At 42.5% G+C, this 57,671-nt stretch carries 44 protein-coding genes, 2 tRNA genes and 3 pseudogenes (2 of these 49 cut by a window edge); 20 read left to right on the top strand and 29 right to left on the bottom strand.

Annotation, left to right across the window (positions count from 1 at the left end; translation table 11 throughout):
* The 3 genes from C5470_RS12920 to C5470_RS12910 form a co-directional block, all read right to left on the bottom strand.
* Positions 1-235: the start of a phage neck terminator protein gene (locus C5470_RS12920; RefSeq protein WP_242687975.1), read on the bottom strand. The gene continues 311 nt to the left of window position 1, outside the view; only the first 235 of its 546 coding nucleotides appear in the window; its start codon is at positions 233-235; its stop codon lies off the left edge, out of view.
* A 315-nt stretch (positions 236-550) separates the two neighbouring features.
* Positions 551-970 carry an antiterminator Q family protein gene (locus tag C5470_RS12915; protein WP_166289663.1) on the bottom strand — a complete coding sequence of 140 codons (420 nt, stop codon included), beginning with the start codon at positions 968-970 and terminating at the stop codon, positions 551-553.
* A gap of 1,213 nt (positions 971-2,183) precedes the next feature.
* Positions 2,184-2,259 (bottom strand) — tRNA-Thr (locus C5470_RS12910).
* 566 nt (positions 2,260-2,825) lie between these two features.
* Here C5470_RS12910 and C5470_RS12905 point away from each other — a divergent pair.
* The 8 genes from C5470_RS12905 (at position 2,826) to C5470_RS12870 (ending at position 8,927) form a co-directional block, all read left to right on the top strand.
* Positions 2,826-3,179 (top strand): Dabb family protein, encoded by a 354-nt coding sequence (locus tag C5470_RS12905; RefSeq protein ID WP_166289660.1) that lies wholly within the window; start codon positions 2,826-2,828, stop codon positions 3,177-3,179.
* A 1-nt stretch (position 3,180) separates the two neighbouring features.
* Positions 3,181-3,603 (top strand): DUF2000 domain-containing protein, encoded by a 423-nt coding sequence (locus tag C5470_RS12900; RefSeq protein WP_166289656.1) that lies wholly within the window; start codon positions 3,181-3,183, stop codon positions 3,601-3,603.
* A 6-nt stretch (positions 3,604-3,609) separates the two neighbouring features.
* Positions 3,610-5,016, top strand: coding sequence for a phenylacetate--CoA ligase family protein (locus C5470_RS12895; RefSeq protein ID WP_166289653.1), 1,407 nt, complete (start codon positions 3,610-3,612; stop codon positions 5,014-5,016).
* On the top strand, positions 5,013-5,960 hold the full coding sequence (locus C5470_RS12890; RefSeq protein ID WP_166289650.1) for a branched-chain amino acid transaminase: 948 nt from the start codon (positions 5,013-5,015) through the stop codon (positions 5,958-5,960). Before C5470_RS12895 ends, C5470_RS12890 begins: the two co-directional genes overlap by 4 nt.
* A 19-nt stretch (positions 5,961-5,979) precedes the next feature.
* Entirely contained in the window at positions 5,980-6,558 is a 579-nt protein-coding gene (locus tag C5470_RS12885) for a prephenate decarboxylase (RefSeq protein ID WP_166289647.1), read from the top strand.
* Positions 6,559-6,626: 68 nt separating this feature from the next.
* Entirely contained in the window at positions 6,627-7,169 is a 543-nt protein-coding gene (locus C5470_RS12880; protein WP_036848182.1) for a carboxymuconolactone decarboxylase family protein, read from the top strand.
* A gap of 28 nt (positions 7,170-7,197) precedes the next feature.
* A complete protein-coding gene (locus C5470_RS12875) occupies positions 7,198-8,148 on the top strand; it encodes an ornithine cyclodeaminase family protein (protein WP_166289644.1) in 951 nt (316 codons plus the stop codon).
* Between the two features lie 152 nt (positions 8,149-8,300).
* A complete protein-coding gene (locus C5470_RS12870) occupies positions 8,301-8,927 on the top strand; it encodes a LysE family translocator (protein ID WP_166289641.1) in 627 nt (208 codons plus the stop codon).
* A 198-nt stretch (positions 8,928-9,125) separates the two neighbouring features.
* Here the strand turns inward: C5470_RS12870 and C5470_RS12865 are convergent.
* Positions 9,126-9,213: transfer RNA gene (locus tag C5470_RS12865), tRNA-Ser, on the bottom strand.
* A 214-nt stretch (positions 9,214-9,427) separates the two neighbouring features.
* On the opposite strand from C5470_RS12865, the gene rcsD reads away from it, so the two are divergent.
* Both rcsD and rcsB read left to right on the top strand, forming a co-directional pair.
* A complete protein-coding gene (rcsD, locus tag C5470_RS12860) occupies positions 9,428-12,118 on the top strand; it encodes a phosphotransferase RcsD (protein WP_166289638.1) in 2,691 nt (896 codons plus the stop codon).
* 4 nt (positions 12,119-12,122) lie between these two features.
* Positions 12,123-12,776 carry a response regulator transcription factor RcsB gene (rcsB, locus tag C5470_RS12855; protein WP_166289635.1) on the top strand — a complete coding sequence of 218 codons (654 nt, stop codon included), beginning with the start codon at positions 12,123-12,125 and terminating at the stop codon, positions 12,774-12,776.
* A 62-nt stretch (positions 12,777-12,838) separates the two neighbouring features.
* Here rcsB and rcsC read toward each other — a convergent pair whose 3' ends face one another.
* Together rcsC and gyrA are read right to left on the bottom strand one after the other, a co-directional pair.
* On the bottom strand, positions 12,839-15,673 hold the full coding sequence (gene rcsC, locus C5470_RS12850; RefSeq protein ID WP_166289632.1) for a two-component system sensor histidine kinase RcsC: 2,835 nt from the start codon (positions 15,671-15,673) through the stop codon (positions 12,839-12,841).
* 174 nt (positions 15,674-15,847) lie between these two features.
* Positions 15,848-18,475, bottom strand: a complete 2,628-nt coding sequence (gene gyrA, locus C5470_RS12845; protein ID WP_166289629.1) for a DNA topoisomerase (ATP-hydrolyzing) subunit A — start codon at positions 18,473-18,475, stop codon at positions 15,848-15,850.
* Positions 18,476-18,642: 167 nt separating this feature from the next.
* Between gyrA and ubiG the strand changes: the two genes are divergently transcribed.
* From ubiG to yfaE, 4 genes are all read left to right on the top strand, one after another.
* Positions 18,643-19,365 carry a bifunctional 2-polyprenyl-6-hydroxyphenol methylase/3-demethylubiquinol 3-O-methyltransferase UbiG gene (gene ubiG, locus C5470_RS12840; protein WP_166289626.1) on the top strand — a complete coding sequence of 241 codons (723 nt, stop codon included), beginning with the start codon at positions 18,643-18,645 and terminating at the stop codon, positions 19,363-19,365.
* Between the two features lie 367 nt (positions 19,366-19,732).
* Entirely contained in the window at positions 19,733-22,024 is a 2,292-nt protein-coding gene (nrdA, locus tag C5470_RS12835) for a class 1a ribonucleoside-diphosphate reductase subunit alpha (RefSeq protein ID WP_166289623.1), read from the top strand.
* Positions 22,025-22,036: 12 nt separating this feature from the next.
* Positions 22,037-23,167 carry a class Ia ribonucleoside-diphosphate reductase subunit beta gene (gene nrdB / locus C5470_RS12830; protein WP_036848200.1) on the top strand — a complete coding sequence of 377 codons (1,131 nt, stop codon included), beginning with the start codon at positions 22,037-22,039 and terminating at the stop codon, positions 23,165-23,167.
* Positions 23,167-23,433 (top strand): class I ribonucleotide reductase maintenance protein YfaE, encoded by a 267-nt coding sequence (gene yfaE, locus C5470_RS12825; RefSeq protein WP_036848202.1) that lies wholly within the window; start codon positions 23,167-23,169, stop codon positions 23,431-23,433. Before nrdB ends, yfaE begins: the two co-directional genes overlap by 1 nt.
* A gap of 99 nt (positions 23,434-23,532) precedes the next feature.
* Here the strand turns inward: yfaE and C5470_RS12820 are convergent, their stop codons facing one another.
* Both C5470_RS12820 and C5470_RS12815 read right to left on the bottom strand, forming a co-directional pair.
* Positions 23,533-23,952: a type II toxin-antitoxin system VapC family toxin gene (locus C5470_RS12820; RefSeq protein ID WP_166289620.1), complete on the bottom strand. Its 420-nt coding sequence runs from the start codon at positions 23,950-23,952 to the stop codon at positions 23,533-23,535.
* The gene (locus C5470_RS12815; RefSeq protein ID WP_036848206.1) at positions 23,949-24,188 is read right to left on the bottom strand and encodes a FitA-like ribbon-helix-helix domain-containing protein; all 240 of its coding nucleotides are present in this window, start codon (positions 24,186-24,188) and stop codon (positions 23,949-23,951) included. Before C5470_RS12815 ends, C5470_RS12820 begins: the two co-directional genes overlap by 4 nt.
* A 457-nt stretch (positions 24,189-24,645) precedes the next feature.
* Between C5470_RS12815 and C5470_RS12810 the strand changes: the two genes are divergently transcribed.
* Entirely contained in the window at positions 24,646-25,644 is a 999-nt protein-coding gene (locus C5470_RS12810; RefSeq protein WP_166289617.1) for a Gfo/Idh/MocA family protein, read from the top strand.
* A gap of 339 nt (positions 25,645-25,983) precedes the next feature.
* On the opposite strand, the pseudogene C5470_RS12805 reads toward C5470_RS12810, so the two are convergent.
* The 4 genes and pseudogenes from C5470_RS12805 to C5470_RS23405 all read right to left on the bottom strand — a co-directional run.
* Positions 25,984-26,199 (bottom strand): annotated as a pseudogene (locus C5470_RS12805) (IS30 family transposase); the annotation flags it as partial.
* An 80-nt stretch (positions 26,200-26,279) separates the two neighbouring features.
* Positions 26,280-26,909, bottom strand: a complete 630-nt coding sequence (locus C5470_RS12800) for a rhomboid family intramembrane serine protease (protein WP_166289614.1) — start codon at positions 26,907-26,909, stop codon at positions 26,280-26,282.
* Between the two features lie 1,238 nt (positions 26,910-28,147).
* The gene (locus tag C5470_RS12795; RefSeq protein WP_166289611.1) at positions 28,148-28,654 is read right to left on the bottom strand and encodes a contact-dependent growth inhibition system immunity protein; all 507 of its coding nucleotides are present in this window, start codon (positions 28,652-28,654) and stop codon (positions 28,148-28,150) included.
* On the bottom strand, positions 28,654-29,190 hold the full coding sequence (locus tag C5470_RS23405; protein WP_339916576.1) for an endonuclease toxin domain-containing protein: 537 nt from the start codon (positions 29,188-29,190) through the stop codon (positions 28,654-28,656). Before C5470_RS23405 ends, C5470_RS12795 begins: the two co-directional genes overlap by 1 nt.
* Between C5470_RS23405 and C5470_RS12785 the strand changes: the two are divergent.
* Positions 29,135-29,488 (top strand): annotated as a pseudogene (locus C5470_RS12785) (IS982 family transposase); the annotation flags it as partial. The gene C5470_RS23405 and the pseudogene C5470_RS12785 sit on opposite strands and share 56 nt — an antisense overlap.
* Here the strand turns inward: C5470_RS12785 and C5470_RS12780 are convergent.
* Positions 29,437-31,107, bottom strand: a complete 1,671-nt coding sequence (locus C5470_RS12780) for a hypothetical protein (RefSeq protein ID WP_166289605.1) — start codon at positions 31,105-31,107, stop codon at positions 29,437-29,439. The pseudogene C5470_RS12785 and the gene C5470_RS12780 overlap by 52 nt on opposite strands.
* Before the next feature lie 60 nt (positions 31,108-31,167).
* A pseudogene (locus tag C5470_RS12775) lies at positions 31,168-31,989 on the bottom strand (ShlB/FhaC/HecB family hemolysin secretion/activation protein); the annotation flags it as partial.
* A gap of 329 nt (positions 31,990-32,318) precedes the next feature.
* Here C5470_RS12775 and tyrP point away from each other — a divergent pair.
* Positions 32,319-33,524, top strand: coding sequence for a tyrosine transporter TyrP (gene tyrP / locus C5470_RS12770; RefSeq protein WP_166289602.1), 1,206 nt, complete (start codon positions 32,319-32,321; stop codon positions 33,522-33,524).
* Between the two features lie 57 nt (positions 33,525-33,581).
* Here tyrP and C5470_RS12765 read toward each other — a convergent pair whose 3' ends face one another.
* Positions 33,582-34,124 (bottom strand): YfaZ family outer membrane protein, encoded by a 543-nt coding sequence (locus tag C5470_RS12765; RefSeq protein ID WP_166289599.1) that lies wholly within the window; start codon positions 34,122-34,124, stop codon positions 33,582-33,584.
* 286 nt (positions 34,125-34,410) lie between these two features.
* Here C5470_RS12765 and C5470_RS12760 point away from each other — a divergent pair, with 286 nt between their 5' ends.
* Positions 34,411-35,859 (top strand): catalase, encoded by a 1,449-nt coding sequence (locus C5470_RS12760; protein WP_166289596.1) that lies wholly within the window; start codon positions 34,411-34,413, stop codon positions 35,857-35,859.
* 77 nt (positions 35,860-35,936) lie between these two features.
* Here C5470_RS12760 and menE read toward each other — a convergent pair whose 3' ends face one another.
* From menE to menD, 5 genes are read right to left on the bottom strand one after another with little or no spacing between them, the layout of a single operon-like run.
* Entirely contained in the window at positions 35,937-37,337 is a 1,401-nt protein-coding gene (gene menE, locus C5470_RS12755) for an o-succinylbenzoate--CoA ligase (protein WP_166289593.1), read from the bottom strand.
* Positions 37,325-38,296, bottom strand: coding sequence for an o-succinylbenzoate synthase (gene menC / locus C5470_RS12750; RefSeq protein WP_166289590.1), 972 nt, complete (start codon positions 38,294-38,296; stop codon positions 37,325-37,327). The genes menE and menC overlap by 13 nt, the downstream gene beginning before the upstream one ends.
* Complete coding sequence (gene menB, locus C5470_RS12745; protein WP_166289587.1) at positions 38,296-39,153, bottom strand: 1,4-dihydroxy-2-naphthoyl-CoA synthase; 858 nt, start codon at positions 39,151-39,153, stop codon at positions 38,296-38,298. The genes menC and menB overlap by 1 nt, the downstream gene beginning before the upstream one ends.
* A 12-nt stretch (positions 39,154-39,165) precedes the next feature.
* The gene (gene menH / locus C5470_RS12740; protein WP_166289584.1) at positions 39,166-39,933 is read right to left on the bottom strand and encodes a 2-succinyl-6-hydroxy-2,4-cyclohexadiene-1-carboxylate synthase; all 768 of its coding nucleotides are present in this window, start codon (positions 39,931-39,933) and stop codon (positions 39,166-39,168) included.
* Positions 39,930-41,603, bottom strand: coding sequence for a 2-succinyl-5-enolpyruvyl-6-hydroxy-3-cyclohexene-1-carboxylic-acid synthase (menD, locus tag C5470_RS12735; protein WP_166289581.1), 1,674 nt, complete (start codon positions 41,601-41,603; stop codon positions 39,930-39,932). Before menD ends, menH begins: the two co-directional genes overlap by 4 nt.
* Positions 41,604-42,630: 1,027 nt before the next feature.
* Here menD and C5470_RS12730 point away from each other — a divergent pair.
* Entirely contained in the window at positions 42,631-43,857 is a 1,227-nt protein-coding gene (locus C5470_RS12730) for an alpha-xenorhabdolysin family binary toxin subunit A (protein WP_166289578.1), read from the top strand.
* A gap of 50 nt (positions 43,858-43,907) precedes the next feature.
* Complete coding sequence (locus C5470_RS12725; protein WP_166289574.1) at positions 43,908-44,969, top strand: alpha-xenorhabdolysin family binary toxin subunit B; 1,062 nt, start codon at positions 43,908-43,910, stop codon at positions 44,967-44,969.
* A gap of 1,640 nt (positions 44,970-46,609) precedes the next feature.
* On the opposite strand, the gene nuoN is transcribed toward C5470_RS12725, so the two are convergent.
* The 9 genes from nuoN to nuoF all read right to left on the bottom strand — a co-directional run.
* Complete coding sequence (nuoN, locus tag C5470_RS12720; RefSeq protein ID WP_166289571.1) at positions 46,610-48,067, bottom strand: NADH-quinone oxidoreductase subunit NuoN; 1,458 nt, start codon at positions 48,065-48,067, stop codon at positions 46,610-46,612.
* 6 nt (positions 48,068-48,073) lie between these two features.
* The gene (gene nuoM / locus C5470_RS12715; protein ID WP_152961642.1) at positions 48,074-49,594 is read right to left on the bottom strand and encodes an NADH-quinone oxidoreductase subunit M; all 1,521 of its coding nucleotides are present in this window, start codon (positions 49,592-49,594) and stop codon (positions 48,074-48,076) included.
* A gap of 20 nt (positions 49,595-49,614) precedes the next feature.
* Positions 49,615-51,462, bottom strand: a complete 1,848-nt coding sequence (gene nuoL, locus C5470_RS12710; RefSeq protein WP_152961641.1) for an NADH-quinone oxidoreductase subunit L — start codon at positions 51,460-51,462, stop codon at positions 49,615-49,617.
* Complete coding sequence (gene nuoK / locus C5470_RS12705; RefSeq protein WP_036843392.1) at positions 51,459-51,761, bottom strand: NADH-quinone oxidoreductase subunit NuoK; 303 nt, start codon at positions 51,759-51,761, stop codon at positions 51,459-51,461. Before nuoK ends, nuoL begins: the two co-directional genes overlap by 4 nt.
* Positions 51,758-52,303, bottom strand: a complete 546-nt coding sequence (gene nuoJ, locus C5470_RS12700) for an NADH-quinone oxidoreductase subunit J (RefSeq protein WP_036843390.1) — start codon at positions 52,301-52,303, stop codon at positions 51,758-51,760. Before nuoJ ends, nuoK begins: the two co-directional genes overlap by 4 nt.
* A 12-nt stretch (positions 52,304-52,315) precedes the next feature.
* Positions 52,316-52,858 carry an NADH-quinone oxidoreductase subunit NuoI gene (nuoI, locus tag C5470_RS12695; RefSeq protein WP_036843389.1) on the bottom strand — a complete coding sequence of 181 codons (543 nt, stop codon included), beginning with the start codon at positions 52,856-52,858 and terminating at the stop codon, positions 52,316-52,318.
* A gap of 14 nt (positions 52,859-52,872) precedes the next feature.
* A complete protein-coding gene (gene nuoH / locus C5470_RS12690) occupies positions 52,873-53,850 on the bottom strand; it encodes an NADH-quinone oxidoreductase subunit NuoH (protein ID WP_036843387.1) in 978 nt (325 codons plus the stop codon).
* Positions 53,847-56,573 (bottom strand): NADH-quinone oxidoreductase subunit NuoG, encoded by a 2,727-nt coding sequence (gene nuoG / locus C5470_RS12685; RefSeq protein ID WP_110742779.1) that lies wholly within the window; start codon positions 56,571-56,573, stop codon positions 53,847-53,849. The genes nuoH and nuoG overlap by 4 nt, the downstream gene beginning before the upstream one ends.
* A gap of 75 nt (positions 56,574-56,648) precedes the next feature.
* Positions 56,649-57,671 carry the 3' portion of an NADH-quinone oxidoreductase subunit NuoF gene (gene nuoF, locus C5470_RS12680; RefSeq protein ID WP_036843385.1) on the bottom strand. 342 nt of this gene lie beyond the right edge of the window, so only the last 1,023 of its 1,365 coding nucleotides appear in the window; its start codon lies beyond the right edge, outside the window; its stop codon occupies positions 56,649-56,651.

The following is a 57,671-nucleotide window of genomic DNA, read 5'->3' as shown; positions in this document are numbered from 1 at the left end:
TCTCAAAAGCAGGCGTAACATCTGAAATAAAGCCCGTAATGCCAAAATCACACCCGTCATCATCCGCCGGTAACGGTGGCGATTGTACGGATGTCCAGCGGGAGCGCACTTTATCGTCAGGCAAACCAGAAACACCACTCACCCAGCAACTCAGTGTGTGCTCCAGTTCCTCATCGTACTCAGGCCCAGGAGTGACAGATGTTAACCAACCCGCTTTATCACTACCGTTGCTCATCAAAAACACCTCCATCAAACAGCAATAACTCACCATGTGCCTGGGTAAACCAAGCGCAATGCAGGCTTCGTTCCCAGTAGCAGGTTATGATTGATTTAACAGGGATACCGACCGCAAAAATAAAGAAATAAGCGTGAGCAATTCGCGGTGGCAAATACGAAAAAGGCCGCAACAAAGTGCGACCTCTACAATTATTATTCAAATTTTCACTTCTATCGGTACGTAATAGCAAATGCTGCAAGAACCAAATGAAATAAGCCCCGATAAAGATATCGGGGCTTATTAGCTTTAGCGCTTATTCGCAACTTTAACTGATTAGTACACTACCATAGCTTTTTGCGTACGCGTAAGCTTTTTGTGCTCTCGTATTTCATCATCCATTTCTAACTTAATATCGAGCATAGCCAAACATCCCTGAACAAAACTTTCTCCCTTTTGTAACCGGGAACGCACTTCAATATCCGAGACTTCAATTAAACGCGCTATGGACCGTTTGGAAAGCCCTAACGCGTAGTACATAAATAAAACTTCAATTTCTTCAGACTTATCTACCGTTTGTAGCTTTGCTATACAAGCATCAATGATCAAGCCGTCATTATCACAGCAGGAAGGACGCAATGGACGAGTTGACGTAATCAGACCTTTAAATCCAGCAGCGATTGGTGGCCAATTGACACCTGTGTCATCATCAACCCAACCGCCCCAACGCTCTAAAACTTGTTGAATATTACGCATACATTTTGACCTTTTAACTTTTAGTAACAAATAGTAGTAAAAATTATTTTCGGAATGGTCTCATGCATCCATGCATTCGATATTATAACAAATTTCTCATTCTCTATTTCTGTGTTTCTCTGTTGCTTAACTACATCGTTTAAATACATCTTCTTACTAAGTCTATTAAATAAAAATACCAAACAACCCCTATTCGGACCAGGCTTAACTTTAGAGAAAAACTCATAATATCGTTGTTAACCCAGATAGTTACACGATACTTCCCTTCCTCATTTAAATATTTATCATTTAAATTTATAAGCTTCTCTTGATCCTCCAATATACCTTCTTTGAAAACACTCATAACCCAAAATAACATGAATGCTCTTTATTGTTTCTCGAAAATTTTAAAACAACATACCAGCCCCTCTTATTATAAGATAAAAAATGTATTAAATAAAAAATAGCACAGATTTTTTATCTCATAGATATTAAAGTGTAAAAAATATTCTGGATCAGCTTTAACATCGGTCGTGAAATGCGGATTTACACACCGAAATCAAGGATACAGAAATCATACTGTTGGTATGGTAATAAACAATAAACCAGCGTAAATACGGGATCTAACCAACAGTGTTTCAAATATCTTAACCAAATTAAACAAAGCATTTAAGGCATAAATAAGGGTAATGTTGCCAACGGCAAATTACCAATTATCAGGTAAATATCCATGCGAAAAGTTTTAACGCTGTCAAATATATCCTTCTTTGACCAACGAATTTTTTAACTCATACTATTCAATAGACAGTTTGTAGAAAATATTTTTCTAGTCTAAAGCTACTTTTATCTAATACGTTTTTACAATATCAATACCTTCCGCTATCTCTATCATGCCTCATCTCTTTTTTTCCTGATGTTCATCAGACTAATAGATAATTACACGCCATAGCAAACATTTTCTTACGCCTGAAAGACTGACATCACAAACACTAATATTTTTCTCTGTTAACTTTGACAAGCATAAATAAACCCGTATCACCTGAAAGTTTGCATTTCTTTTATTTTTGGTTTAACTGTTTCAATCTGATGAACAGTTAATTTTTTACAGGTACCCATTTTGCAAGAAATTATAACGAAAAACGTCGGGTCTTTCTGGATATATAAACAGTATTTCTATACGACGGCCATGAAAAAAGCCGCCATCCTCTAAAGAATGGCGGCTTCTCATTTGATTTGGTGCCGGCTACCGGAGTCGAACTGGTGACCTACTGATTACAAGTCAGTTGCTCTACCAACTGAGCTAAGCCGGCGTATTCCGGGGGCTGCCCCGAAAGCGTGCGCAGTATATTACAACCTGATATAAATAATCAAGCATAAATAATAGATTATTTAAAAACATAGCCAAAACTCTATCATTAGTAGTATATTCAACAACATACCACTATCCAAAGACACGCCCTGATGCCAGGTGCTACCCTGCATCTTTAGCATCAAGAAACACGTCACTTCTGACAAATCAGAAATAACAAAGAAATGCTTCATAACAATTTGTCACCTATCAAAAGATAGCCACTGGTCATAAAGCAGCCTTATTGTCTGACAGCAATGGAAGACAGGACATTCAAAGTTCCCAAATTATATGAAGGTTTGTTAGCATGTTAAAAAACAAATACTCAAAAAAGGCAACAAAACAGCAATTCTTCCACTGACCTTTCATTTATTACCATCCGGAAATAGTTGACTGCTATAAATGCAATATGCTATTTAAATTAGACGCAAGTCAAAAAAACTAAATCAGGTATGCGCTAGGATTAGGTATAAATTAGATCATTTCTACATGTTATTATAACTCAAATTATTAATTATGAGGTAGATTATGCCAGGCAAAAATAACTTAATTGCACATCAAGTTTTTTTTACCTTCAAGGATGGAATAAACTGGGATAGTGAAAAAGCTATATTAGCAGAGAAAGTGACTTTAAATCATATCAATGAGATAGGTGAAATTAAAGGATGGTTTTGTGGTCGCAGTACGGTAGACAGAAAGCAATCGGTTGATTTTAGTTTAATTGGTTACTTTGAAAGTTACGAAGACCTGAATATATATATAAATCATCCGGATCATGTAAAAGGCGTAGTGCTATGGAAAGAAATCAGTACATGGACCGTTTCGGATATTATTATCGACAAAAATAAATTAATCAATTTTGCTCAATTAATAGGAAAGTAGTATGGAGTTTGACGAAAGTCTGCATAAAAGCGTAGTCGTTATTGCTGATAGCCTGCCACTTGGTTTGGCAATGAATGCCGTAAGTGTCATTAGTGTTTCAATCGGTAAAAATATTAATGGAATCGTCGGGCACGATGTTTTTAGTAAAGACAGTATTTGTTATCCCGGTGTTGTCAAAACACCGCTGCCTATTTTGAAAGCAAGCCATGATGTTCTGGATGCTATTCATCATAAATTAAAATCTGATGATAATTTTAAGTTGAGCCCTTTCTCTTGTTTGGCTCAATCATGCAGAACATATGAGGAATATGAAGGGAAATTATCTGCTGAACATTCGGATGAATTGAAGTTATCTGGTATTGGCATAGTTGGACCAAAGAAAGATATCAATAAACTCACTGGCAACTTACCACTTTACAGGTAACACATTATGTATTCTATTTTTAGAAATGATCTTCATGAATTAGGGCTGAAATACCTGGCTGAACTAAAGCAATATATGTCTGGAGAGACAGATGTATCCGCATTGGAAAAAATACAATATGAAAAGTTGAATGAAATTATCAATTATGCAAAAAATGGATCATCATTCTATAATGAGCGTCTAAATGCAATAAATTCGAATAATGACGATAACACCTTATCTTCACTCATTGAGAAACTTCCCTTTACAACAAAGTCAGATTTAAGTAAAGCAGGGAACACAATATCATCAGATAGCCTGAGTAACGCCTGGATATATTATGAAACAACAGGTACAACCGGGCCTTCAACACCTTGCCCCCGTAATGAAATAGATTCTTTAGTGAATAATAGCTTTCTGACACTGCAATATGAGTCTATTTTTAATCAGGAAGGTAAACAACATATTATTGGCGTCATGGGGCCAACGGAATTACACTCCACCGGCGATACATTTGAAGATGTATTTCGCAGTTTAGGACATACCGTCATCAAAATGTGGCCTCGTTCGCCTGTTGTCGGTATGCACAGAGTGCTAAGGCTGATACAAGATCTTAAAATAACCGCTTTAGTTTGTACCCCTGCGGTCGCTGCTGAGTTGCTAAAATATTGTCGGGACAATGGATGTAATCCACAGAAATTAGGTATCGAAGTCATTTTAGTACTTGGCGAACTTATTACGCCAAACAGATTAAGAAACTTATCCCGCAACTGGGGAGCTAAAATTTACAACTGCATGTATGCATCGCAAGAAACCTCAATTTTAGCGGCTTGCAACGATACTAATAAGCTTATTACTATTCCATTCAATAATTACTATGAGCTGATTTGTCCTTTTACTCATCGAAAATTAAATGTTGGTGATAACCACGTTGCCGGCGAATTAGTGATCACACATTTATATAAAGGGAATAAGCCACTGATTCGATATAAAACAGGGGATATGGTTCGATGCAAAGCAATAGGCTTAAATCGCTGGGAAATCGAGCCTATCGGCAGAGTAAAAGATGTATTAGTGTTGAACAATACCAATGTGTACGCTTTTGACATTGAAAACGCAGTATTTGAAGAGCTTGAATATTGCTTTGAATACTTTATTGAAATCAACAATATATCGGGTACAGACGAACTGAAAATAACGTTAGAACCAAGCGATGAATTAAATGATGCTTCACTCATTAGCAAAATAAAGAAAAAAATGGAATCCAAATTCAATATGAAGGTCGATGTGCATGTCGGAGATGTTGGCGGGTTGATTGGCACGGCGGCAATGGTCAGCTGGAAAGCCGCACGGATCCATGACCTGAGAGATGATAACAACAATATTGAGCGAAATTCAGCTTTAGAAATCATGAAAAAGAGGGCAGCTAAATGACAACCAATATCGTTAGTCCGGTTCATAAAGATTGGATCGTATTTCTAGACGGAGAATATATTAACTTTAGCAGCGCAACCTTTCTCGCCAGTACCCAGGCTTTAAATTACGGCACCGGTATATTCGAAGGGATACGAGCTTATTGGGATCAGGATAACAACCAACTCAATTTATTTAGAGTACATGAGCACTATGAACGGTTAATTCAATCGGCAAAAACACTGAAAATTGAATTACCTTACACCAGTCATGAATTGACCGATATTACCAAAAATATCATTATTAAAAACGGATTTAAACAAGACATTTATATAAGACCATTGGCGCTTAAAAAATCATTAATGCCTGGTGAAAAATTTGGCGTTAAGCTAAGTGGTGTAGACTCAACCCTCTGTATTAATATGTTGCCTATGGGCGCTTACGCTAAAAAAACGGCTTCCAAGTGTCTTATTTCAAAATGGCGGCGTGTATCGAATGCAGCCATTCCCTCTTCTGCCAAAATTACCGGCACCTATGTTAATTCTGCACTTGCTTACGAAGATGCCAAAGAACATGGATTTGATGATGCGATTATGCTGAATGAACAAGGCATGTGTGCAGAAGCAAGTACATCAAACGTTTTTATTGTTAAAGATAATTGTGTTATTACACCATCGCTTGATTCTGGCATTCTTAATGGAATAACCAGACAATCTGTTTTCGATATTTGTAAATTTCACAATATTCCCTGTATCGAGTCAGAAGTGCAACAAAAGGATCTCTATGAAGCAGATGCCTGTTTCTTAACAGGTACTGGCATTGAAATATCAATTGTTTCGCAAATAGACGATATATCATATATTCAAAAGGAAGATTCCATAGCCAATATTATCGCTAAAGATTATCAAGAAATAGTGAGAGGCAGAATCGGTGAGTTTTCACATTGGTTAAGTCCGGTTTATTAGTGTAAATCCAGGAGACACCATGGAGTGTGTTTTTTTTAGTTTCGACAAAGAGATATTTGATGTTTTAAATATAGCGACTTTAGGCCCGTCAGGTACAAGTAGTGAGCAATCGGCTATCCGTTTTGGTGAGTTTGCAATTGAAAACAAAGTAGCCAAAAGTTACCAAGTTGTTCTATGTAATACTTACGAAGAAGCCAGCAGTCAGATTATTTTAAAAGACTGCCAGGCATTGGTGGTAGCCAATGCTTATTACAATATTAGTGAGTTTTACATGGACAATAGATTTAATTTGTCCGCCGCATTTTTAAATTACACACCAAATTATGGTATAGCTATTCGTGACGAATTAACTAAAGATAACATAGTCATTGCAACCCATCCGGCACCAAAGGCGTTAATCCCAGAATTGCTGCCTGATAGCCTGAAAATAGCGGATATCATTTTTAAAGATTCAACAAGTTCAGCCGCTAAAGCGGTCGCCAATTTAGAGGTAGATGCCGCACTAACGACGGAAGTAGCAGCAAAATTACACAAACTAAAGTTTATTTCTCATATTCGACCAATTAAAATGCTTTGGTCAGTATTTACATCTGCATAAGAGCCAATATCGCTCTGAAATATGCAACTATATAGATCTATTTAAAATTTCGATATACGGAGATTATTATGTCTTTACTTACTTTACACTCAATTACTACCACACCTGAAAAGAGCAAGAGATTACTTCAGAGTTCCATTGATGATTTTGGCTGGGTACCTAACCAAAGTGGTTATATGTCGGAATCTCCTTCATTATTAGCCGCTTATCAACGCGCACATGACTTATTTATTGATAGCTCACTGAATGAAGAAGAAAAAGCGGTAGTGTGGATCACCACTGGAATAGAAAATGGTTGTGACTATACCGTTCAGGCACATGCTTTTATTGCCGTTCATAATGGTGTAGATAAAAAAACAGTTAAAGCATTAATTGAAAAAACAGATGATCTCTCCCCACGATTACTAGCGCTGCGTGAATTCACTGTAGACGTTATTTACTGCCGGGGACAATTGAAAAGAAGTGCCATTGATTTGTTCTTAAGCCGTGGTTTCAGTAAACAGAATATGCTGGATGTCGTGTTAGGTGTTTCTCAAAAGAATATGTCTACCATTCTCAATAGCATTGCCGGAACTGAAATTGATGATAATTTCAAGTTGGGCGACCTTTAATTGATCACTGATATTGAAAGGCATCAATATGCTTTATGTCGATAAAGAAGCCGTTGCACGTTATTTGACGATGGAGCTTAGTCTTAAACTAAGCGAAATAGCCTTTAAATTGCAATCGGAAAGAAAAGTAGAGCAACCTTTACGCAATATCGTGAAAGGCGAAGACGGCAGCTTAATGGGCACCATGCCAATTTATATAAAGGAAGGGCCATATCAAGGGTTTGGGTTAAAGTCAGTGGTAGTAAGATTTCAAAGTAATGGTAGTAAACCTTCACACGTTGGTAGTGTGCTGGTTTACGACGAGCCAGGTGTTTCAGGTATAGCTGTAGTGGATGCTGGCGCTATTACCGAAATTCGCACCGCGGCCGCTTCTGCTTATGCAACCCATCTTCTCGCTGCAAAAGACGCCAGCCGGTTGGCGATACTTGGCACTGGCCTACAGGCAAGAGCACATTTGCAAGCCATGCTATATGTTCGTCCTATTAAGGAAGTCACTCTATGGGGTCGCAGTGAGGAAAGATGCCGTGAGTTTGCCATATGGTGTGATAAAACTCTCAACCTTGCTATTTCGATCAAATCCTCACCTGCTGAGGCGGTGCTCAATAGTGACATTATTTGCACAACCACAGCATCACGAAACCCTATAATCAGTAGAAAAGAGTTACCGGCTAAATGCCATGTCAATGCCATTGGCGCTTCGGCACTGGGATTCCAGGAACTGAACGAAGATATGTATAGCAATACTGCCCTGTTTACTGATTCCAACGAATCGGTACTGGCTGCCTCACAATCTGTCATTAAAGCACGGGAGAAAGGCATTCTCAGCGAATCAGCGATTGGAATAGAAATTGGTACCGTTTCTCAATTTCATGCCAATTTGTCTGAGCAAGGTGTAACTATATTCCAATCCGTCGGTTTGGCCGTCCAAGATATGGTATTTTCCCGGGAAGTCATTCGACAACTAATAAAAATGTCTTAACTGTTTTAGATAAAAATGTGTCAAAGTTAAGGCAATCCATGTTAGAAAAATGGGGTTGTCGTTCTATACTAAAATCCTTACTTGTCACTTGCATACGCAAGTGACATTTCTGTGTTTAAGTATTTCGATGGGTTATCTTTGAGAGGGAATATATGCTAGAAGTGTCACAAATACTCACTTATACAGCAGCACTTGCTGTTGCAGCCGCGATACCAGGCCCTGGTATGGCAGCCGTAGTTGCCAGAAGCGTGAATGGTGGCGCGTTAACTGCATTTAGTATGTTGTTTGGCCTAGTTATTGGCGATCTAACTTATCTGTCTTTTGCTATATTTGGTTTGTCCATTATTGCGAGCCACTTTGACACTTTATTTGCTATTGTGAAATGGGGCGCTGCATTGTATTTGAGTTATTTGGCATGGCAATTCTGGTTTGCAGATCATCAACCGATTGGTGAAGGCCAACCCACTAATAAGAAAGCACTGGCTGCGGCATGGTTATCTGGTCTAACCATAACATTAGGCAATCCTAAAACCATTGCCTTCTATCTTGCGCTGTTACCTTTGGTAATTAATATGGAATCTATCTCGCTGCAAATCTGGGGATTCATGTTAGTGCCACTGACTATTTTTGTCTTAGTCGCCGTAGGAGCAGTATTTATTTTCGGCGCCCTCAGTATTCGGCATCTGTTATCAAGCCAGCGTGCGCAACAGCTTATGTATAGGGGCGCATCGGTCATTATGTTAGGTGCTGCGGTCGCAATGCTGGTTCAAAACGTTTAATTTCTTACTCTTTCCACAGTCTATTTCCACGGTTTTATTGAATAAGAATCTGTCTCAGCAAATGTTATTATTGCAAATTATTCTTATCAATAAATCGTGGACACAATCAATCCTATGTCATGAAAATGGATTAATTATCATCTGAGTAACACGCCACCATAAAAAACCCCATGCACAATAATGCATGGGGTTAGTATTTGGCGGAAGGATAGAGATTCGAACTCTAGGATGGTTTCCCATCGGCGGTTTTCAAGACCGCTGCCTTCGACCGCTCGGCCATCCTTCCATGGCGCAGGATTATGCTCTATAGCATGATAATATGTCTAGTCTTTATCGCAAAAATTCTATGATTTTTTACTGTTTGCTCAATCCGCGATCGACAATATCATTCTCTGCCCTGATCCTGCTAGAATTAGCATAAATACATCGGATCATCAGATTCACCAATTTAACGAGCTCGCTAGCACAGCCAAGCAATTATTAAGGCTTTTACTCAACGAATGTATAACAAACAATCTTCTATTAATTCATCAACCATAAACCGTTACTATGGCTTGTTCATTGTCCTGCTTTTTGTTTCCCTGTTTCTATACAGCTATAACTACTTCAACGCCTGGCTGATGGGGAAAAAGTATGCACTGAATAGCGTTTCAACCAAAATAGTATTACAGATAGAAGATTATCGTTACCACGCTAATGCTATCTTTGAACAAGCCAATATCTCATCTTTTAAACCACAGGAACCCGTTTCGCCAATGAAGCTACGACCTGATGTTTACTGGCTTGAGAGTCGTTATCAAACTGTCGATACCATTATCTTTGGTCACCATAGCGCTGCAAGTGCAGAGTTGGCGCAACGCCTTTCCAATTATATGGAGATTTTGTGGGGTGCCCGCAATGAATACAACTCTATGTACTACCTGAATGGTAAAGATAACAGTCTGTTTCTGATAACAACTTATTCTATTCTTAAGCCAGAATTAAGATTCAAAGAAAGTTATCTAACACTGACTGCCGAATCGAAACGCTCAGAAATGCTGATGCAATCCACAGCGTTAGATGAACGGGAAAATATTTCATCAATCCGCAAACTCAGCGGCGAGAATATCTATTTCTATACTTACCGGGCAACGTTCAATTCACCCGGGCAACTGGCAACAGTTATCGCTTTTGATCTGCCTATCTGTCATCTTCTTCCTATGGATATAGCGGCAAAAAACTTCATCTTATTGTCTAACGACACACAAAATCCCCATGAAACTAATAAAGTGAATATCTCACAGAATGGCTTCTGGCTCGAATTTTCTCAACCGCTCAATGGTACGCAATACAAGCTACTGTATCGGATATCACTCAAAGATTTACTGATCGATTTATTATACAGAAACATCTGGCTATTACTGGCTGATTCAATCTTTATTATCCTGTCCTTGGGTGGTCTTATTTACATTCGTAGAAAATATATTGCCCCAAATGCACTTATGAATCACGAGCTACAAATCAAGGATGCATTAAGTCACGAAATTATCTCCAACATCCCGATTGGCTTACTGATTTATGATTTCTCAACAAATCAGACAATTATGAGCAATAATATTGCCGATCATCTGTTGCCTAATATAGACTTAAACAAAATCAAGATGATGGCGAAACAGCATCATGGCGTCATTCAGACATCAATTGACGATGCAGTCTATGAAATTAAAGTGTACAGCATCCACCTGTTGCCAGAGACTTATCTGTTTTTACTGCAAGATAAAGACCAGGAAGCATTAATTAACAGACGATTACAACTTGCTCATCTGGAACACGATAAGAGCGTACAAGCCCGGCGTTTTATGCTAACTAACATTCGTTCTGAGTTAAAACAACCCATAAAGGAATTAAATAACATCGCTTGCCAACTAAAGCAAATACTCATAGAAGAAAAAAGTGATCGTATCGTTGACAATTTATTAGCTAAATCCGCATATATATCCGATTGGATCGAAAATATCTCATTACTCAATGAATTAGAATCAGGTGACTGGCAAGCAAAAAATAAGTCGTTTTCATTGTCATCTATATTAGAAGATATTCTTAAAGAAGTATTTCTAAAGATAAATAATAAGGGATTAAATTATTACTATCATTGTAATATTAATCCTGAATCTCTATTTATCGGTGATGGCTTCATCATCAGTAAAATCATCCTGATGTTGGTTAATTATGCAATCACGATCACATCTTATGGAAAAATATCACTCATAGTTAATTATTCTCAAGAATACAAAAATCATATCCAAATCGAAGTAATGGATACAGGCTCCGGGCTTAATGCAAAAGAATTGACTAATTTGAATTATCCATTTTTAATCAAAACAACCGGCGATAAATATCAATCTAATTCAGGAATGACTTTTTATCTATGTAATCAATTGTGTAAAAAATTAAATGGTCATTTTACTATAAACAGCAAACCCAGCCTTGGTACACATTACACTATCAGTCTGCCCTTGATAATCGACCAAGACCAATGCCCACAGCTATTGGAAGACATTACTGCTTTACTGGATATCAGCAATACTGAAATCTGTAAGATTACACAGAATCACCTGAATCATTATGGCGCGGCTTACTTTGATAAAAAGAAAGAAAATATGAACAGAGAATACGATATCATATTGACAGATAAGCCGTATAATTCAGCGAAATCGACTATATTATTGGTTGATAATCTGCCAGGCTTTGAGCAGATAAAATCTGACTATATTCGGTGTAATTACAACCTAAGCGAAGCTGTTATTAATGCCATTTCGTTATTAATTGAGAGAAGTTTCAGTTTTAACGAATTGGATGCCGATTCAGAAATGTCAGTATTTAACGATAAAAACAGTGATTACGATTTTGACAATGTTATAAATAGTTATCAAAAACAACTGGCTGATAGCGATTACCGACAATTATTTATCGAGACAGTACCGATAGATATTAATAAACTGTATACTGATATAGAGCAATATGATTTGGTATCACTTTCGCAAACAGCACATCGCCTGAAAGGCGTCTTTGCTATGTTAGACCTGGAATTCCTCAAACTTTCTTGCGAAACACTGGAACAACGCATAACAGACAGTAACAAAATAGAGATTAAAAATAGCATTAGCCACATTGACGCCATCGTCAAACAGCTATTGCAACAGGGTAACTAATAAGATGAATAACCTTAACGTCATTATTGCTGATGACCATCCAATTGTTCTGTTTGGCATCCGCAAATCACTTGAACGGCTTGACTGGATCAACGTTGTAGCCGAGTCTGAAGACTCAACTACATTGATCAACAATCTGTCCTGTATTAAAGCAAACGTACTGATCACTGATTTATCCATGCCTGGCGACACCTATGGCGATGGGATCAATTTGATTAAATACATCAAACGCCATTATCCCAGGCTATCAATCATTGTTCTAACCATGAACAATAATCCGGCAATTTTAAGTGCTGTACTTGAACTTGATATTGAAGGAATAGTCTTAAAACAAGGAGCACCTACAGATTTACCTGATGTACTGACCGCCCTGAAACAAGGGGAAAGATTTATACCAGAGAGTGTTTCCGAACTGTTGAAAAAAGTGACAGAAACTCCCTACAGCGACAAACCATTATCACAAAAAGAGAGTGAGGTCATACGCCTGTTTGCCCAAGGCTTCCTGGTGACAGACATTGCAAAAAAACTCAATCGCAGTGTCAAAACAATCAGCAGTCAGAAAAAATCAGCAATGGTAAAGCTGGGAGTCAATAACGATATTGCGCTACTCAATTATCTTGCTTCTGTCGCTATCAATACGGACGATCATATTCAGTAAATACGATCCTTTAATATGAAAGTCATTCTGATGCCCGGCGTCTACTTGTACCGGGCATTATTTCAAGCGCCAATATTCCTGACTCCGCCCAGTATTTGTCTAAGCGTAAGCAGGGAAACAGGCTTAGACAAACAGTCATTCATTCCTGCATCAATACAGCGTTGCTTTTCTTCTGCAAGTGCATTTGCCGTAATACCAATAATCGGCAGTTCACACTCTGCATTCCGTAAATGCGTTGTCAACGCATAACCATCCATATTAGGCATATTGACGTCCGTCAGAATGATATCAACACGCCCTTTTTGCAAATACTCCAGCGCATCTAATCCATCATTCGCCATCGCTGTCTGAAAACCAATAGATTTTAATTGGTCAGTCAATAAATGGCGGTTGATAGGATGATCATCCACCACCAAAACCATAATAGTATTAAACTGGGTGTTTGCCGGTAAAACAGGCGATACGGTATTCAACACCTCGTTATTACTCGGTGAAATTAACCTCTCAATCAATATGGGCAAATCATACAAATGGTAAGTATTATGTAGCCAATAGCTTTTTCTGATTTGTTCCGGCGAGCCAATATAGTCCGTTGATAACTCAACACAAGCATATACAGGGGAAACCACAGCATCAGGGAAATCGCTGATAATAATTTCACTGCCATCAGTGTTCTGACCACTATATAAAACAATATGTAAACCATAATGAATCAGAAAACGCTGTAAAAAATCCTCAAGATAAAGATTACGTATAGCCAGGATAACTTTTTGCTCTTGCTGGCACTGATTCATTAACTGAATTTTCGGCCTATATTTTGCGTTGTATAAAGGTAAGCGGATAGAAAACATACTGCCTATTTGTGGCTGTGAAATCACTTCAATATCACCATCCATCAGGTTGATCAATTTTTCACAAATCGCCAGGCCAAGACCCGTTCCCTGAGATGAGCTTTCCGTATTTGGCATTATTTGAAAAAACGGATCAAACAACTGAATCAGTGCCTTATCAGAAATGCCGACTCCCGTATCCTTTATTCTGACGTACAAGTAATCTCTATCAACTGTCACATGGATAATCACACACCCTGTATCAGTGAATTTAATCGCATTATTTAACAAGTTAGATATGACCTGTTGCAATCGAACAGGATCATTGCGGATATAATCCGGTACATCCGGTTCGATATAGCAATATAAGGTCAACGGCTTTTTCACAACCAACGGTAGATAGTTAGAAATAACATGAGAGATAACTTCCTGACAGGAAAATTCTCTGGATTCAATTTTGAGCTGTTTAGATTCAATCTTTGAGAAATCGAGAATATCACTGATAATTTTCAGCAACAGAGCTGAAGAATTACTCATCGTTGATAACAAACGGACAGACTCAGCAGGCAATGAATGAGCCTGTAATAACTCCAGATTGCCAATAATACCGTAAAGAGGCGTTCTCAATTCGTGGCTGACCGTAGCCAAAAACATGGACTTAGAATAGTTAGCCTGTTCCGATGCCAATGCCATTTCCTGTAATGATTTTTCCATCCGTACACGGACACTGATATCAACCAATACGCAAATTGCCACCTCTTCATTTCTGTAGCGGGAATGCACAAAACTGATTTGCAAATGATGATGATTACTGGTTACCACATCAACATAACTGCTAGTTCTGTCACAAATAATATGAATAATACGTTCCCGGTCTTCATGAGTCAGCATTCTCAAATAATTATGCGCCAACTCATTGCTCAGAATATTACTGCCATCACTTACCCGCAATATACTGATCCCAACCGGGGCTGACGCGACAATTTTATGATTAAACTGTTCATGCTCCTCCAGACGAATGGCATTTTCTTCAGCCGGAACAAACATCTTGCGCTCAAACAGATACACCAAAGTAATAATGACAACAGCAGATAGTACATTAAGCACAATACTGCTAATAATCTGTAGTTTAAAACCCTCGAAAATGTTTTTCAGTGGAAGCGCGTAAATGATACTGAATGAAGATGGCATTAGCCGACGTTTTAACAATAAATCAGTAAAATTATCATCATAACCAAAATAAGGTGATTCCAGCTGATAATCGGCATAATGAAGTTTGTACTCATCATTTGCCGGATAGTGCAAAACAGGTTGATTACTGCGATTTAATAGGGTTATTGAAATCGGGCGGTCTTGTCTCTGAATAAAAGTATCTAGCCTGATGAACTGTTCAATGCCTATCATTGCAACCATCTGACCATTGACATATACCGGCGCCAACACATAGAGATGACCGCTATCAGATCTTGCTCCAGGCATCACCCAATAAACATTTCGTTCTTTACCCTGATCTTTCAGGCTAATCAGTCTGCGAGAGTTTTCATAGACTATTTTTTTCAATGTATCAGGTTCAGTCGAGGTATTACGAATAGAAAAATTCACCATACACATACTTTTCGTTCCCACCAGAAAAATCTGATTCAAGCCCTGAGGAGCGGCAAGATTATCTTTCCAGTAAAAGATCAAGTTATTCAACGAATTTAAATAACTATGGGTATTTTTACGAAAGGTATGACAATCAGCGCTTTGATTCAGAGGATGATAAGAAAACGCCGGGTTATTATGTGGAAAATCAAGAATAGCAATTTTTTCATTAGAATTGAGCAAATGCTTTTCTGTCATATATTGAATATCCCGCAGAACACTTGCTGTATGACGCACATAAGAGAGTGTGGAATCATAATTAGCATTGTATTCTTGCCGGATATCAGACTTTACTTCATTAAAAATATTCACCAGGTAAAAAGCCGTTAATAAGGCGCCCAACGCCCACAACATAAAACCAAGCACCCGAAAAAGATAACGGGATATTTTCAGTGATGTACGAAAAGAAGAAAGATATCTCAAAAGGCTACCTGATAACAACGAACATCATTCAATGTAATGAATGACAGGATATACCAGAGTTCGAGGATCACAAAGAATCACCTGTTGCATATTTCGATATTAATCAAAATCTTTCTTAAAAAAAACAGGCACCGAAGTACCTGTTTTCTTAATTGAGTGAAAAAATGTCTTCACTTAAACCGGATCAGTTGACTCGCTGCTGCCAGCATCAGGTGAATGGGTATCATCGTTTTCCAACGCCTCCCCTTCTTCTACCAGCTCATCTTCATCATCTTCAGGTTCAGCAACCCGTTGCAAGCCGACAACTTTTTCATCCTCAGCGGTACGAATCAGTGTTACACCCTGAGTATTCCGGCCAACAACGCTGACCTCAGATACCCTGGTACGTACCAATGTACCAGCATCGGTAATCATCATAATCTGATCAGTGGGATCAACCTGAATTGCGCCGACCACATTACCATTACGCTCGCTGACTTTAATTGAGATAACCCCCTGAGTTGCACGGGATTTGATTGGATACTCGTTTTCAGCGGTACGTTTACCGTAACCATTTTCAGTGACAGTCAGAATCTCCCCTTCTCCACGCGGGATAATCAGGGAAACAACTTTGTCTTCACCGCTCAGTTTGATACCACGTACACCAGTAGCTGTACGCCCCATTGAACGAACAGCGCCCTCTTCAAAGCGGACAACTTTACCCTCAGCGGAGAACAACATAACTTCGTTACTGCCGTTAGTCAGGTCAACGCCGATCAGCTCATCACCTTCATTGAGATTAACCGCAAGAATACCGGCACTGCGCGGACGGCTGAAATCTTGTAATGCCGTTTTCTTCACTGTCCCGCTGGCCGTAGCCATAAAGACGTACAGCCCTTCTTCATATTCACGCACTGGCAGAATCGCAGTAATTCGCTCATCTTGCTCCAGCGGCAAAAGGTTCACAATCGGACGACCGCGAGCACCACGGCTGGCCTCAGGTAATTGATAAACCTTCATCCAGTACAGGCGGCCACGGCTGGAGAAGCAAAGGATCGTATCGTGAGTATTCGCCACCAGCAGCCTGTCAATGAAATCTTCTTCTTTGATACGTGCTGCGGATTTCCCTTTACCACCACGGCGTTGCGCTTCATAGTCAGACAATGGCTGATATTTGACATACCCCTGATGTGACAATGTGACAACAACATCTTCCTGATTAATCAGATCTTCGATATTGATATCAGCGGTGTTCTCCGTGATTTCAGTACGACGGGCGTCATTATACTGCGCTTTGACTGCCAACAGCTCTTCACGGATCACCTCCATCAGGCGCTCCGGGTTTTCCAGAATGAACATTAATTCACCGATTAATGTCAGCAATTCACGGTATTCATCCAGCAATTTTTCATGCTCAAGACCCGTCAGTTTTTGCAAACGCAGATCCAGAATTGCCTGTGCCTGTTGCTCGGTCAGATAATATTTACCTTCATGCACGCCATATTGCGGCTCCAGCCATTCAGGACGAGCAGCATCATCACCGGCACGTTCAAGCATAGAAGCAACATTGCCTAACTCCCACGGTTGAGCAATTAATGCGGCTTTTGCCTCGGCCGGTGCCGGAGCACGGCGAATCAGTTCGATAATAGGATCGATATTCGCCAGCGCCACCGCCAATGCTTCAAGAATATGGGCACGCTCACGGGCTTTACGTAATTCAAAAACGGTGCGACGGGTGACTACTTCGCGGCGGTGGCTGACGAACGCGGAAAGAATGTCTTTCAGATTCAGCAGCTTTGGTTGCCCCTGATGCAGAGCCACCATGTTGATACCAAAAGAAACCTGAAGCTGAGTCAGGGAATAGAGGTTATTCAGAACCACTTCACCCACCGCATCACGTTTCACTTCGATCACAATACGCATGCCGTCTTTATCAGATTCGTCACGAAGTGCACTAATCCCTTCGATGCGTTTTTCTTTCACCAGCTCGGCAATTTTTTCAATCAGGCGGGCTTTGTTAACCTGATAAGGAATTTCGTGAACCAGGATAGTTTCACGGCCATTTTTCTCATCAACTTCGATTTCAGCACGGGCACGGATATAAATTTTACCGCGGCCAGTCCGGTAAGCTTCCTGAATACCCCGACGACCATTAATGATGGCCGCTGTCGGGAAATCCGGACCTGGAATATACTGCATCAGACCTTCAATGCTGATGTTTTCATCTTCAATATAAGCCAGACAACCATCAATAACTTCGGATAAGTTATGAGGAGGAATGTTAGTCGCCATACCCACTGCGATACCGGAGGAACCATTGATCAGCAGATTAGGTACTTTGGTCGGCATAACTTCCGGGATCTGCTCTGTACCATCATAGTTCGGCACAAAATCGACAGTCTCTTTTTCCAGATCCGCCAGCAGCTCATGGGCAATTTTCGCCATGCGCACTTCGGTGTAACGCATCGCCGCGGCTGAGTCACCATCGACTGATCCAAAGTTACCCTGACCATCGACCAACATATAGCGCAGGGAAAACGGCTGCGCCATACGAACAATCGTGTCGTAGACCGCGCTGTCCCCATGTGGGTGGTATTTACCGATGACGTCGCCGACAACACGGGCAGACTTCTTGTAGGGTTTATTCCAATCATTTCCCAGTACACTCATTGCGAAAAGTACGCGACGGTGTACCGGCTTCAGTCCATCTCGAACATCTGGTAGTGCGCGCCCGACAATAACAGACATCGCATAATCCAGATACGAGCTCTTCAGCTCTTCTTCGATATTGACCGGTGTGATTTCTCTGGCAATGTCGCTCATGGAGCCCACTATCCCTCATAATTCCGGATTCAAAGGTTTAGAACTATACCACAAATCAATAGTTTTATAAAAATCAGATACGGGTATTTAAAAATTAAGCCATGTATACTATGACTAAAACGGAGTAAATCCACCTGTAAAGCAAGTTTAAGGAGCGACAACCGCTGATGAATGTTAAAACCCCCTCCACAACAAGCAATGTTGACCAACAGGAAATCGAGAAATTTGAAGCGGTTGCTTCCCGCTGGTGGGATTTGGGCGGTGAATTTCAGCCACTGCACCGGATTAACCCACTGCGCCTGAATTATATTTTGCAACGTTCCGGCGGCATTTTCGGTAAGAAAATCTTAGACGTGGGTTGTGGCGGCGGTATTTTGTCGGAAAGTATGGCCCGTGAAGGTGCGGAAGTAACCGGGCTTGATATGGGTACTGAGCCGCTTCAAGTAGCCAGACTGCACGCCCTTGAAGCAGGCATCCCCGTGACTTATGTACAGGAAACCGTGGAAAGCCATGCAGAAAAATATCCACAGGCTTATGATATCGTCACCTGTATGGAAATGCTGGAGCATGTACCGGACCCGCAATCGGTTGTCCATGCCTGCGCACAGTTAGTCAAACCCGGTGGACACGTCTTCTTCTCTACCATTAACCGCAACAAGAAAGCCTGGCTTATGGCGGTGATCGGTGCGGAATATATTCTGAAAATGGTACCGAAAGGAACCCATGATGCGAAGAAATTTATTCGCCCATCAGAATTAATCGGCTGGATTGACAGAACACCACTGCAAGAACAGCACATTATCGGCCTGCATTATAACCCGCTAACGGATAAATTTACCCTCGGTCACAATGTGGACGTCAATTATATATTACACACCCAGTATGTCTGACATATTCATCTGACAGATTAATAAATCGGCAAATAAATCCTATTTTCAGGAATTTTTTTACTCATTTTTACCGGTGTTTCTGTCGGAGCAACCGCTAGTAATGATGCAGGCTTCCGGCTTTTTAATAAATTTAGTCCTCAAGTTATCCACAAGAATCCGTATTTTTGTGCACTTGATAAAAGCTGTTTTTAACATTATCTTGTTGTCATTATTTAGTGTACCCCCTACATATTGTGTTCCTTAACATTCCATTACCACTACTCTCTCGTTGGTTTCTTCACCACTGAGGGGGTTATGTTTTGGTCTGAGTTAAAGACACAAAGCAGGTGGGAGCAAGTCTGAAAGTAAATGTAAGGTATGCTTGTCCATGAACCATAGTCTGCTAGTAACAAAGCGTGATGGCCACAAAGAACGAATTGACCTTGAGAAAATCCACCGGGTTATTAACTGGGCAGCCGACGGTCTGAAAAATGTCTCGGTATCACAAGTAGAACTGCGTTCTCAAATCCAATTTTACGACAGTATCAAAACCTCAGATATCCACGAGACGATGATTAAAGCTGCCGCGGACCTTATCTCCGGTGATGCACCAGACTATCAGTATCTGGCAGCCCGCCTGGCAATTTTCAACCTGCGTAAAAAAGCCTACGGTCAATTTGAGCCACCAGCCCTGTATGATCACGTATCCCGTATGGTGGAAATGGGCAAATATGACAAACACTTGCTGGCAGACTACTCGAAAGAAGAATTCGAGCAAATGAACGAGTTTATTGACCACTGGCGTGATATGAATTTCTCTTACGCAGCGGTCAAACAGCTCGAAGGTAAATACCTGGTTCAAAATCGTGTTACCGGTGAAATTTATGAGAGTGCTCAGTTCCTTTATATTCTGGTAGCCGCCTGCCTGTTCTCCGGTTATCCGAAAGAAACCCGGCTGGACTATATCCGTCGTTTTTACGACGCAGCTTCCACGTTTAAAATTTCCTTACCAACGCCCATCATGGCAGGTGTGCGCACCCCTACCCGTCAATTCAGCTCCTGCGTATTGATTGAGTGTGATGATAGCCTGGACTCCATTAATGCCACTTCCAGCGCCATTGTGAAATATGTTTCCCAACGCGCAGGTATTGGCATCAACGCGGGTCGTATTCGTGCATTGGGCAGCCCAATTCGTAACGGTGAAGCCTTCCACACCGGCTGTATTCCGTTCTACAAGCATTTCCAGACAGCCGTAAAATCCTGTTCGCAGGGGGGTGTCCGTGGCGGTGCCGCGACGCTGTTCTATCCACTGTGGCACCTGGAAGTTGAAAGCCTGCTGGTGCTGAAAAATAACCGTGGCGTTGAAGGCAATCGTGTCCGTCATATGGACTACGGCGTACAGCTCAACAAATTAATGTATGAGCGCCTGATCAAAGGTGAAGATATTACCCTGTTCAGCCCATCTGACGTCCCTGGATTATATGATGCATTCTTTGCGGATCAGGATAAATTTGAACGTCTGTATACTCAATATGAGCAGGACAGCAATATCCGTCAGCAACGCCTGAAAGCGGTTGATCTCTTCTCCCTAATGATGCAGGAACGTGCTTCCACCGGACGTATCTACATTCAGAACGTTGACCACTGCAACACGCACAGCCCATTTGATCCATCAGTCGCTCCTGTACGCCAGTCAAATTTGTGTCTGGAAATTGCACTGCCAACCAAGCCATTGAATGATATCAATGATAAAAATGGCGAAATCGCGCTGTGTACACTGTCCGCATTCAACCTGGGTGCGATTGAAAATCTTGATGAGCTGGAAGAACTAGCAACTCTGGCCGTCCGTGCGCTTGACGCCCTGCTTGATTATCAGGACTACCCGATCATTGCCGCAAAACAAGGGGCAATGGGTCGCCGTACTTTAGGTATTGGTGTCATCAACTATGCTTACTATCTGGCAAAACATGGCGTACGTTATTCAGATGGCAGCGCTAACAACCTGACGCACAAAACATTTGAAGCTGTCCAGTATTACCTGTTGAAAGCTTCCAATGAGCTGGCGAAAGAGCAAGGCGCTTGCCCGTGGTTTAAAGAAACCACCTATTCTGAAGGTATCCTGCCTATTGATACCTACAAAAAAACGCTGGATACATTGGTCAATGAGCCACTGCACTATGATTGGGAAACGTTGCGCCGTGATATCAAACAACAAGGTCTGCGTAATTCAACATTATCCTCTTTGATGCCGTCAGAGACATCTTCACAGATCTCTAACGCCACCAACGGCATTGAACCGCCTCGTGGTTACATCAGCATCAAAGCATCAAAAGATGGCATTTTGCGTCAGGTTGTACCGGAGTATGAACGTCTGAAAGGCGCTTATGAACTCCTGTGGCAAATGCCGGGTAATGATGGCTACTTGCAGTTGGTAGGTATCATGCAGAAATTTATCGATCAGTCGATCTCTGCCAATACCAACTATGATCCGACACGTTTCCCTAGTGGAAAAGTGCCGATGAATCAGCTGCTGAAAGATTTGCTACTCGCCTACAAATATGGTGTGAAGACACTGTATTACCATAATACACGTGATGGTGCGGAAGACGTTCAGGGTGACCTGGAAGAAGTCGTGGAATCAGCTGATTCCGATTGTGAAGGCGGCGCGTGTAAGATTTAATTTGAGGAAGTTATGGCCTATACCACCTTTTCGCAGGTAAAAAACGATCAGTTACAGGAGCCGATGTTCTTTGGTCAGCCGGTGAACGTAGCTCGTTATGACCAGCAAAAGTACCCGATTTTCGAGAAACTGATCGAAAAACAGCTCTCCTTCTTCTGGCGTCCGGAAGAAGTTGACGTGTCCCGCGACCGTATTGACTACAATGCGTTGCCGGATCATGAAAAGCATATTTTCATTAGTAACCTGAAATACCAAACGCTGTTGGACTCTATTCAGGGTCGCAGCCCGAACGTGGCGTTTCTGCCCTTGATCTCCATTCCTGAGCTGGAGACCTGGGTTGAAACCTGGTCTTTTTCCGAGACGATTCACTCACGTTCTTATACGCACATCATCCGTAATATCGTTAACGATCCGGCGGTTGTGTTTGATGATATTGTCACTAATGAAGAAATTCTGAAACGTGCGAAAGATATTTCCGCTTACTACGATGATCTGATTGAGATGACCAACAACTACCAGTTGTTTGGTGAAGGAACGCATCAGGTTGCGGGTAAAACCATTACTACCAGTCTGCGTGAACTAAAAAAGCAGTTGTATCTATGCCTGATGAGCGTTAACGCACTGGAAGCGATCCGCTTCTACGTCAGCTTTGCCTGTTCATTTGCTTTTGCCGAACGCGAACTGATGGAAGGTAACGCTAAAATCATCAAACTGATTGCCCGTGACGAAGCACTGCATCTGACAGGCACTCAGCACATGCTGAATCTGTTACGCTCTGGTCAGGATGACCCGGAAATGGCTGAAATTGCCAAAGAATGTGAACAACAGTGTTACGACCTGTTTGTTCAGGCGGCGGAGCAAGAAAAAGAGTGGGCGGATTACCTGTTCAAAGAAGGTTCTATGATCGGTTTGAATAGAGATATTCTGTGTCAGTATGTTGAATACATCACCAATATCCGTATGCAGGCTGTTGGGCTAAAACTGCCATTTGAAACACGTTCTAACCCAATTCCGTGGATTAACTCTTGGCTGGTGTCCGATAACGTTCAAGTCGCGCCACAGGAAGTTGAAGTCAGTTCCTATTTGGTTGGTCAGATTGATGCTGAGGTTAACCCAGAAGACCTAAGTGACTTTGAACTCTGATGACAAGCTATAAAATAACCCTGCATGGTATGCAGGGTTATCATATTCACAGCTCTCCTGAGCTACATAACAGTCTGCTGGAAGCGCTGGAACAAGGTAAAGTACAGGCTGAATACCAGTGCCGTGAAGGTTATTGCGGCTCCTGCCGTGTCAGATTGGTAAAAGGTAAAGTAGGCTATCGGCGTAAGCCACTGGCTTTTGTCAATGAAGGTGAAATTCTGCCCTGCTGCTGTCATCCACTCAGTGATATTGAGATTGAGCTTTAGTCATTAAAATTAGTCTTCATGGTGGGCAGATAATAATGATTATTTGCTCATTATTACACGCACCAAGAATGTAAACCCAAAGTAATAACAACTATGTTATTAGCCCTTCCAAGGGTTAATAACAGTAAGCCCGGCAGCTTCAAAGGGTGATGTGTCGCGGGTTGCAACAATCAGCCCATTCGCCGCTGCGATAGCCGCAATATACCCGTCAGCCTTCCCGATGGCTTTCCCCTCGCTCTTCGCTCGCGCCATGATCTCGGCATAAGCTTCCGAAGCGGCCGCATCGAACGGCAAGATGCGACCGGTAAACAAGGGAACAACACTCCGCTCCAGGTTTCTATGCAGGGTATCTTTGCGCTTACCATTGGGCAGCGCTGCAACCCCAAAGCGAAGCTCAGCCAAGCTGATCGCGGCCAAGTAAAGCGTCTCGACATTCTGTTCATCTATCCAAGCAACCACAGCGGAGTGACCACTGAGCCGCAGCGGCTCGGAAACCACGTTCGTATCTAGCAGTATCATTCAAAACTCATCGGCTCGGCAGGTGTCTTATCACGCTCAATCTCAAGATCGACACCCCCCGCCTCGCGGCCGATTTTTGCCAGCAAGGAACCCAGCTTGATACGCCCAGCAGGTTGTACGGCGTTTTCCAGAATAAACCGGATTTCGGCCTCAGCACTACGACCGTGTGTGGCTGCACGTACCCGCAAGGCGCGATGCACTTCGTCCGGTACATTTCTGACAGTAATGGATGGCATAAATTCATTTCCTCATTTAGCATGCATTGCAAGCAATATATATTATTGCAATCATGCCTGCAAGCATATGGGATAGAAAGAGAGTTAATTACATTCAATCAAAGTCCATTAACCATTAACAAAGAGTTGAAAAGAAATCAGCAAAAAAAAATATTATTCGAATAACAGAGAATTAAGCATTTTTCAAATTGCTACTTTGTTGGTTGCTTTCACTTGCCACCATGCCTGCAATTTGAAATCTAATTGGGAATAGATGTGAACCCACATGTCACTTTGGTATAATAGATTATAAGAAATACGATGAAGATTATATTAACTCACTTGATTCAGAAATAAGAAACATGTTACATTATCATATATTAGAGTAAAAAAAATGTGATAAACCAGATTTAAACTATAATCTTCATCAATATTTTATTAATAAAAAATTCGACATAAGCATATTGGGAAAATAAAAATGAAAAAAACAATAAAATGGGGAATTATTGGTTGTGGTGATGTTACTGAAGTAAAAAGCGGGCCCGCTTTTTATAAATTAGATAATTCTGAATTAGTTGCAGTAATGAGGCGCAATGCTAATTTAGCAGAAGATTTTGCTAAAAGACATCATGTTCCTAAATGGTATTCTGATGCAAACTCACTGATAAATGACAAAGACATTGATGCCGTATATATTGCAACCCCACCCTCTACACATAAAGAATATACTATTTTGGCCGCTAAAGCGGGTAAGGCGATATATGTAGAAAAACCTATGGCATTAACATTCGAAGAATGTAATGAAATGATAGCGACTTGTAAATCGCAAAATGTCCCATTATTTGTTGCTTATTACAGGAGAGCATTACCAAGATTTTTAAAAATCAAAGAATTAATTAAATCAGGCGCGATAGGAACACCCAGAATAGTAAACTGTATACTTTATAGAGAGATAGAACCCTGCTATCAGGACCCTCATCATTTACCTTGGGTTGTCAAACCAGAAATTTCCGGTGGTGGATTATTTGTTGATTTAGCATGTCATACTCTTGATATATTAGACTTTCTCTTGGGGAAAATTATTTCCGTTAAAGGACATGCAAATTCACAAGGAAATGCTTATCTGGCAGAAGATTGCGTATCAATATCATTTATGTTTGAAAATAATATTCAAGGTGTAGGTATATGGAATTTTGTATCGAATTCCAGACATGATAATGTTGAAATAATTGGCGATAAAGGAAAAATATATTTTTCCACCTTTGGGAACTCAGCCATTTCATATTATGACCAGAATAACAAATCACACCAATTTAATATTGACAATCCAAAACATATAGAAATGCCATTAATTAGCACGATAATTAATGAATTACAAGGCAAAGGCTTTTGCCCTTCAACGGGAGAATCAGGCTCACGAACCAGTTGGGTAATAGACCAAGTATTAAAAGATTATAGAATGAATAATTATTTATAAGGAATTTGTTTTTAAAAAACATATTGATTACCATTTCGAACAAGATATATGGGCACGATAAAGGTGATATTCAAGCTGGAATTGATAATGAATGACAAATAGATTCAGCGCCATCAAACTTGGGCTCTAAAGATGGAGATAAGGTAATGTTATTGCGTATAGCGTCACGCTGCTGTTGAGCTTGTTGCAACAGTGCTTTCTGTTGTTGAGTGATAATCTCTTGATCTGCGGGACTGATAAACTCTGAAGCATAAACCTCCCCTGAAATGGCTTATAACGATATCGGCATAGATTGTATCACTAGATTTAGAAACAGATACAACTCTTACATTAAATCCTTCTTTCTTCAAACCGGAGATGTTGCCATAAATCACCGCCTCTATTTTATCTTGATAAATCAACCTATAAATCGTCTCATGATGCAAAGATATCTTCACGGCTTTCTTAGCAAAATAACGACGAGCCAGTACTTTCAAGTAAGCCTGTTCGTCTGGGCTTCTTGATTTCTAATTCTCTGCTGATGGTCGACGGGCTTCGCTTAAGTGACTCAACAATCATATGATGAAAACTATGCTACCAGAACTTGACCATCAAGACGGTAGCTTATTAGTCGAATCCGCCGATAATTATTATTTTCAAATAGTAACATTATTAAAATAAGATTTATTTTTCCTATAGAAAAACAAACTCATTGCAAGCCCAATACAAATAGAAAGAACATGACCTGGCTTAGGGTAGTGAGTATAAATAAGATCTAAAGCTATTGCCGGCAGCATGGAAAAAACAACAGCAAACTTTAATATACTAGAGGTATGCTCTTTGACAAAAACCAACAGCAATGCAAAGGAAGATACACCCAAAACAGCTTGTGATGCTCCTGTACCAATATTCCAAGGGTAACTAACAAAGTTAGTGCTATAAAGAGTTCCCAAAGCACCAGAAGTAAACCATAAAACTAATAAAAATTTAGATCCAAGATGTTTTTCTAATAAAATTCCCAATATGAAAAATGATAGCACATTGTAGACCATATGCAGTTGTTTAACATGTATGAACTGAGAAACCAGAAGTCGCCAATACTCAAATTCATATAATCTATTTGGTGTTAACCCTCCATATTTCTCTAGATCTATAATACTTATTTTACCGATAAAGCTATCTGTTAATGAATATGAAACAAATGTGGAATAAACAATTGTGGAATAAACAATTGTCACACATACTATAAATACTGTTGTTATAGGAAATTTTTCAATTTGGAACATTCAATACTTCCTTCATAATCATTACATGACATCATAAATTATATCAGGTAAACCTTTCAGTGCAATATCTATGTCATTAATTTTACTTGATTCTACGCTACGCTTAAAGTTAGTTACAATCTCAGGATTATCCAACCATCTTTTTATTAAGCTAGATCCATTAGATTGATTTTAAAAACAAAAACCAAATTTTATTTTGTTTGTCAATTCCACTATCCATCTTTCCATTGGTAACCCAGAGAAATGTACTAGAACGGGTAAATTGAATCTAATTGATTCCAATGCTGTGTTTGGACCAAATTTGGAGTATAGAAATTATTCTGTTATTTGTTGAAGCCTCTAGTGCCAACTTTAGATAATCCTTATTAGTTTATGTATTATAAATGCATGCTCTATCTGCATACTTCCTATTTAAATCTATGCATTCATAATGCAATTTTTTATTCGAAACAATAGCCATGAATACTTTAGGTTTCGATAGATACTCTAAAGAAGTTTTTAATACATAAAAATAACCTTCTTCACATCCATTGCAGAGAATTAAAATAGAAGGAATGTCCTGCTGTTCGATTTGATAGTTTGAAACTGGCTTAAATAATGGAACAGTCTCTAGTCTATGAAATTTTTCAACCATATCAGAATTTGGGTAATAATTTGTAGTTCTAATCGTCAAATCACTATTAAAATGTTGATGTATTTTAATATCTAACAGGCCAGGATTAGTTATGAAGTTCACGATTTTAAAATCAGAATCGAATTTTTTTGAATGCATGGACTATTTGTGCAATAACACATTTTGTCGATATAATTAACGATGGAAAATCATTTTCAATGACGCTCGATAATGATTCATTTAATACCTGCTCATTATTGAAATTACTAATCCACGAATCAATATCATCTATCAACTCATCATATAGCTTCAATTTAATGTGAGGGTCATAGTAACTTGCAGCAATCTCTCATACACTGAACCTTAAGCATTAAGTCTCTCGAAATAACCCGAATAACTTGTTATTGAATAAAAATCACCATTAAATACACATCTGGCATTTTTCCATCGTTCAAAAATCTCACTCATTATTTCACCACTGTGATTTTGGCGGTAAGGCTAATTTATAACTATTTAAACCTTTTTGAGATAATTAGCGGACACATAACTATTATGTGTCCGCCTTAATTAACTCTATAAATCAAAACTCATAACTAATCAGTGAAAACAAACTATTGCTTTATCGTCAAACATAACTTCTACAACGCGAAAAAGCCAGTCGTAATGCCGCACCAACTTCCTCAGGAGAACTGTCCGCCGAAATGACGACATAATCAGATTCTACAATGCCTTTTCCTGTCCAAAGCTCAAGTTTTTCATGACCAGAAGGTTTAATAGTTATCACACCATCTAATAAACGAATATCACAACTGTTCATTTTCTTAAATAATTGGCGTTTTGAGCGATAACCATAAGTTTTGATTAATCGATCAGTCCATTCTTTATATTGTTCGCGACATTTTTCAGGATCAAAAAAATCACCTACATCCTCCAAAGGAATTAGCCTACTCTTGGATAATGCATCAAGAACCGCCATACCTAATTGCTCATCATTTGTATCTGGGGGCAATAAATAGTGGCCTCCCTGTAGATCAATACTGAGCATCCGATAACCAGAAAAAGTTTCAATGAGGTAAAAATCTCTATTAAATACACATCTAGCATTTAACCCTTGTTTAAAATCTGCACTCATTATTTCACCACTGTAATTTTGACGTTAATGTTCTTTTCTGTACCATAAGTAATGGCCCGATTAATCTGCTCCCATTGCTCAGGCGTCGTAATCTTTGGTACAGCAATACGCACTTCACGTTGTAATATCTCATCAGCACTAACAACACGGTTTCCTTTCGACTCTTTAGTGAAATTAGCCACATCATCGATATTCTTTTTCATCGAAGTATAGAGTTGCTTCGGATCTTTAACCCTTGCAGCAGTACGTGTATCCAATGTCTTAACACTGGTAGCTAATCCCGTTTCTAGATCATAAAAATCAAATGTCTTGAAATTCTCTGGCAACCGAGTACCTTTTGGCATCTGCGTAGCAACAAAGTCCTCAAAAGGATACCCCTGTTTATAATTAACCCGAATTCTGGATAAGAAGTTGACGAGAAGCCTGTTCCAGGCGCAATGTTTTGGTGCTCGCCTAAACAGCTCCGGGGAGGAACAGGCTATGAACAACTTAGTTGAAATCTTCTGTGATGTCGATGATTTTTGCCGTTTTTTCATCCCTCAATGGGTGCAATTTTGTCTTGATAATGGCTCCCGTCTGCGTCGCAGACAAGGTCATATGTCTCCCAGTGAAATCATGACCATTCTGATCCTCTTCCACCTGTCGCATTACCGTAATTTTAAGCATTTTTATCTGGATCATATTTGGAAATATCATCATCACGATTTTCCAACCTGACTGAGTTATACCCGTTTTATCAGTGTCGCACCTTCCGTTCTGGTTCCACTGAGCAGTTATCTCACTCAATTAAAAGGTGACCCTACGGGGATTGCTTTTATTGATTTCACCAATTTAGTAGCTTCCAAACTACTTATTTTACGCGTACCATCAAGATTAAAATACCCGGTATCCTCACTGCTTTTAAAACTTAAATCAGCATTTTTACTAATAGCGGTAATATTTTTACCCTTTAATTCCCCTTGTACAGAATTAATATCATTTGTAGCTGTCATAGATAAATCACCACCAGCTAAAATCGAGCCATATTTAATATCAATTCCGTCACCCGCAAGAATATTTATCCCATCAACAGATTTAATATTATTATCTGTGACATTTATCTTTTTTGAGTTCAACAGTATATTTCTTGCTACTAATGCATCAGGTCGTTGAACCCCAGAGATTTCTGAAATTCCCTTGGCATTAGAGACAGATGGAGTGTTAATATCAATATTATCTCTAAAATCAGCAACTAAATCCCCACCAGCTGAAATAGTAGCTAAATAATATTTTTTATTTTCCCATTCATTGGCCGATCCTGTCTTTTTAAATTCAATATCATTCTCCATATACATAGGAAACTCATCTATCAAATGTTCCAATCCGATAATTAAATCCCTACTACTCTCAGTATCACTCAATGGATTGAAATCAGTTGAGAATTTAGTAAAATAATTTATCACCCCTAAGTTTTTAGTGATATTTTGAAGAATAAGGCCCGTAAGAAAAACATTTTTTAATGCTTGTATTGAGCTTGCTTCATTTAATATTTTATTTGAATTGACATACATATTACCACCGGAAAAAATGACAGCTTCTGATGTCGATTTACTTAAAATCAACTCTTTTCTACCGGTATTTATCCAATTATTTTTATTAAAATCGACAGTGCCAAACCATTTCTTAACTTCAGTGTTCTCTAATACTGGTTTAAATCCATTTAAATGGTCACGAAATAGCAGTTCAAAACCCAAATATTCAATCTTATCCGAATCTGGGTTTTGTATTTTCCACCCAGTAACAAATTCACTACGAACATTATTTAGTTCATTAGTCCTAACAACCAAATCCCCTTTCACGGTCTTTATCGTCGCAGATTTATTCTCAATCAGTATACTCTTATTCCCCTGAGCATCTTTCTGTAACCACATATTATTATTGGCTTGCAGAAGTGCTTTATCTCCAGTATTTCGTAAAGTATCACCCAATATCCGCATATCCCGACCCGCAGTTACATTCCCTTTATTATCCAGTTTAGTACTTGCCAGGGTAATATCCCGTTCTGCCTGTACCTTGATATTAGGGGCAATATGCGTTTCTCTGGCACTGAGATTAAAATCCGTCTTAGCTTTGGCATTTCCCAGTTCGATTTTGCCATTAACGTTTAAAGTAATATCACGCTGGTCGCTGGTTAAATCTTTCAAATTAACCCCAACGCCATCTTCAGTAGCAACCAAGCGAATTTTATTGACATACATGCCACCTAATGCCTTGGTATCAACGGCTAATTGAGATTTAGCCGCCTGAGTAGCAATATTGACAACCGGCACATTGCCCTGATTTTGTACCTGTGTACGGTTATTGTCAGGCGTGATCCCAGCCGCTATAGCGGGATGCAGGGGGTATGTCGCAGTCAGATAAATTAAAAGATAACAAGCGCCCCTTGCCATAGGGTTGTTACATCTATCCATCATTCTATCCTTTTTTCTTAATTTAAATACAAGGTTATTGGTATAACTCCCTGTATTGCATTGCTAAAAAATCAATGATGCAGACCAGTAAATCACCCAGTTATCTGGTTTCAGATGATCAGGGTGAGTCAATGGTGTTCCTAAAGTCATAGTCTGATTAAACCTGCGATTGGTCAGTGAGACGCCAAGCGCAGTGCCGGTGACATTACCGCCATCAATTTGTCCGGTTTTTTCTGTAACCAGCCGGTATCCAATGCACCGGTTAAAGCGAGCTCCCCCAACACAGGAAGTTCTGCAACCCGCCAATTCAATTCATTACGCCAATATCCGCCGCGATTGCCGGTAAGATATTGCTCCTTAAATCCCCGGACGGAATATTGTCCTCCCAGTTGAGAGGCGTTCGCTGGCGTAAAGGTTGTTCGGTGTGGTCTGGCCGTACATGGATGAGAGGTAATAGATGGAATCTGTGACCGAGATAAAATAGCCGGCACTTAGACTAAATTTGCGAAATTGACTCCGTGGCATATCGGGGAAATGTGGGTCATCTGTTGTGGCACCTAACACGGATAAACCACGACTCAATGCAGGATTGAAAGTGATATAGCCACCCGCCAGTACTGAACTGTAATTAACGCCAAAGTTGATAACACTTAATGTCGGGCTGCTAATGGATAATTTCTTTCCCGCCATCACGTTGGTCGTCTGACGGCGCGTCATTCCTGCATTCAGTGCCAGTTTCTGCTTACCATCACGATATAACGTCCGATTTACCACCAGCCGATGAGTTTGGCTGTCACTTTCATAACGATAGATTTGTGAGCCGATCGAAATGATTTGAAAAGAATCATTCCACGCATATTGATAACAGAACAGATACCACCAACCCTCTTAGACAAACAAATATTCTTTCCATTGATAAATTTTATTTCATAATAAGTGAATTGTTAAAAGAATTAATAATGCTTATCTTACCCGCCAAATCAGATAGTAATAATGAGCATAACCTTTAAATGTGATCAATAACCTGATTAATTGACAATTAATAAAATTAGTAACTATTTATATTTACTCAAATACATAATTCAGTCTAATGCAAAAATATATAATGTAATTATTTATTTACATTTTGTGTAACCGTTATTTGACAGAAATAAATTGATCCTTTAGCCTCCCTTTCTATAACTATTTCAATCAGTTCAGAAGCAGAGGAAAGCGTGAAGAATCGCACTATTGGCAGTATTTTTATCGTCGCCGGGACGACAATTGGTGCAGGGATGCTGGCTATGCCACTGGCTGCGGCCGGTGTTGGTTTTGGAACAACCTTCGTGATGTTAGTCGCTCTTTGGGTTTTGATGAGCTATACCGCTTTATTGCTGGTGGAAGTTTATCAGTACAGCCCAGCAGATACTGGCTTAGGAACCGTGGCAAAACGCTATCTGGGACGTGGTGGTCAATGGCTTACCGGTTTCAGTATGCTATTTCTGATGTATGCCCTGACCACCGCTTATATCAGCGGTGCCGGTGAATTGCTTGCAGGCAGCCTGTCTTCATGGCTGGATAGACCCATTCCAGTCTCATTTGGGATACTGATTTTCACCGTTGTCGCGGGTTGTGTTGTCACTATCGGTACTCAATCTGTCGATATGATTAACCGCCTGCTGTTTACTGCAAAAATCATCTTCCTGGTGATTATGTTGGCAGTCATGATGCCTCATATCAAAAACACTAACTTGCTTTCCATGCCCCTGGAGCAAGGTCTGGTATTATCAGCCATTCCCGTAGTATTCACCTCTTTTGGCTTTCACGGCAGTGTGCCAAGCATCGTGAGTTATATGGGCGGCGATACCCGCAAGTTACGCAAAATATTTGTTATCGGCAGTGCAATCCCTCTGACTGCCTATATTCTGTGGCAATTAGCAACACTGGGAGCGATTTCTTCCCATACTTTTGTCGGTATTCTGGCAGAACAGGCGGGGTTGAATGGGCTGTTACAGGCAGTGAGAGACGTCGTTGCCACTCCTCGTGTAGAGCTTGCTGTCCGTCTGTTTGCTGACCTGGCACTGGCAACCTCATTTCTTGGTGTCTCTTTAGGTCTATTTGATTACATGGCAGATCTGTTCAAACGCCGTAACAATGCGACAGGCCGCCTGCAAACAGGGGTGATTACTTTTGTTCCACCCTTGCTTTGCGCGTTATACTATCCAAACTTTGTTATGGCTCTGACTTTCGCCGCAGTAGCACTGTCTATTCTTGCTCTGCTGCTGCCTTCGATGTTGGCATGGCGCAGCCGACAAATTGAACAAACAGCTTATCGGGTAATAGGCGGAAAACCCGCGTTGGTAATGGTATTTCTTTGTGGAATCGCAGTTATTGCTATCCAGATTGGTATTGTCAGCGGATTGCTGCCAGAAGTGGGTTAATCCTAGGTTGAAATTGTCCGCATCAGAAATGATGCGGACTAAGCCCATAAAAACCGTTTAGAAATTCAAACCGGCACCAACATAAAATCCATCAGCCAGTTTGTTATCCCTGTGCCCCTCTTTTCCTCTCATATTCATCACTCGATAACCCGCATCCACTGTCAGCGGTTTAAATACGGTAAAACGCAAACCACCCGTCGCTTCGGTATAAGAATCCATGCCAGAAGTTAAACTGGATGGTGCACCGTAAACTTCACTGTACAGAGATAAAGATGGCATAACCGCCCAACTCAAACCCACACCGCCTGCCAATGCCTCACCATTTTTCCCATCCTCAGGTGACAAATAAAGAACCTTACCGCCAATGCTAGCGGTCAATGGGCCGACGGGCAGACTAAAGGCCGTTCCCAAACTGCCCAGTTGCCCATTATGATCACTACGTGCCCAGTTACCGTTAAAAGATAATCCAGCACTGTTATCACCAATTGCCGCTGAAGTATTGGTGAAATGGCGACCAGCCTGAACATTCACCGAAATCGCATTTGCTGTCCCGGCAATGAATATTAAACTGGTTGCTACTGCGGCAAGATAAGTCTTCATATATTTCCTCTTTATTTACTTAATGTTAAGCATATTACTTAAATACAATTAAACCTGTAGACAACAAAAGGAAATGAATCATCTATACTTACTAAATATGTGTGAATTTTTCATTTCATTTACTTAATAATTAACTATATAAATAATTTTATATTAAATAGTAAAGGAAAAAACAATAAATAACTTATAGAAAAAACACAACATTTAAATTTTAACATTTGACCAGAACTGTTTTTTTTAATCAGCGATTACGCTGTTTTTTTTCATGTAAAACAGGAGAAGTGTGATGAAAAAGAGAGGACTGACAACGAATGCCGGGGCCCCGGTCGTTGACAATAATAATGTCATAACCGCAGGCCAACGTGGTCCTATGTTGTTACAAGATGTTTGGTTCTTAGAAAAACTTGCCCATTTTGACCGTGAAGTTATTCCAGAGCGTCGTATGCACGCCAAAGGCTCTGGAGCTTATGGGACCTTTGTCGTTACTCACGATATCACTAAGTACACCAGCGCTAAGATTTTCTCTGAAATAGGCAAAAAAACAGAAATGTTTGCCCGTTTCTCAACCGTCGCCGGTGAGCGCGGAGCAGCAGATGCGGAACGTGATATTCGTGGTTTTGCGCTTAAGTTCTATACCGAAGAAGGTAACTGGGATTTAGTCGGTAACAATACCCCGGTATTCTATCTTCGTGACCCCCTGAAATTCCCGGATCTTAACCATGTTGTTAAACGTGATCCGCATACCAATTTGCGTAATCCCGCCTATAAATGGGATTTCTTCTCTCATCAACCTGAATCACTGCATCAATTAACCATTGATTTCAGTGACCGTGGTATACCCAGATCTTTCCGCCATATGCACGGTTTTGGTAGCCATGCATTCAGCTTTATCAACTCAGATAATGAACGTTTCTGGGTGAAATTCCATTTCCGTTGCCAGCAGGGCATTAGAAATCTGTTGGATGACGAAGTGGAAGCGCTGGTCGGTAAAGATCGCGAAAGTTCTCAGCGTGACTTGTTTACCGCAATTAAGCAAGGAGATTATCCACGCTGGAAATTAAAAGTTCAGATTATGCCAGAGAACGAAGCTTCTCAGACGCCGTACAATCCGTTTGATTTGACAAAAGTATGGCCTCATGGCGATTACCCAATGATTGATGTCGGTTATTTCGAGCTGACCCGTAACCCTGAGAACTACTTCTCAGAAGTTGAACAGGCCGCTTTCAACCCTGCTAATGTTGTGCCAGGTATCAGTTTCTCCCCTGATAAGATGTTACAGGGCCGCCTGTTCTCCTATGGTGATGCTCAACGTTATCGTCTTGGTGTTAACCACCATCAAATTCCGGTTAATACACCTCGTTGTCCGTTCCATAATTACCACCGTGATGGTGCAATGCGCGTGGATGGTAACAGCGGAAACACGGTGACTTATGAACCAAACAGTGCAGGATTGTTCCAGGAACAACCTGAATTCAAACAACCATCATTGTCTTTAGAAGGAGATGCCGATAACTGGAACCATCGTCAAGATGAAGATTATTTCAGTCAGCCCTGCGCACTGTATAACTTAATCAGTAGTAAAGAGCATCAGCGTATGTTTGACCGTATCGCCAGTGAACTGTCACAAGCACATGAAGAGACTCAACGCCGTCAGGTTGAGCTATTTAGAAAAGTTCACCCAGAATATGGTGCTGGTGTCGAAAAAGCACTGCAAAAATTAAAGACTGATTGCTAACAACACCGTATCATTAATTATCTCTGCCCATGACTCCATTAGTGATAATGGGCAGTACGAAAGCAAATCAAAATAGCTCAAGAGCAACCGGGTAAATCCAATACCCATTTTTTGATCTGCTGACGGGATATTTTAATACCGTCATTTTTAAACTGCTGAGGTAAAAGATAGTAAGCTGCCGGACGTTGAAAAGCGGCCAGTTTATCAACCAACCATTCAGGTAATAAATCAATAATTTCAGGAGAGTTACTATCAATGACAACGACAGGGCGATAACCAAATTCAGGATCGGGCACCGGAACAGCAAAACTCTGTTCTACCTGCGGATAGGTGTTAATCATTCGTTCAATCTCTTCCGGTTGAATGCCTTCTCCACCGCTGAAAAACTGATTATCCATCCGGCCAAGTATACGTAATTCACTCTGTTGTATTACTCCCCGATCACGGGTATGAAACCAGCCATCACGATCAACCAATGGTTGTAATTTTCCATCCAGCCAATATCCACAGGCCAGGCTGTCAGAACGAATTTGAATCTCCTCCTTGATCAAACGAACTTCCTTGCCCGGTAATGGATTTCCCACGCCAGGAAACTCATCTGCCCGTTTAACGCATACCGTTGAAGCCAGTTCGGTTAAACCATAACTACACCAACAACGAATACCTTGCTGCTCTGCCCTTTGCGTCAATTCAACGGGGATCATTGCCCCACCCAACAGCACCTCTTTCAAATTCGGCGGCTGATTTTGTGACTGCTCCAGTAACCGCCAGAGCTGAGTCGGAACCAATGAAGCGTGAGTACAATCGGCTAAAGCATGCTCCAGTGGATTGATATTTCTCAATACCAAAGAAGCCCCTCTCATTAACCAACGCCAGATAATCCCCTGACCAGATACATGAAACAACGGCAATGAAAGCAACCAGCTATCTTGCTGCTGAAAATTCATCACAGAAAGAACATCCCGCGCACTGGAAAGATGTGCATGAATTGAGTGAACGGCAGCTTTCGGTAACCCGGAAGAGCCGGAAGTCAAAATCATACTGGCGGGACGCATTGCATCCCATGCTACTGAATTATCATCAGAATTCAGTGGCTCACTTTGCCAATCAAGGGATCTGGCCTCTATAGCGGGCAAGTCGCCACTATAGAAATCAGCAACAAAATCAATATTCAAATGTGGCAGTAATTCAGATAGAAGCACTTCAGGCAATTGAGGATTCAGCGGCAACACCCGCGCACCACACTGTAATGCAGCGAGATAACTCAGTAACATCTGTTCGCTATTTTTCCCCCGCAGCATGACGCCACTGCCCTCAACTACCCCTTGTTGGCGGAAATTTGCCGCTATCGCATCCAAAGTAGCAACCAACTGATGCCAGTTTAAAACGCGATCACACAACCTAATGGCAATATTTTCGGGGCTAAAAGATGCCCAGTAGCGCCACGGCCACTGGGTAAATGGATTTAACTGCACCATGCGATTTCCAATTCATCCAATCCTGTCACTGGCATCGTGCTATCCGGCCAGCAGCGCACTAACTGAGACTGAACAAGTTCCAGCGTATCCAACCCTGGAATGGAAGCAGGCGTCAGCCAATGAGCAATGCGGGCAAGCTGAGTCAGACCAAAACTGGTTTCAATACTGGAACTGATCACCGTTTCCAACCCGGCACTACGCGCTGTTGAAATCAACTGACGACAACGGACAAGGCTTCCTGTCAAAGTAGGTTTGATCACAATAGCCGCAACACCTTCCTGAGCCTCCACATTAAAACCTTCATCACGGAGACTTTCATCCCAGGCAATGGCGATCCCAGTATCACGGGCAAAAGCGAGAGAGTCTGCCGGGGTTTGGCAAGGCTCTTCCAAAAAGGCAATCCGGTGGCGGTAATCAGGATCGATATATTTAGCGAAACCATTCGCTTTAGCACGACTCCAACTACGGTTAGCATCCAGTCGCAAAGATAAATCGGGTACAGCTTCCAGCAGAACATTAACCACCATACCGTCACGCACCGCTTCGTACAGCCCGACTTTCACTTTGGCAACTTTTTGCCCACTCATTTCACCAAGACGAACAATCAGCTCATCAGGATCACCGTTACACAGTGGCGCTTTCCGGTAATCAGCTGCTTCCGGCAATTCACCCTGTAATTCAGCTAAGGCGCAGCTAATCCCAAATGCGACAGAAGGCAATTCACTTTCGCCCGGTTCAGCACCAAGGCACCACTGTTTAAGCCATTCCACCGTTGCTTCCCGCGCCAGCTCAACAGTTTCTTTGCTAAATTCCGGCAGGGGTGAAATCTCACCCCATCCCTGGTGATCATTTTCCTGCAAGTGCACCAGAAAGCCATCGCGGGTTTTAAGCCGCTGATATCGCAGGATAACGCCGGCCTCCATCGGCAGTCTGAACCGGTATAAAGTCGCAATACGCATTATGGGTTACGTTTAAACTTGCTGAAATCAGGTTGGCGTTTCTCATTAAAGGCGTTACGCCCTTCCTGACCTTCTTCTGTCATGTAGAAAAGCATTGTGGCGTTACCGGCCAGCTCCTGCAATCCAGCCTGGCCGTCACAGTCAGCATTCAACGCCGCTTTCAGGCAACGCAGGGCTATTGGGCTATTTTCCAGTATTTCACGGCACCAGCGGACCGTCTCTTTTTCCAGATCTGCATAAGGTACAACCGTGTTAACCAACCCCATATCCAGTGCTTGTTTTGCATCATATTGACGGCACAGAAACCAGATTTCGCGGGCTTTTTTCTGACCGACAACCCGTGCCATATAAGATGCTCCCCAACCGCCGTCAAAAGAACCGACTTTAGGCCCAGTCTGACCAAAAATAGCGTTATCAGCAGCAATAGTCAGATCACACACCAAGTGCAATACATGACCGCCCCCAATCGCATATCCGGACACCATAGCAACGACGGGTTTTGGACAGGTGCGGATCTGGCGCTGGAAATCCAACACATTCAGGTGATGGGTGCCTCTGGCATCTTGATAACCGCCGTAGTCACCCCGGACTTTTTGATCGCCACCGGCGCAAAAGGCCTTTTCACCCATACCGGACAGGATAATCACACCGATAGTGTCATCATAACGAGCATCATCCAGCGCTTGCATCATCTCTTGAACAGTCAATGGGCGGAACGCATTACGTACTTGCGGGCGATTGATGGTGATTTTAGCAATGCCATCGGTGGATTTGTGATAAAGAATATCTTCAAATTTTTCAGAGCAGTCCAGCCACTCAATCGGGGCATATAGCTCTTCTTCGCTCGGGTAAATCATATTCGTATTCCTTCAACCAAAGAGTGATAAAAAATGGTTTACTGCCGCAGCAAACGCCGCCGCGTTCGATCGGTGAGCATTATGCCCAACATGCGCAATGGTTTGCAGTGGTAAAGCGCAGTACTTTGCTACTTGCTGAAATTTTTCGTCTTTTTCGCCACACAGATAAGCAAAAGGCAACGCCAGTTGTTGCAGTTCAGGCACCAACCAAGGCTGATAACCAAGCGAGGTATTTTCCAGCATATCAGCCACACCACCGCCATAATTATGGCGGCGCATCTTAATCAGTTGTCGGCGCTGCTCAGGTAATAGATCAGAAAAAACCGCCTGCTGATACCAATCGGACAAAACCTGTTCAATCGGCTGAAAACGAAAACGTCTGGCCCAGCGTCTATCATGCTCAAGACGGGCATTTCTTTCCTGTTGGGAGAACAAACCAGGGTTTCCTCCTTCAACCAACAACCCACACAATCCCTGAATATCACCATAACAGACATGATGCATGGCGATACGGCCCCCTAAGGAGTAGCCAATCAGCCAGCATTTATCAATTTGCTGTTCTGTTAATGTTTCAGACAGAAGACGACTCATATCGGTGAAATCTTTTACCTGAATACCCCTGGAATCACCATGACCAGGTAGATCGATGACCAATGAGGGATACTGAGCGCACAGATTCACTAATGGCAACCATTCATCACCATTACCCAATAATCCATGCAACCACACCAGCCAGGGACGGCCATTATGGCTATTAAACTTGCGACAAGCCAGACTCACAACATGGCCACCTGTTTTAAAAGCTGTTGCAAACACTCAGCCCCTTCTCTATCCAGCACTTTCAGTTCAATCAGCGTGGTTTCATTTTGCTGCCATGCCTGCTCAGTACATTGTCGCAATTCAATCCAGCTTTGTGGACTGGCATAATTCAAACCAAACATCGCCGCCGCATGATCAAAATTAACGTGCTGAGGCATACAGTAAAAACGCTGCCTCTCTTCTTCCGGTGTAGGCAGTAAAGAGAAAATTTGTCCGCCATTATTATTTACCACGATTAATACGATTGGCGCGGAAGGATGACGCAACAATGCCAAGCCATTCAGATCATAAAGTGTAGATAAATCACCGATAATCGCCAAGGTTGGCTTTGCCATTGCCCGCTGCACGCCTGCTGCAGTGGAAATCAATCCATCAATACCGCTTGCCCCCCGGTTACTGTAGACCGGATACCCTGCCGGTAATTGTCCAAGTGCATCGATCAAACGCACAATCAGGCTGTTACCCACAAATAATTGTCCACATTCAGGCAGTAATTCATGTAATTGATAAGCTACGGCGGCTTCACTGAACTTCCCTGTTAATTCTGTTCTGACGCAGTTAACCGCTTTCTCTGACCAGATTATGAGCTCTTCTGCCCACGATGTACGCGATTGTGCCGGATGAGCCAGTAACCAGTCAGCAATATTACAGGTTAACTTTCTGCCACAATGATTGGCGGGATCAAGCCGGCCTGGGATTGGATCAATAATCCAAAACTCCTCCGGCTGGCATTTAGCCTGCCACTGTAACAGATGTTTTCCTATCAGACAGGAACCAAACTGGACCACTAGTTGCGCTTGCGCCAAAATTGCCTGTGCGTGAGGATTATCCAACCATAAATCGGCACAAGGCAATGGTTGCCCGGTCTGTGAAAGCGCATTGCCAATCAGCGGCCAGCCCAATGTTTTCGCCCATTCAGCAACATAAATTCCCTCTTCAGCACTCATTCGTCCAGCCAATACAACCCCTTGTTGCTGTTGCCAATAGCTCCAATCCGGCACTTCTGCCACAGCACAGGTCGCCGGTTGACTCAACCAAGGCCGGTTGTTTTTCCACCAGCTGCCCAACTGTTGCTGCCACTCATAATAAGCAGGCTCTTCATTACCATATAAAGGCTCAGCGAATGGACAATTAATATGCAAAGCACCATGTTGCAAGTTCGCCATACCATTATCTATGACAGAAACCAGCCAGCTTGCAGCGATATCGTCTGTTGGTCTTGGCAAAGAAATTGTCTGGGATGGATGAGAAGCAAAAATACCCTGCTGATGAATAGCTTGATTCGCCCCACAATCCATTAACTCCGGTGGCCGATCGGCAGTCAGGAAAACCACGCGTTCACCCGTTAAGCCGGCTTCGATTAATGAAGGATAAAGGTTCGCCACCGCCGTCCCGGAAGTGACGATAACGGCGACAGGCTCTTTACTTGCTTTGGATAATCCCAACGCCAGATAGCCCAATCCGCGTTCATCAAAATGGGTATGACAAATCAGTTTGTTATTCTCCGCTGCGGCCATTGTTAAAGGTGTGGAACGTGAACCTGGCGCAATGCAAACATGATGTAATCCGTGGCGGGTAAGTGCTTCCAATAAAAGTTCCGCCCAGCGGCGGTTAAATGCGCTGTTTGACATATTTTACTCAACAAAACATTGTAAAAGCCCGCTGTCAGCCTAACGACACAGACAATTTTTTCTTTATCCTAGTTCAATGAATTGCCATTTAATCGAAGACTTATCCCATCAAATCACATTCTCGATCATATGCAGGCGCATACTTTTCCTGTATCAGCGACCACCTTGGCAGTTTGATTTACAACCTTGTCCCAAAAGACATGATAAAAAGTAAGATTATACGGAGCATTAATAATAATTAAAGCCCTGATTATTTGTGTAGTTATGCTTATTTAATTCCATTAGCAGCGAAGGCTCTCTCTCCAACGTTGAAACCGGATAAATCAGAAATTTTTCCCTTCCGACAACGAATATTAAGTTCATTAATATGATCAATTTGCACTATGTAATTGGCAAAAGGCGAACTCTTTCAGTTACTGCTAAAAACTTACTAAATAAAGACCGTTATTATAAGCCAGGAAATAAAATAAGCCTTTATTCTCCGAAGAAAATCCCTTCTCCCAAAAACATATCTTATTTAAACAATAGTAAAATAGAATTATAGGAACACCCCCCTTATTCGTTAGCTCAGGTCATTATACGAACAATTAAGACTTTAGTTAAAATATGGCTTTGAAAATAACAACCATCTTTATTCCATGACATAAGAAAAATAAGGTACGAGCTTATCTATTTTTTAAACACGCCATAAATGGTAAATCAAGAAACAACATGAAAATGCATGGCTAGCAAACAAGAAAACCAAAGTGTTTTTTTGCATAAAAATATTGAAAAAATAAAACATAACATTATTTAACTATAAAAATTTAATAAAAAACTTTATTTAATATTGATATAAACACAGATTATTATTTAGGAAAAATTATGAATCAAGCGTTTTTTTCAACAAACAATCACGCTACTCAATGTATTTTTAATTAAGATTATTCAATAAAAAATACAACGTTAATTCAACAACATGAGTATTATGACATCCGGTTGTACCTTGATGTATTTAATAATTCTTTCAATGAAGCAATAACCACTAATGGAGAAATATATGTTATTAGCTCAACTTCCAGCGGAAAAAACACTAAATGAAACAGATATTCCCTCGGCTACCTTGCAATTACTGACAGGTAAACAAGCAGGGGTTGCCCGCCCCGGTGGAATATTTACCAAAGAAGACCTTATTAATATCAAACTATATGTTAAGAAGGGTCTTTCACTACCTTTTAATCTGGAGGAAGTAAAAAACTATCTAGGTTACCAAAAGGTCGATATTCCTGGACTGGAACCAGAAGATATTCATATTTTGTTTGAAGAAATCCGCACTCACTCACTTAGCTGGAGCGGAGTAGAAAACGATATTATGCAACAGAGTATGGATCTGGAGATTGTCGGTCAACAAATTACCGAAACCGGAGGGAATATCATCAGCATCATTAATGAGATGCCAATTATTGAACGCATAAAGAAGAAACTGGGAGAGTTATCGGATAGACAATTAGCCAGTATCACCTACACCAATGAAGATAAAGAGGTGTCACATGCGCTGGAAGAAATCCTGGATAACATGAAGAGCGATATTCAAAAACAGCAGCAGAAAACCGAAAAGGTCAAAACCGAAGTATCTGATTTCAAACTAAAGCTGATCGGCGGCAGACTCTCAAACGGCAGCATTGCATTTGGTTTACAGCCACAGGTAGAAAATAAGAAAAAGTTGATGAAAGACAACAAGATGTCAGTTGGCATCAAAGATCTGGATGAAAAAATTATCGAGAAAAAAGCAGAAATCACTCAACTTAAAAAAGACTACGACAAATTCGTGGGTTTGGCTTTCTCCGGCATCGCAGGGGGACTTATCGGCCTCGCGATTACAGGGGGCATCTTTGGTGCTAAGGCAGAAGAAGCACGCAAACGGAAAAACACATTGATCGAGGAAGTACGTGGCCTGGAAGAAAGCATCAAAGGGAAACGCACACTGCAAGAATCCATGACTAATTTGTCTCTTGATTTTAGCGACATTGATACCCGTTTGCTGGACGCAGAAGTCGCACTGAACCACCTGGATTACATGTGGCAATCCATGCTAACTCAGATCAATGCTTCCAGAGATAAATTCGCCGAAATTAACGATGCACTGAAACTGACCTCTTTTATCACTAAATTCCAGCAAGTGATAAGCCCTTGGAAAGAAGTAGAAGGTTCCGCTAAACAATTGGTCAAAGTTTTCGATGAAGCGTTGAAAGAGTACAAACAGCGCTATAACTAATCACATTCCCCCTGTATTACATAGGAAATAGAAAAAAGGAGCATATTAAAATGACTGAAATCATCACTTTTCCACAAAACTCTGCTACTTATCCAGAAATCAACATAAAAGTCTTGAACCAAGCGGTGAAAAACATCTGGCGTCTGGTGCAACAACAAACTTCAGGCATTGAAATAATCCAGGAAAAAACGCTACGGGTCGGCGTATACAGCCGTGATCTTGACGAAACGGTACGTATCTCTGTGCCTCACCTGCAAACTGCCCTGCGGCAGCTCCCTCCTCAAGAATACTTCCAGACCATCCTCGAAATTGATGCAGCTCTGGAAAATTCTGAGTTGGACGATGAAACCCGGGAGGCGCTGTTAGAAGCACGTTTAGAGCAGGTCCGCAACCTGAATAAAGATGTCAAAAACGTTATTCTCAGCCTACATAATGAAGCTAACCAACTGGCCGGCAAAATTGCCGATGTACGTAACGTTGTGATTTCAGAACGCCTGGGAGGCATCCTGGAAGAAGAGCAAGCACGAAAAGTAGAACTGCAAGCCAATATTACCCAGAAAGAGCAGAAAAAAACCAAACTAACCGAAGACCGCGACAAAATCATCGAAAGCCAGGATGTCATTCGCCAATACAATCTGGCCGACATGTTCAAGGACTACATTCCCAATGCCAGCGAAGTGGACAAACTGGACATAAGCAACCCTAAAAAAGAGGCTATCAAACAGGCACTTAAGCAGGGAATTGAAATTGCCAAAAAGACTCTCGACAATATTTCTAAGGGACTGAAATATATAGAATTAGCCAATGCCAGATCCAAACTGGATGAACAAATCACTCAGTTGAATAAGGTGTCCGATAACCTGAAAACTCAGCTGAAAGAGACAGAAAAACGGATTACCGGTATAGGCGCTGCACAGCAAATCGAGACAGAGCGCACCACACTACTGAGCCAGGCAACAACACTGGAACAAGTATGGAGTATATTTGCCAATCAATTACAGGAGACAATAGACAGTAAAACCGGCCAGCAAGATCTGACCAAACTCATACATAATCAGCTGGAATTTCTTAATAATCTGGAGTCGCAGTACAGAGCGCTTCTGTTGAGCTAAACACAACTGCCCCCGGGCTTTCACCAGGCAATACAAAGCATAAGCATAATAAGTCAATGAAACTTGTGTGAAATGCAGTTCAGGGGAAAAAAGCGTTATCAACAACTCATAATAACCCGGTAAGGGCAACCTTACCGGGTCAGGTTATTGACCAACCCATTTAAAAACATCCCCAAAGACATAAGTAGGGCCGCACGTCTGCCAGATTAAGGACGTAATACCATTACGCGGAAACTGAAAGATTTTCACAAATCTACCCTTCTAAAATATATCTATTACCCCCTTTGGTTTTAAGCCTAAAAATCAAATACAAGAAAAAAGAAAAAAGAAAAAAGAAAAACGAGAAAATCAGAATATCGATTTAATGAAAATGGGTAAATTTAAATTACAGGCTCAAAATAGCTCAATAAAAACCATTCATTAAATGAATTTTTAATTAAAAATAAGAAAACTCTCGGAATGAGAATCGCTTTACTCGACATCACCTTTTTAACCATATTCATTTTATCTTTTTACCTACATTTCCCTTAAAAGACGGATTTAACTATAAGTACAGATTTTTAAAAAGATGTTAATCAAATTTAATCGAATCCTATTAACCATTAACAGAAAATTGAAAAGAAATCAGCGAAAAAAGAATATTATCCGAAAAAACATAAATGGGCATCTTTATACCACCAAGCTATTTACTGGTTGATTTATAAAGATAAAAGATAAGAAGGTAACTTATGAAAACTGTTCAAAATTGCCATTAAAACAGCATCAACAAAGATAAAAATCAAGTATGATTAACGTTGATTAAACGTAAAACACAATATACCATGATGATTAAACTTAATAGAAATCAGGTATTAAGAGTAATAAAAACAATGATTAAAACCAGAGGTCAAAAAAATGGCTTTTAATAACCGATTAAAACCCGATCACCATAAAACCATCAGTGAAAAATGAGAAAAAGAATTGGCTTTATTAATGATTATACACCCTGTAAAAAAGGAAAATAAGAATATAAAATAGATTAAAAAGACAATATATTTAAAAAAACAAACCGATTTTAATAATGTTTTCAACTGGGGATTAAACTTTTTATCAGCCAGTTAAATAATCGTTTATAAATAATCCCAATGACAAAATTCGCAAATAAATGATTTAATCAAATCGAGCTGGATTACTTTTATCGTTATTATGTTGCATTTATTATGCAACACCGCGACACGTTAAATATGCCCTTTTAAACTTATTTTATACTAGCCAATAACATTGCTTTTCTACGATTTTATTTAAATTATACTTATATTTCATACCTTTAATGTAATTTAACGCTATAATAAATTCATATCGTTATTTTTAAAAGATATTTTCGTGCTCTTTTAACACTTAAATATCCCTTTAATCATTATAACCTTTCTGGCTAATTAATTTTCCTGTAATAAAATATTATTAAATGAATTTACTGATTTATTTAAACATCATTTAAATAGACATGGTTTTAAGAGAAAACCTAAAATCATATGACGAGACTATTTTAATAAATAAAAGATTTTATTTTTATAACCCAAGTCTTTTCAAAACTGACCCGGTAAGGACAACCTTACCGGGTTTCGATTATTCCAAATAATTCATCACAACCGACTGACTATTTAGAGTATGATTTTCGCTTGTTGTACCACATCAATCAGTGGCTGAGGCCAGATACCCAGCGCCAGTACCAATAATGCAGAAATCAGCACAACCATCCCGCCGGCAGTTAAGGCCCAATTCCTCGGTGTATCACGGTTAAGGGTTTTTGGCGCATGCAAGTACAGACTCACCATCACTCTGAGATAGTAATAAAGGCCGATAGCACTGCCAAGAACCACCGCCGCAGTCAGCCACCACCGTTCAGCCTGTACACCCACGACAATCACATAGAACTTACCAATAAAGCCCAATGTCATTGGGATACCCGCCAGTGACAACATCATCACTGTCATTACCGCAGACAAAATCGGCTTATGCCAAAACAGGCCACGGTATGAGTAGAGGGAATCCGCATCCAGTCCTTTATATGGGCTGGACATCAGGCTAACGACACCAAACGCACCGATGCTGCTAAACAGATAACCCGCCAGATAGATACCCACCGTTTCTTCTGCAAGCTGGTTGTTTTGTACCGCTACCAGCGCCACTAACAGATAACCTAAGTGGGCAATAGAAGAGTAACCAAGCAGGCGTTTGATATTCGTCTGAGTCAGCGCCATCAAGTTACCGAACAACATCGAGGCAATCGCAATGACGGTTAATACCGTACGCAGCGCTTCACTGTCCGCCATCGGCGCTTCAACAAACAGACGCATCACTACTGCGAAAATCGCTATCTTACTGGCAGTTGCCAGAAAGGTAGAAACAGGAGCAGGCGCCCCCTGATAAACATCCGGTGTCCAGAGATGGAAAGGGACCAGCGACAATTTGAAGCCAAGACCCACAACCATCATACCCAGACCTGCCAAGATTAAAGGTTGATAGATATAGCTGTCAGACAAACGATGCCCCAGTGCCGCAAAAGAGAGATCGCCCGATTCCGCATAGAGCAACGCGATACCAAACAGCATGAAAGACGATGCCGCCGCAGACAGTAGCATGTACTTAATCGCCGCTTCCAGAGAGCGTTTCTGACGATAGGCATAACCAATCAAACCAAATAGCGGCAAAGTAAGCAGTTCAATACCGATAAACAATGATGCCAGATGGTTTGCACAAGCCAGGAGAATACCGCCCACGGTCGCAATCAGCACCAGCAGGTAGAACTCTTCTTTGTTATCCGGATAGTTTTCCAGCCAGGAATAGGCAAAAGTAGACGTTGCCAGGCTCGCAACCAGTACCAGACCGATATAGAGCATAGCGTAGCCGTCCACATGAACCAGTGGGGTGACATCCATCGCTTCCTGCTGCCCAACAAAGTAGAGGGACAGCAGAGCCAGATTCAAACCTACTACGGTCAGCGTGGTATTGATAAAGTGATCGCGTCGCCACGCAATGGACAGCATCACAACCACTACCGTCAATCCGACGATCAACAGCGGTAACAGCGCGATCAGTTGTTGAGGAGTTATTGTCATGGCGAATTACGGCCTTGTAGTTGAAATTGAAGCTGAATACCAGGTCTGGATGTTATCCATCGCTGCCGCTGAAGTATCAAGGATAGGTTGTGGGTAGAAGCCCATCACCACCAGTAATATCAACAGCAACATGACAATAGATATTTCCCGCATATCCATCCGTCTTAGTGGCTCATCTGATTTTGGCGCGCCGTAATAAGCCCGCTGCATCATATACAGGGCATATACAGAAGCGAAAACCAGTCCGAACACAGAGATCGTTATAATTAACGTGTATTCACTAAAACTGCCAAACAGAATCATAAACTCACCGACAAAGTTACCGGTTCCCGGCATCCCCAGGGTCGCAACAGCAAAGCACAGCGACAACGCAGGCAAAAACTGCACACGTCGCCACAACCCCCCCATTAGATTCATATCACGGGTATGCAAGCGCTCATAAAGCTGACCACAAAGAATAAACAGGCCCGCGGCTGATAAACCATGAGCAATCATCTGAATAATCGCCCCCTGGTAAGCAAGCTGGCTGCCAGAGTAAATCGCTATCAACACAAATCCCATATGCGAGATACTGGTATAAGCAATCAGGCGTTTGATATCTGTCTGGCTGAATGCCATCCATGCGCCATAGAAGATCCCAAGCACACCCAACCACATGGCGATTGGGGTGAACTCGTGAGAAGCTTCCGGGAACAGTGGCAAGCCAAAACGCAACAGACCATAACCCGCCGTTTTCAGCAAGATCCCCGCCAAGTCAACAGAACCCGCAGTTGGTGCCTGACTGTGAGCATCCGGTAACCACCCATGCAAAGGCACAACCGGCATTTTTACCGCAAAGGCGATAAAGAAACCCAACATCAGCAGGTATTGAACGGTATGTGACATTGGCGTATTCAGTAATTTCTCATAACTGAATGTCCATTCGCCCGTCGCGTTATAGTGCACCAATACCAGCGCCATAATCGCAATCAGCATCACCAGACCGCTCGCCTGGGTATAAATGAAGAATTTGGTCGCCGCGGTGATACGCGTCTTACCGCCTGATCCTCTGTGTCCCCACAATGCAATCAGGAAGTACATCGGTACCAACATCATTTCCCAGAAGAAGAAGAACAGGAACATGTCGATAGCGAGGAACACCCCCATCACACCACCCAGGATCCACAGCAGGTTCAAGTGGAAGAAGCCCTGATATGGTTGATTTTCCGTCCATGAACAGAGAATAGCCATCAGCCCCAGCAGCGCAGTCAACACGACCATCAGCAGGGATAAGCCATCCAGTGCAAGGTGAATGCTGATACCAAAACGTGGGATCCACGGCATAAAAAATTCTGATTGCCATTGAGGGATCCCCTGCGGATTAGCCAGGGTATAGCCCCCCTGCAACCACAATTGCAGTGAGAGCACCAGAGTCAACCCCATCGAAATTAACGCGATCCAACGTGGTACACGGGTACCAAAGCGTTCAGTCTGCCAGCTCAGCAAACCTCCGATGAAGGGCAAAAGAATTAGCCAAGGTAATAGCATGGCGCAATGTGTCCCTTAAATTAAACCAGTAGCAGCAGAGCTAAAACCAGCACTGCACCCAACCCCATAGAGGCAACGTACCAACGGACTTGCCCATTTTCACTCAGGCTAAGACCTTTGTTACTCCAGCGTGATAACACCGCCGGAATATTCATCAGTGAATTTAGCGGATCGTTCCGTAATAAATGGGTAATGCTCTTGAATGGCTTAACAAATACCCAGTCATACAGAACATCAAAGCCCCAGGCATTAAACCACCATACGGAAAAGAAGCGTCCCGGAGCACTTTGCGCCACGCTATTCACCAACTGACGTTTACCTAAATACAGTGCCATCGCCAGCAAAATACCCGCAACCGCCACCACACCAGAAACCACTTCCAGCATCATTTTACCTGTATCGCCCGTTGCATGGTCTTGCGGCAACACACCCGCCAGTGGTGGCGCAATCAATGCGCCCACAAAGGTGGAAAGCACCAGCAATACCAGTAATGGCAGGTGATGGGTAATCCCTTTAACCGGGTGCGCTTTGGTTTTTGCCTCACCGTGGAACACGATAAAAATCATACGGAAGGTATACAGAGACGTCATAAACGCACCGGCCAGACCCGCTAACATGAGGTTGATATGACCATGTGACATTGCCCCCCACAGAATTTCATCTTTACTGTAGAAACCGGCAGTGACGATTGGCAACGCCGATAGCGCCGCGCCACCGACCAGGAAGCAGATATAAACCAACGGAATGGATTTACGCAATCCACCCATTTTGAAAATATTCTGCTCGTGATGACAAGCCAGGATGACGGAACCCGAGGCCAGGAACAACAGCGCCTTAAAGAATGCGTGCGTCATCAGGTGGAAGATTGCCGCATCCCACGCCTGAACCCCCAACGCCAGGAACATGTAGCCAATCTGACTCATCGTTGAGTAAGCCAGTACACGTTTAATATCGGTTTGCACCAACGCAGCAAAACCTGCCAACACCAGAGTAACAGCGCCAATAGTCCCAACCAATTGCAGGATTTCCGGGGCCATCAAGAACAGACCGTGACTTCGGGCAACCAGATAAACCCCGGCGGTCACCATCGTTGCGGCGTGAATAAGCGCAGAAACCGGCGTCGGGCCGGCCATCGCATCAGCCAACCAGGTTTGTAACGGCAATTGAGCTGATTTACCGACTGCTCCCCCTAATATCATCAGGGTCGCCCAGGTAATCACCGAAGAACCGGCTTCCAGATGTTGCGGTGCCAAAACCGCCAATTCGCGGAAGTTCAGGGTTCCCAAATTGTCATACAGAATAAACATGCCGATAGCCAGGAAGACGTCACCCACACGGGTAACGACAAAGGCTTTCATTGCCGCGGCACCATTTGCCGGGTTGGTATAGTAGAAGCCAATCAGCAAATAACTGCACAGCCCCACCCCTTCCCAGCCGAGATACATCAGCATCATGTTATCTGCCAGAACCAGTATCACCATGCTGGCGATAAACAGGTTGGTATAAGCGAAGAAACGGGAATAACCCTCTTCACCACGCATATACCATGAGGCATACATATGGATCAGGAAACCAACACCGGTGACCACACTCAGCATGGTCAGAGACAAACCATCAAGAACCAGCGTGAAAGGAATACTGAAATCCCCAACCTCCATCCAGTTCCACAGGTTTTGGCTGTAAACCAGATCACCCGCCACATTCTGGCTGTTGAAATCAATAGCAACCCACAAAGTCACCAGCGCAGCCAGACCAACAGAACCAATCCCGATGGTGGCTGATGTGTTTTCAGACCAGCGGCCACGGGAAAATGCCAACAGCAAAAATCCCAGCAGTGGCAGCAGAATTGTTAAATAGAGTAAGTTCATCCGCGCATCTCACTGACTGTATCAATATTCAGACTCTGGCGACGACGATAAAGCTGCAATAACAACGCCAGGCCAATACTCGCCTCTGCCGCAGCCAAACTAATCGCCAGAATGAACATCACCTGACCATCCGGCTGCCCCCAATAGCTGCCTACCACCACAAAAGCCAGGGCCGCAGCATTAATCATCACTTCAAGGCCAATTAACATAAACAACAGATTACGACGGATGATGAGCCCGGTCAGGCCCAGAACAAATAGGATTGCCGCCAAAATCAGTCCATGTTGAAGAGGTATCATGGTTGTTCCTCCGCATTTCGGTTACTGAGCACTTCACCCTGTTTGTGTTCACGGCCTATGTGATAAGCCACCACCATACCGGCCAGTAACAGCAGAGAAGCCAGTTCAACAGCCAGCACATAGGGGCCAAACAGGCTGATACCCACTTCTTTGGCGCTGACAACTTCCCCCGTGATATTGTCGGCAATATCACCATGAGAAACGTTGACAATGGTATACACCAGCACGATAAGCAACACGGCTGACAGCAGACCCGGACCAACCCAGGTCCGCGGTTTCAGCCAAATACGCTCCTGTTCAACAACAGATCTGCCAAGGTTAAGCATCATCACCACGAAAACGAACAGCACCATAATGGCCCCGGCGTAAACGATGATCTCCAGCGCTGCAGCAAAATAAGCACCCAGCGAAAAAAACACCGCTGAAAGCGCCAGCAGAGAAACAATCAAATACAAAAGCGCGTGTATTGGATTGGTGTGTGTAATCACCCTGATGGTTGCCAATATCGCAACCAGCCCGGCGGTATAAAACGTAAATTCCATGAATATCGCTCCTTACGGCAACAGGCTTTTAACGTCGATAGGTTTTGCTTCGTCGTCGGCTTCACCTTTTGATTTGCCGTCAATCGCCATACCTGTCTTACGGTAAAAGTTATAATCAGGATATTTACCTGGCCCTGAAATCGTCAGGTCATCTTTTTCATACACCAGATCCTGGCGCTTAAACTCCCCCATTTCGAAATCCGGTGTTAACTGGATTGCGGTAGTCGGGCAAGCCTCTTCACACAGGCCGCAGAAAATGCAACGTGAGAAGTTAATGCGGAAAAACTCCGGATACCAGCGACCATCTTTATGCTCAGCCTTTTGCAATGAAATACAGCCAACCGGGCAAACTGCCGCACACAGGTTACAGGCAACACAACGCTCTTCGCCGTCCGGATCACGTGTCAACACAATACGGCCACGGTAACGGGGTGGCAGATAAACCGGTTCTTCAGGATACATTTGGGTTTCGCGCTTATGAAAAGCATGCAGGCCAATCATCCAAATACTGCGTACCTGGGTGGCGAAACCAACCGCTAACTCTTTTAATGTCATGGTTCATTCCCCCCTTATTGAGCGTTGTACAAAATCACTGCCGCAGTCGCCAGCAGGTTTAGTAAGGTCAGCGGCAAACAAATTTTCCAGCCAAATGCCATTACCTGGTCATAACGCGGGCGCGGTAAAGAGGCACGTATCAGGATGAACATCACCATGAAAAACGCAGTTTTCAGCGCAAACCAGACAAACGGCGGCAGGAATGGACCGTGCCAACCACCAAAGAACATTGTCACAATCAAGGCAGAAACCGTGACAATACCGATATATTCACCCACGAAGAACAGACCAAATTTCATACCGGAGTATTCAATGTGGTAGCCATCAGCCAGTTCCTGTTCTGCTTCCGGCTGGTCAAATGGGTGACGGTGACACACGGCCACACCCGCGATAGCAAAAGTCAGGAAGCCAAAGAATTGAGGAATGATATTCCACATGTGTTCCTGTGCGTTGACGATATCCACCATATTGAAGGAATCAGCCTGTGCAACAACGCCCATAAAAGAGAGGCCGAGAAACACCTCATAACTCAGTGTCTGTGCAGAAGCACGCATCGCCCCCAGCAGGGAGTATTTGTTGTTACTTGCCCATCCGGCAAACAAAACCGCGTAGACAGCCAGACCCGCCATCATCATGAAGAATAAAATGCCGATGTTGAGGTCCGCAGCCATCCAGTTCGGAGTGATAGGCACAATGGCAAAGGCAAGCAACAGAGAGCAGAAACCAATAACAGGCGCTAAGGTAAAGATCAACCGGTCAGCAAAACGAGGTACCCAGTCCTCCTTGAAGAACATTTTGATCATGTCGGCCACGATCTGTAATGATCCGCCCCAACCGACACGGTTTGGCCCATAACGGTTCTGAAACAACGCCAGCAAACGTCGTTCACCAAAGCTCATTAATGCCCCACAGGCAACCACCACCACCAAGATCACCACCGATTTCAGAATAGCGATCAGTACATCAATAACGTCGGGGGTTAACCAACTCATTGTGCCGCCTCCCGCAGATTATTCACTGAAACACCCGCCAGTACCGGAGGAATACCCGGCATTCCCATTGGCAAGCCAATCTGACCTTGAGCGAGCTTTTCACTCAAACGAACTGCCAAACGCAGTTGCTGACCAAAACAATCAAACTCCAGAATAGAACCTGTTTTCACTCCCAGTTGATCCGCATCTTTGTTATTGAGCATCACATAAGGCTCCGGCATACGTTCCTGAATCACATCGGAACGTTGGGTTAATTCTTCACTGCCAAACAGGTGGTGGTAAGGCGCGACGACCCATTGGTTATCCCGTACAGAAAATTCAGCCGGAATCTGATCAAAGTAGTTCAGACCACCGTCAGTCGTTTCAATCAGACGTACACCCGGATCACCAAAGCGCAGATGACCACCGACTTCCGCCTGGAATTTATTCCACGCCTGCGGTGAGTTCCAGCCCGGCGCCCAGGCAAACGGAACCTGCTGACGATTTGCATCAGGGCTATTGTTGCCTTCCATTGAGAAAGCAAACGCTGAATCAATATCCTGTGGCTGACGCTGCTCATGGACACTGAGATTCGCCAGCATCGCAGTACGGCCACTGTAACGGTGCGGTGAACGCGCCAGTTTCTGACCACGGATGCGGAATGTGGAATCAGGCGCAGCATCAACAATGCCCTTAAGCTGTGGCATCACGCCAACACAAGCATCAATAACATGGTCAAGCTGAGTCCAATCCAAATGACATTCGGTATAAGTCGCGTGCAGAGAGTGCAGCCAACGCCAGCTCTCCAGCATCACCACGGATTTGTCATAGAAAGAAGGCTGGAAAACCTGGAAGTAACGCTGTGCCCGGCCTTCCTGATTCACTAGCGTGCCGTCGCTTTCTGCAAAGCTGGCAGCCGGAAGGATCAGATGGGCTTTATCCATGATAGCCGTGCGCTGATGGTCAACCACAATCAGGTTTTTCAGCGTGTTCAGTGCATCATCGACCTTATCGGCTGCTGCATGTCGATAGAGATCATTTTCCATCACGATAGCCGTATCAGATTGACCACTGCTAATACGTTGCAAAGCAACATCCAGTGGCTGGGCCTCCATCATTCCTAATCCAATGCTGTTCGCATAGATCGCGACAAACGACAGACCGACATCTGAGCCTTTATCCTTCAGCGCCCAGGCAACATTGGCTGCCGCCTGAATGATCGCATCACTACCCACGTTACTGCCGCTGATAATCAATGGTTTCTTCGCGCCAATCAGTGCCTGCGCAACCATTTCCACTTTCGCTTTCAGTTCATCAGGTAAATTTTCGACTGCCGGTGCCGTGTTATCCAATGCATGAGCGACGGCAAAACCAAAACGGGCCTGATCATCAACCGGCGCACGGTAATTCCACGCCGCGATATCATCCAGACGGGTATCATCCACGTTAGTCACAAACAGGGGATATTTAGCACGCTGGCCGATATTCATCACCGCGGCAATCTGCCAGTCAGCGACTTTCTGAGCTGCTGCCATTTCGCGGGCTTTGCCTTTCACCGCCTGACGAACGGACAGTGCCATACGGGCACCGGTCTGAGTCAGGTCTTCACCTAAAATCAGCACCGCATCGTAGCTTTCAATTTCACGCAGCGACGGCGTATAAACGCCACCCTGCTGGAGAATTTCCAACATCATATCCAGGCGTTGCTGTTCAGCAGCAGCAATCCCGCTATAGAAGTTTTCCGCGCCCACCAGTTCACGCAGGGCAAAATTGCTTTCCAGGCTGGCCCGTGGTGAACCGATACCAATGGCATTTTTGGCCTGACGTAAAATATCCGCCCCACCCTGCATAGCTTGTTCAGCGTTAAGCGAGATCCAATGATCACCACGCAATTGTTGTGGCTGACGAGGCCGGTCTTTACGGTTGACATAACCGTAGCCAAAGCGACCGCGGTCACACATAAAGTAGTGGTTTACCGTACCGTTATAACGGTTCTCAATACGGCGTAATTCACCATAACGTTCCCCAGGACTGGTGTTACAGCCAATACTGCACTGCTGGCAGATGCTTGGCGCAAACTGCATATCCCATTTACGGTTATAACGTTCGGAATGGGTTTTGTCAGTGAATACCCCAGTCGGGCAGATTTCTACCAGATTACCGGAGAATTCACTTTCCAGCGTGCCGCTTTCAGGGCGACCGAAATAGATGTTATCGTTAGCGCCATAGACACCAAAATCAGAGCCGTCAGCGTAATCTTTGTAGTAGCGCACACAGCGATAACAGGCAATACAGCGGTTCATTTCATGAGAAATAAACGGCCCCAATTCCTGGTTAATATGTGTACGCTTAGTGAAACGGTATTTACGGAATGTATGGCCGGTCATCACGGTCATATCCTGCAAGTGGCAGTTGCCCCCTTCTTCACACACGGGACAATCATGCGGGTGGTTGGCCATCAGCCACTCAACCACACTCGCACGAAATTGTTTGGCCTCTTCATCATCAATAGCGATGAAAGTGCCATCCGTTGCCGGAGTCATACAGGACATAATCAGACGACCGCGCGTATCATCCGCGTTTTGGTATTGCTTTACCGCACATTGGCGGCAAGCGCCAACGCTTCCCAGCGCTGGATGCCAGCAAAAATAAGGAATATCTAGCCCTAAAGAGAGGCAAGCTTGTAACAGGTTATCAGCCCCGTCTACATCATATTTTTTGCCGTCTACATGTATCGTAGCCATAGTCAGCATGCTTCCAAGTGACCTGCTTTTCAGCAAGTGTTAATCAAAAATTCTGCTAATTTCGTGAAGAACCCATTACCAACGCTGCTTTAGCAGGTTTGGTTGGATACCCGCAATCAGGTGAGTGTTCCCATAGTCTTGGGTCACAATTCCAGCTTCGAATTCATCACGGAAATATTTGATGGCACTCTGTAAGGGTTCCACAGCCCCGGGTGCATGAGCACAAAATGTATTACCCGGCCCAAGGAAGCGACAGAGCTGTTCCAACGTTTCGATATCCCCTGGCTGCCCTTCTCCACGTTCTATTGCACGCAGAATTTTCACGCTCCACGGCAGTCCGTCACGACATGGGGTACACCAGCCGCAGGATTCACGGGAAAAGAATTCTTCAAGATTACGGGTCAGCGAAACCATGTTGATTTCGTGGTCAACAGCCATTGCCAACGCAGTACCCAAACGGCTGCCCGCTTTAGCGATATTTTCAAAATCCATTGGCAGATCCAGATGTTCAGCGGTCAGGAAGTCTGTTCCTGCGCCACCCGGTTGCCACGCTTTGAATTTCAGGCCGTCACGCATGCCACCAGCATAATCTTCAAGAATTTCACGGGCAGTCACCCCGAATGGCAATTCCCACAACCCCGGATTTTTCACCCGACCGGAGAATCCCATCAATTTAGTACCGGCATCTTTACTCTTGCCCGCACTCAGGCCGATATACCACTCTTTACCGAATTCAAGAATTGAGGGAACGTTGCATAAGGTTTCAACATTATTGACACAAGTCGGCTTGCCCCATGCGCCGGAAGTGGCTGGAAATGGCGGTTTTGAGCGAGGGTTAGCCCGACGGCCTTCCAGGGAATTAATCAGCGCGGTCTCTTCACCACAGATATAACGCCCTGCGCCAGTATGAACAAACAGCTCAAAATCAAAGCCGCTGCCCATAATATTTTTACCCAACAAACCTGCCACCTTAGCTTCTTCAATGGCTTTACGCAGATGCACCGCCGCTTCCACATATTCACCACGCAAGAAGATATAGCCACGATAAGCTTTCAGGGCAAACGCACTGATCAGCATCCCTTCCACCAGCAGATGAGG

It is taken from the genome of Photorhabdus stackebrandtii (genome assembly GCF_011189495.1).
Classification (GTDB): Bacteria; Pseudomonadota; Gammaproteobacteria; order Enterobacterales; family Enterobacteriaceae; genus Photorhabdus; species Photorhabdus khanii.
This window is presented reverse-complemented; position numbering and strand designations above follow the sequence as displayed.

Bases quoted from the DNA above. Each gene is read 5' to 3' on its own strand.
- C5470_RS12915 (WP_166289663.1), bottom strand. From the start codon at position 970: ATGCGTAATATTCAACAAGTTTTAGAGCGTTGGGGCGGTTGGGTTGAT.
- C5470_RS12905 (WP_166289660.1), top strand. From the start codon at position 2,826: ATGCCAGGCAAAAATAACTTAATTGCACATCAAGTTTTTTTTACCTTC.
- C5470_RS12900 (WP_166289656.1), top strand. From the start codon at position 3,181: ATGGAGTTTGACGAAAGTCTGCATAAAAGCGTAGTCGTTATTGCTGAT.
- C5470_RS12895 (WP_166289653.1), top strand. From the start codon at position 3,610: ATGTATTCTATTTTTAGAAATGATCTTCATGAATTAGGGCTGAAATAC.
- C5470_RS12890 (WP_166289650.1), top strand. From the start codon at position 5,013: ATGACAACCAATATCGTTAGTCCGGTTCATAAAGATTGGATCGTATTT.
- C5470_RS12885 (WP_166289647.1), top strand. From the start codon at position 5,980: ATGGAGTGTGTTTTTTTTAGTTTCGACAAAGAGATATTTGATGTTTTA.
- C5470_RS12880 (WP_036848182.1), top strand. From the start codon at position 6,627: ATGTCTTTACTTACTTTACACTCAATTACTACCACACCTGAAAAGAGC.
- C5470_RS12875 (WP_166289644.1), top strand. From the start codon at position 7,198: ATGCTTTATGTCGATAAAGAAGCCGTTGCACGTTATTTGACGATGGAG.
- C5470_RS12870 (WP_166289641.1), top strand. From the start codon at position 8,301: ATGCTAGAAGTGTCACAAATACTCACTTATACAGCAGCACTTGCTGTT.
- rcsD (WP_166289638.1), top strand. From the start codon at position 9,428: ATGTATAACAAACAATCTTCTATTAATTCATCAACCATAAACCGTTAC.
- rcsB (WP_166289635.1), top strand. From the start codon at position 12,123: ATGAATAACCTTAACGTCATTATTGCTGATGACCATCCAATTGTTCTG.
- gyrA (WP_166289629.1), bottom strand. From the start codon at position 18,475: ATGAGCGACATTGCCAGAGAAATCACACCGGTCAATATCGAAGAAGAG.
- ubiG (WP_166289626.1), top strand. From the start codon at position 18,643: ATGAATGTTAAAACCCCCTCCACAACAAGCAATGTTGACCAACAGGAA.
- nrdA (WP_166289623.1), top strand. From the start codon at position 19,733: ATGAACCATAGTCTGCTAGTAACAAAGCGTGATGGCCACAAAGAACGA.
- nrdB (WP_036848200.1), top strand. From the start codon at position 22,037: ATGGCCTATACCACCTTTTCGCAGGTAAAAAACGATCAGTTACAGGAG.
- yfaE (WP_036848202.1), top strand. From the start codon at position 23,167: ATGACAAGCTATAAAATAACCCTGCATGGTATGCAGGGTTATCATATT.
- C5470_RS12820 (WP_166289620.1), bottom strand. From the start codon at position 23,952: ATGATACTGCTAGATACGAACGTGGTTTCCGAGCCGCTGCGGCTCAGT.
- C5470_RS12815 (WP_036848206.1), bottom strand. From the start codon at position 24,188: ATGCCATCCATTACTGTCAGAAATGTACCGGACGAAGTGCATCGCGCC.
- C5470_RS12810 (WP_166289617.1), top strand. From the start codon at position 24,646: ATGAAAAAAACAATAAAATGGGGAATTATTGGTTGTGGTGATGTTACT.
- C5470_RS12800 (WP_166289614.1), bottom strand. From the start codon at position 26,909: ATGTTCCAAATTGAAAAATTTCCTATAACAACAGTATTTATAGTATGT.
- C5470_RS12795 (WP_166289611.1), bottom strand. From the start codon at position 28,654: ATGAGTGCAGATTTTAAACAAGGGTTAAATGCTAGATGTGTATTTAAT.
- C5470_RS23405 (WP_339916576.1), bottom strand. From the start codon at position 29,190: ATGAAAAAACGGCAAAAATCATCGACATCACAGAAGATTTCAACTAAG.
- C5470_RS12780 (WP_166289605.1), bottom strand. From the start codon at position 31,107: ATGATGGATAGATGTAACAACCCTATGGCAAGGGGCGCTTGTTATCTT.
- C5470_RS12765 (WP_166289599.1), bottom strand. From the start codon at position 34,124: ATGAAGACTTATCTTGCCGCAGTAGCAACCAGTTTAATATTCATTGCC.
- C5470_RS12760 (WP_166289596.1), top strand. From the start codon at position 34,411: ATGAAAAAGAGAGGACTGACAACGAATGCCGGGGCCCCGGTCGTTGAC.
- menE (WP_166289593.1), bottom strand. From the start codon at position 37,337: ATGGTGCAGTTAAATCCATTTACCCAGTGGCCGTGGCGCTACTGGGCA.
- menC (WP_166289590.1), bottom strand. From the start codon at position 38,296: ATGCGTATTGCGACTTTATACCGGTTCAGACTGCCGATGGAGGCCGGC.
- menB (WP_166289587.1), bottom strand. From the start codon at position 39,153: ATGATTTACCCGAGCGAAGAAGAGCTATATGCCCCGATTGAGTGGCTG.
- menD (WP_166289581.1), bottom strand. From the start codon at position 41,603: ATGTCAAACAGCGCATTTAACCGCCGCTGGGCGGAACTTTTATTGGAA.
- C5470_RS12730 (WP_166289578.1), top strand. From the start codon at position 42,631: ATGGAGAAATATATGTTATTAGCTCAACTTCCAGCGGAAAAAACACTA.
- C5470_RS12725 (WP_166289574.1), top strand. From the start codon at position 43,908: ATGACTGAAATCATCACTTTTCCACAAAACTCTGCTACTTATCCAGAA.
- nuoN (WP_166289571.1), bottom strand. From the start codon at position 48,067: ATGACAATAACTCCTCAACAACTGATCGCGCTGTTACCGCTGTTGATC.
- nuoM (WP_152961642.1), bottom strand. From the start codon at position 49,594: ATGCTATTACCTTGGCTAATTCTTTTGCCCTTCATCGGAGGTTTGCTG.
- nuoL (WP_152961641.1), bottom strand. From the start codon at position 51,462: ATGAACTTACTCTATTTAACAATTCTGCTGCCACTGCTGGGATTTTTG.
- nuoK (WP_036843392.1), bottom strand. From the start codon at position 51,761: ATGATACCTCTTCAACATGGACTGATTTTGGCGGCAATCCTATTTGTT.
- nuoJ (WP_036843390.1), bottom strand. From the start codon at position 52,303: ATGGAATTTACGTTTTATACCGCCGGGCTGGTTGCGATATTGGCAACC.
- nuoI (WP_036843389.1), bottom strand. From the start codon at position 52,858: ATGACATTAAAAGAGTTAGCGGTTGGTTTCGCCACCCAGGTACGCAGT.
- nuoH (WP_036843387.1), bottom strand. From the start codon at position 53,850: ATGAGTTGGTTAACCCCCGACGTTATTGATGTACTGATCGCTATTCTG.
- nuoG (WP_110742779.1), bottom strand. From the start codon at position 56,573: ATGGCTACGATACATGTAGACGGCAAAAAATATGATGTAGACGGGGCT.